Source organism: Halomonas koreensis, assembly GCF_031451675.1.
In the GTDB taxonomy this organism is placed as follows: domain Bacteria; phylum Pseudomonadota; class Gammaproteobacteria; order Pseudomonadales; family Halomonadaceae; genus Halomonas; species Halomonas koreensis.
Map to the genome: position 1 here is coordinate 1 of NZ_JARWAK010000017.1, position 54810 is coordinate 54810.

Below are 54810 nucleotides of genomic sequence, written 5' to 3' on the forward strand. Positions count from 1 at the left end.
CGCCGATGGTAGTGTGGGAGTTCCCATGCGAGAGTAGGTCATCGTCAGGCACTTACATCAAAAAAATCCCCCGGGCTTGTCCCGGGGGATTTTTTTATGTCGGTCCGACAGGCGATGTATCGGGCGGGGGCGTTCCCATGGAGAGCCTCGGGCGCCGACCGCCGGAGGGCCGGCCCGGTCATCGACAGGCACTTATATCGAGAAAACCCCGGCTCATCGAATCGGGGTTTTTTCATGTCGGGCCGACAGGCGCCGTATCGGGCGGAGGAGGCCCCAGGGAGAGCCTCGGCCGTCGACCGCTGGAGGGTCGGCCCGCACCTCGTCAGGCACTGAGTCGGAAAAAGCCCCGGCCTCGAAAGAGGCCGGGGCTTTGCTTATTGGGCGAGCGAAAAGGGCCGGCGCAGAGCGAAGGGCGTTCCCGCGGAGAGTCGCGGGCGTCGCCCTCCGGAACGCCGGGACATCAGCGGCAGAGGCTTTCCAGGCCCTCGATCAGGCTGTCCATCTCGTCCTCGGTACCGATGGAGATGCGCAGCCAGCCGTCGAGCGTCTCGGTATTGAAGTGGCGCACCAGGATGCCGCGCTCGCGCAGGCCGACGAACAGCTGGGCGGCATCATGCTCGGGATGGCCGACCAGCAGGAAGTTGCTCTGCGACGGCAGCACCCGGAAGCCCAGCCCCTCCAGGCGGGTACGGGTGCGCTCGCGGGTGGTGATCACCGCCTCGCGGCAGGCATCGAAATGCGCACGATCCTCCAGGGCGGCGATGCCCACGGCGCTGGCCAGGCTGTCGATCGGGTAGGAGTTGAAGGAGTCCTTGACCCGCTCGAGGCCCTCGATCAGCTCCCGGGAGCCCACCGCGTAGCCCAGCCGCAGGCCGGCCAGGCTGCGGGACTTGGAGAAGGTGCCGGTGACCAGCAGGTTGGGGAAGCGCTCGACCAGCGGCACCGCGCTCTCGCCACCGAAGTCCACGTAGGCCTCGTCGACCAGCACCACCGAGGCGGTGACCCGCTCGAGCAGGCCGGCGATCGCCTCGCGACCGTGGCCATGGCCGGTGGGCGCGTTGGGGTTGGCGAAGATGGTGCCGCCGGCATCCGGCGAGAAGGCGTCCAGGTCGACGCGCCACTGGTCGTCCAGCGGCAGGGTGCGGCGCTTCACATCGTAGAGCCGGCAATAGACCGGGTAGAAGCTGTAGGTGATCGCCGGCATCTGCAGCGGGCGGTCGTGACAGAAGAAGGCCTGGAAGGCCAGGGCCAGCACCTCGTCGGAGCCGTTGCCGACGAACACCTGCTCGACCTCGACGCCGAACTCCCGGGCCAGGGCTTCGCGCAGGGCGCGGGAGTCGGGATCGGGGTAGCGGCGCAGGTGATCGGCGGGGAACTCCCGCAGGGCCCGCTCGACGCCGGGCGCCGGCGGGTAGGGGTTCTCGTTGGTGTTCAGCTTGATCAGGCGCTCGCGGGGCTGCTCGCCGGGGACATAGGGCGTCAGCTCGCGGACCTTGGGGCTCCAGAACTTGCTCATCGTCACTCTCTGGGTCTCGGGGCAATGCGGCCATGGTCGCCCGCCCGACGAGCCCGCGCAAGCCGCGGGCCATGCTAGGCTGTGGCCTCGTCTCTTCGCCTGCTACGGAAGCTCCCCGATGATCGGCCAGATCCTCGCCACCCTGCTGCCGGTATTCCTGATCGCCGGTTGTGGCACCCTCTACGGGCGCTATCGCCGTCCCGACATCCGCGGCCTCAACACCCTCAACATGGAGCTCTTCGTGCCCATGCTGGTGTTCGCCGTGCTCGCCGACCGGGAGGCGCCGCTGACCGACTATGCCCGGCTGGCCCTGGCCGCCACCGTGGTGGTGCTCGGCTCGGGGCTGCTGCTGTGGCCGCTAGTCAAGCTGCTGCGCCTGGAGACCAAGACCTTCCTGCCGCCGATGATGTTCAACAACTCCGGCAACATGGGCATTCCGCTGATCGTGCTGGCCTTCGGCGAGGCGGCCCTGCCCGCGGCGGTGGTGGTGTTCATCGTCGAGATGCTGCTGCATTTCTCGGTGGGGCTCTACATGCTCGATCCGCGCACGCCGCTGTGGCGGCTGCTGCGCATGCCCATCGTGCTCGCCAGCCTGGCCGGGCTGGGGCTCAACCTGGGGGGCGTCACCCTGCCCGGCTGGCTGCTGGAGTCCCTGGACATGCTGGGCGGGGTCTGCATTCCGCTGATGCTGTTCGCCCTGGGCGTGCGGATGCTCGACATCGACTTCGACGACTGGCGCACCGGCCTGCTCGGCGCGGTGCTCTGCCCGCTGTCGGGGCTGGTGCTGGCCTGGCCGATGGTTGTCTGGCTGGAGCTCTCGGGGCTATCGGCGGCGGCGCTCTGGGTGTTCGCCGCGCTGCCGCCGGCGGTGCTCAACTACCTGGTCGCCGAGCAGTACCGCCAGGAGCCCCACCGGGTCGCCTCGCTGGTGCTGATCGGCAACCTGGGCAGCCTGGTGGTGATGCCCCTGGTGCTGTGGTGGGTGTTCGAGCACGTCCAGCCCATGGCCGGCTGAGGGCACCCCGGGTGGCGTTCGGGCTGTCCGCGATTTGCGCGAGAGGTTATGCTGTGGGGAAGACGGCCGCGATGGCGGCGTCAGGCCCATTGGTTAGGAGGACGAAGATGCAAATCAGGACTTTGCTGGCCGGCTCCGCGATGCTCGCCCTGCTGGCGGGCTGTGCGACCGGTCCCGCCGGGCAGGGCACCGAGCCCGGGATGGACACCGCGGAACGGACCTATCAGGGCACCCTGCCGTGCCGCAACTGCGAGGGGATCGACCTGGACGTGACCCTGGTCGGCGATGCCCAGAGCAACGCCGCCGAGCGCACCTTCGACCTGCAGGCCTCCTATCGGGGGCATCCGCAGAACCCGCCGGACGAGAGCTACGCCGGCAACTGGGAGGTGCTGAGCGGCACCGCCAACGACCCGGAGGCCACCGTCTACGAGCTGACCCCGGAAGGCGATGGCCAGGTCTACTACTTCCTGCGCCTCGATCCCCAGACCCTGGAGCTGATCGACCCCCAGCGTCGCCGCTTCCAGAACAACGAGATGCTGCGACTCAACCGCCTCTGAGGCGAGCGAGCGCGGCGCCGACAGGAGGGGCGGCCATCGGGCCGCCCCTTCGTCTTTGCTGACCCTATCTCTCCCGGAAGCCCATGGCCAAAGCGAAAAGTGCCTTCGTGTGCACCGAGTGCGGTGCCGAATACCGCAAGTGGCAGGGGCAGTGCACCAGCTGCCGCGAATGGAACACCCTGAGCGAGGTCCGCCTCTCGGCGGCGCGCCCCGGGGCCGGCGGCGGCGCCGCGGCGTCGCGGGGCGGCTATGCCGGGGCCGTGTCCCGCGAGGTGGTCGACCTGGCCCAGGTCGACCTCGGCGAGGTGCCGCGGCTGTCGTCTACCTTCGAGGAGTTCGACCGGGTGCTGGGCGGCGGGCTGGTGCCTGGCTCCGCGGTGCTGCTGGGCGGCCATCCCGGCGCCGGCAAGTCGACCCTGCTGCTGCAGACCGCCTGCAAGCTCGCCCAGCAGCGCCGGGTGCTCTACGTCACCGGCGAGGAGTCGCTGTCCCAGGTGGCGATGCGCGCCCACCGCCTGCAGTTGCCCACCCAGGGCCTCAAGATGCTCGCCGAGACCAGCATCGAGACCATCCTCGGGGTGGCCGAGCGCGAGCGTCCGGATATCCTGATCATCGACTCCATCCAGACCACCCACCTGGAGGACGTGTCCTCCGCGCCGGGCGGAGTGGCCCAGGTGCGCGAGTCCGCCGCGGCCCTGACCCGCTTCGCCAAGCAGTCGAGCACCGTGCTGCTGCTGGTCGGCCACGTCACCAAGGACGGCACCCTGGCCGGCCCCAAGGTGCTCGAGCACATGATCGACGCCTCGCTGCTGCTCGAGGGCGGGGCCGATTCGCGCTTCCGGACCCTGCGTGGGCAGAAGAACCGCTTCGGGGCGGTCAACGAGCTGGGCGTGTTCGCCATGCTCGAGCATGGCCTCAAGGAGGTGAAGAACCCCAGCGCCATCTTCCTGTCGCGCACCGAGGAGCAGGCCCCGGGCAGCCTGGTGATGGTGGTCTGGGAGGGCACCCGGCCGATCCTGGTGGAGGTGCAGGCATTGCTCGACGACTCGGCACTGGGCAATCCGCGGCGGGTGGCGGTGGGCCTGGATCAGAACCGCCTGGCCATGCTGCTGGCCGTGCTGCACCGCCATGGCGGCCTGTTCACCGGCGACCAGGATGTCTTCCTCAACGTGGTGGGCGGGGTCAAGGTACTGGAGACCAGCGCCGATCTGGCCGTGCTGCTGGCGGTGGTCTCCAGCCTCCAGAGTCGCCCCCTGGCCCGCGAGCTGGTGGTGTTCGGCGAGGTGGGCCTGTCCGGGGAGATCCGCCCGGTGCCCAGCGGCCAGGAGCGCATCGTCGAGGCCGCCAAGCACGGCTTCCGGCGCGCCATCGTGCCCCGCGCCAACGCCCCCAAGCAGTCTCCCGAGGGCATGGAGGTGGTGGCCGTGGACAAGCTGGCCGATGCCCTCGAGGCCCTGTAACGGGCGGGCTCTGTTGTAGAATGCCGATAACGACGCCAAGGAGACCGTGATGAGTGCCATCCGCCTGACCCAGTACAGCCACGGCGCCGGCTGTGGCTGCAAGATCGCCCCCGACGTCCTCGACGGCATCCTGGCCAAGGCCGGGCCGGGCGCCAGCCACTCCCGGCTGATCGTCGGCAACCAGGGGCGCGAGGACGCCGCCGTCTACGACCTGGGCGACGGCCGCGGCATGATCGCCACCACCGACTTCTTCATGCCGATCGTCGACGATCCCTTCGATTTCGGCCGCATCGCCGCCACCAACGCCATCAGCGACGTCTTCGCCATGGGCGGCTCGCCGGTGATGGCGCTGGGCATCCTCGGCTGGCCGCTCGACAAGCTCGGCCCCGACATCGCCGGCGACGTGGTGGCCGGCGCCCAGGCGGTGTGCCGCGAGCTCGGCCTGGCGCTGGCCGGTGGGCACTCCATCGACGCCCCGGAGCCGATCTTCGGCCTGTCGGTCAACGGCCTGGTGGACCTCGAGCACCTCAAGCTCAACAAGGGCGCCCAGGAGGGCGACCTGCTCTACCTGACCAAGCCGCTGGGCGTGGGCCTGCTGACCACCGCCGAGAAGCAGGGGCTGCTGCAGCCCGGCCACCAGGGCCTGGCGCGTCGCACCATGCTCGAGTCCAACCGCATCGGCGTGGAGCTGGCCAAGATCGCCGGCGTGCATGCCATGACCGACGTCACCGGCTTCGGGCTGGCCGGTCACCTCAGCGAGGTCTGCGAGGCCAGCGGCGTGGCGGCGCGCATCGACTTCCGCCGTCTGCCGCGCCTGGCCGAGGCCGAGGCCTATCGCCGCCAGGGCGCGGTGCCCGGCGGCACCGGCCGCAACCGGGACGCCCTGGGGGCCGCCCTGCCGGCCATGGACGACGCCCACTGGCAGTGGCTGTGCGATCCCCAGACCTCCGGCGGCCTGCTGCTGTCGGTGCACCCCTCCTGGGAGGACGACGTGGAACGCGTCGGCCGGGCCCATGGCCTCGAGCTGGAGCCCTTCGGCGAGGTCGTCGCCGAGCGCGGCGCGGCGCGCATCGAGGTGCGGGGATGAGCCTGCCGCTGGTCGAGCCGGATCTCGCGCTGCTGCGCGAGGGCCGCCCGCTGATCGACGTGCGGGCCCCGGTGGAGTTCGCCCAGGGCGCCCTGCCCGGGGCGGTCAACCTGCCGCTGATGGACGACGAGGAGCGCCACCTGGTCGGCATCGAGTACAAGCGTCGCGGCCAGCAGGCCGCCATCGCCCTGGGCGAGCGTCTGGTCAGCGGCGGCATCAAGGCCGGCCGGGTCGCGGCCTGGGCCCGCGAGCTGGAGGCCCATCCGGATGCCATCGTCTATTGCTTCCGCGGCGGGCTGCGCTCCCAGGTCGCCCAGCAGTGGCTGGCCGAGGCCGGTATCACCCGGCCGCGGATCCGCGGCGGCTGGAAGGCCATGCGCCAGGCGCTGTGCGCGCGCATCGATGCCGCCGCCGACCAGCCGCTGCTGGTGGTGGGCGGCCTCACCGGCTGCGCCAAGACGGCGCTGATCGACGCCCTGGACCAGGGCCTGGATCTGGAAGGCTGCGCCCGTCACAAGGGCTCGGCCTTCGGTCGACACCCGCTGTCGGCGCCGTCGCAGATCGACTTCGAGCACGCCCTGGGGCGGCGCCTTCTGGAGCTGCCGGGGCCGGTGGTGCTCGAGGACGAGTCCCGCCACATCGGCTCGGCCAACGTGCCGCTGGCCTTCTGGCGCGGCATGGAGGGCGCCCCGCGGGTGCGGGTCGAGATGCCCCTGGACTGGCGGCTGGCGCAGATCCACAAGGACTACATCGACGACCTCTGGGAGGTCTACCGGCATCATTGCGGCGACTGGCTGGGTTGGGCGCTGATGCGCAAGCAACTGGCCACGGCGCTCGGCCGGCTGCGCAAGCGGCTGGGCGGCGCCCGCCTGCAGCGTCTGCAGCGCCTGCAGCGGCTGGCCTTCCGCGAGCACGAGCGCGGCAATCGCCGGGCCCACGAGGCCTGGCTGGCGCCGCTGCTCACCGAATACTACGACCCCATGTATCGCTACCAGTTGGAGAAGCACGACGACCGGCGCTTCCTCCACGTGGGCGACTGGGACAGCTGCCTGGCCTTCGCCCGGGACTGGGCCGCCGAGGCCGAGCGCCGGGGCGCGCCCCGGCCCGTCACGGCCTGAGCCTCAGGCCGCCCGGACGCGGCGCAGCCACTGGGTCATCAGCCGGTCCAGCAGCGGGGCCAGGCGATCGAAGCGCCGGCCGTCCTCGAGCATGGCGGCGCGATCCTGGCGATAGGGGCTGCGCGCGTCGCCCTCGGGGCGCGGCAGGTGATCCAGCATGGCGGCCACGCTCTCCGGCGTCGCCTCCAGGTGGCAGAGCAGGCCCACCACCCGGCCGGCGTCCCAGGCGAAGCCCTGCAGCGGGCTGGCCTGGCTGCCGCCCAGCGACAGGGCGTCGTCCGGCAGGCCGAAGATGGCGCGATGCCAGGTGAAGGCTTCGAAGCGCTCGGGCAGGTCGAAGGGGCTCTCGTCGGCCAGGGTGATGGCCTGCCAGCCGGTCTCGGCATGGGTGCCGCGGGACACCGTGGCGCCCAGCGCCTCGGCGATCAGCCGGGCGCCGTAGCCGATGCCCAGCAGCGGCGTGTGCCCGTCCAGGGTCCGGTCGATGAGCTTGCGCTCGCGGCGCTCCCAGCCGGGGGCCGGGTCGGCTCCCTCGGGGCCATCGAGCACGACCAGGGCGTCGGCCTCGCCGGGGCGGGGCGGCAGCTCGCCTTGGTCCAGGTGGAAGACGGTATGGCTGTGCCCCATGCTGTCAAGCCAGTCGCCGAGGCGGGCGGGCCCGCGGTGAGGGCTGTGCTGGAGCAGGTGAAGGTGCATGGGCGACCTCGCCGAACGGGAAAGCGGAAGGGGAGGCAGGGTACATGAAGGCGGCCCTGAAGGAACAGATACTGACCGTGCTGGCCGAGATCCCGCCGGGGCGCGTCACCACCTACGGGCGCATCGCCGCCATGACCGAGGGCGGCACGCCCCGCCTGGTGGCCCGGGCGCTGCGCGAGCTGCCCGCCGGGCACGGCCTGCCCTGGTTCCGGGTGATCACCGCCTCGCGCCGGCTGGCCGAGCATCCCGGGGCCGACGAGCAGCGCCGCCGGCTGATCGACGAGGGCGTGGCCTTCGACGCCCGGGGCAGGGTCGTGCCGGAGCGCATGTGGCCTTGAGCGGCGACATGCCGGCAGCGCTATCCATCAATGACTCGGACAACAGGGTTTCAAGGAGAGTCCATGAGCGGTTTCTTTCAGCGCCTGCAGGCGCTTCCCCCGCGCCGCCAGCAGGCCTTCATGGCCGCGCTGTGCGAGCGGCTGCTGCCCAACTACGCCTTCTACGCCGAGGCCTCCGGCCAGGGCGATCCCCGGGGGCTGCGCGCCGTGCTCGACCTGGTCTGGGAGCGGCTGGCGGTCAAGGACGCGCGCATCGACTTCGAGCGCCAGGCCGAGAAGCTGGCCGAGCTGGAGCCGCCGGCCGAGGACGACAGCTTCGGTGCCCGGCGGGCCCTGGAGGCGGTCGTGGCGATCTCGTCGCTGCTCGATACCCTGCGCGGCGAGTCGCCGGAGGCGGTGCTGGAAGTCAGCAAGACCTCCAGAGGAGGTGTCAGGGCCTTTATCGAGCTGACCGAGGGCGAGGAAGACGGCGAGCGCCTCGCCGCCCTGGTGCGCGAGCACCCGCTGATGGCGGACGAGAACGACTTCCAGGACGCGGTGCTCGAGGCGGTGGAGGGTGAGCTCGATCGCGACGGCCTCAAGGCGCTGCGCCGGCTGGGCCGCAACGAGGGCGTCAGCAACCTGGGGCTCGGCGGCGAGGAGTAGTCGCGCGTTGCTTTGGCATGGGACAGGCGCCTCGCGGCGCCCTTCGCGCAATAAATTGCGCTCCCACGAAAAGCGCTGCAGGCGGGGCCTCCGAGCCTTTGACGCGAAGGGCCCACCGACTGGTGGGCCCTTCGTGCTTCCGGAAAAGGAACGGAGAGGATTGATGTCGCGAGCGCAGCCATCAATCTCCGGTTCCTACAGCCGCATCTCGATCCCGCGCTCGGCCATATAGCGCTTGGCCTCGGGGATGGTGTACTCGCCGAAGTGGAAGATGCTGGCCGCCAGCACCGCGTCGGCGCCGCCGTCCTTGACGCCTTCCACCAGGTGGTCGAGGTTGCCGACGCCGCCGGAGGCGATCACCGGCACGCTCACCGCCTCGGAGATGGCGTGGGTCACGCCGATATCGAAGCCGGCCTTGGTGCCGTCGCGATCCATGCTGGTCAGCAGCAGCTCGCCGGCGCCGAGCTCGACCATCCTCTTCGCCCACTCCACGGCGTCGAGGCCGGTGGGGCGGCGGCCGCCGTGGGTGAAGATCTCCCAGCGCGGCGCCTCGCCTTCCTTCGAGACCTTCTTGGCGTCGATGGCCACCACGATGCACTGGCTGCCGAAACGCTCGGCGGCCTCGTGCACGAAGTCGGGGTTGTGCACCGCGGCGGTGTTGATCGACACCTTGTCGGCGCCGGCGTTGAGCATGGTGCGGATGTCGTCGCAGGTGCGGATGCCGCCGCCCACGGTCAGCGGGATGAACACCTCGCCGGCGATGCGCTCGACCATCTCCACCGTGGTGCCGCGATCCTCGTGGCTGGCGGTGATGTCGAGGAAGGTGATCTCGTCGGCGCCCTGCTGGTTGTAGCGCTGGGCGATCTCCACCGGGTCCCCGGCGTCGCGGATGCCGATGAAGTTGACGCCCTTGACCACCCGGCCGGCGTCGACGTCCAGGCAGGGGATGATGCGCTTGGCGAGTCCCATGGTCAGCTCCCGTCGCGTTGGCCGGTGAGTTCGTCGCACAGCGCCTGGGCCTCGGCCACGTCCAGGCTGCCCTCGTAGATGGCGCGGCCGGTGATGGCGCCGAGGATGCCCGGCTCGCGGGCCTCGACCAGGGCGCGCAGGTCGTCGAGGTTGGTCACGCCGCCGGAGGCGATCACCGGCAGGCCGCCTTCCCGGGCCAGCTCGGCGGTGGCCTCGACGTTGACGCCGCCCATCATGCCGTCGCGGGCGATATCGGTGTAGACGATCGAGGAGACGCCGTCGTCGGCGAAGCGCTTGGCCAGCTCGGTGGCCTTCTGGGTCGAGACCTCGGCCCAGCCATCGGTGGCCACATAGCCGTCGCGGGCGTCGAGGCCGACGATCACGTGGCCGGGGAAGGCCCGGCACATCTCGGTGACGAAGGCCGGTTCCTTGACCGCCTTGGTGCCGATGATCACCTGGGACACGCCGGCCTCCAGGTAATGCTCGATGGTCGCGGCCTCGCGGATGCCGCCGCCGATCTGGATCGGCAGGTCCGGGTAGGCGCGGGCGATGGCGGTGACCGCCTCGCCGTTGACCGGCGCGCCCTCGAAGGCGCCGTTGAGGTCGACCAGGTGCAGGCGGCGGGCGCCGGCCTCGACCCAGCGGGCGGCCATGGCCACCGGGTCGTCGCCGTAGGTGGTGGCGTCGTCCATCCGGCCTTGCTTGAGACGGACGCACTTGCCGTCCTTGAGATCGATGGCGGGGATTACCAGCATGTCCAGTCCTCTACGGGCGCCTCGAGGGGCCCTGTTGTTGGGGCGCGGCAGCGGGCGCCCATGAATGCAGCGTCACGGGCGCGTCGGCGCCCGGGGCAGGGGCCGCTCAGGGCGTCCACTGCACGAAGTTCTCCAGCAGCTTGAGGCCGGCCCGGGAGCTCTTCTCCGGGTGGAACTGCACGGCGAAGGTGGCGTCGCGGCCGGTGGCCACGTGGGCGGTGACACGCCCGTAGTCGGTGGTGCCGAACACCTGGGCGTCCTCGGTGGCCGCCACATAGTAGCCGTGCACGAAGTAGAAGTGCTCCTGGTCGTCGATGCCGGCCCACAGCGGGTGGTCGTGGCGCTGGCGCACCAGGTTCCAGCCCATGTGCGGCACCTTCAGGCGGTGGCCGCCGTCGTCGCGCATGTCGGTGGGGAAGCGCTTCACCTCGCCGGGCATGAAGCCCAGGCAGTCGATGCCGCCGTTCTCCTCGCTGTGGTCGTGCAGCATCTGCTGGCCCACGCAGATGCCCAGCAGCGGCTTGGCCTGCTGGGCCAGCAGCTCCTCGACCAGGCCGCGCAGTTCGGTGCGCTCGAGCTCGCCCATGCAGTCGCGGATGGCGCCCTGGCCGGGCAGCACCAGGCGGGTGGCGCCATGGATGCGGCGCGCATCGCGGGTCACCACCACGTGCTCATGGGTGACATGTTCCAGTGCCTTGGCGACGGAATGCAGGTTGCCCATCCCGTAGTCGATGACGGCAATGGTCATGGAAGGCTCCTCGTGTCGGTCGGCGGGGTCACAGGCTGCCCTTGGTGGACGGCATCTGGCCGGCCATGCGGGGATCCTCGGAGGCGGCCATGCGCAGCGCCCGCCCGAAGGCCTTGAAGATGGTCTCCGCCTGATGGTGGGCGTTGAAGCCCTTCAGGTTGTCGATGTGCAGGGTGACCCGGGCGTGGTTGACGAAGCCCTGGAAGAACTCCCAGAACAGCTGGGTGTCCAGCCGGCCGAGGGTGGCGCGGGTGAACTCGACGTCCATGAACAGGCCCGGGCGCCCCGAGAAGTCTACCACGACCCGCGACAGCGCCTCGTCCAGCGGCACGTAGGCGTGGCCGTAGCGGTAGATGCCGCGCTTGTCGCCGATCGCCTTGTCGAAGGCCTGGCCCAGGGTGATGCCCAGGTCCTCGACGGTATGGTGATCGTCGATATGCAGATCGCCCACGGCCTCGATGTCCAGGTCGATCAGGCCATGGCGGGCCACCTGGTCCAGCATGTGATCGAGGAAGGGAACGCCGGTCTCGCAGTTCAGCCGGCCCTCGCCGTCGAGGTTCACGGTGACGGTGATCTGGGTTTCCTTGGTGTCGCGGGTGACCGTGGCGATACGCTCGGACATGTCGGGTCTCCAGCGCCTGGGCGCGTGTCGGGATGGGGGTCGCCGTCGCGGCGATACGGACGGGGCGGCCCCGTCGTTGCAAGGCTGCCATTATAGTGAAACGCCACCCCCATCCGCTACAATGCCCCCACCAGGGGCAGGGCCGAGGGCCGCATGCCGTGGCTCCGGCCCCGCCCGCTACGATGGCCTTCCCATCCAGGAGCAGGCGCCGCCTGCCGGAGCTTCAGGAGACACCTGCATGCCGGTCACGCTTCAGCGCGTCGATCAAGCGGCCTGGGACGCGGACGCCCAGATCCGCACCGACCTGGTTCGCATCTACGCCGATGCGCCTCTCGAGCGCCTGCCGCGCCCCCCCGAGGCCTTCGTCGACGACCACCTGTCGGCACACCGCTTCTTCTGCTGCGCCCGCTTCAACGACCGCCTGCTGGGCGCCGTGGCGGTCTCGCCCGACGCCGAGGCCTGGTGGCTGTCGCATCTCTGCGTGCGCAAGACCACCCGGCGCCGCGGCGTGGGCTCGCGGCTGCTGGCGCTGATCGGCGAGGCGGCCCATGACGAAGGGGTTCGGCTGAGGGTGACGACCGCCCAGCTGACCATGGCCGACCAGGTGATGCTGGGCCGCATGGGCTATCGCCTGACCCATGCCGGCGACTATTTCGAACTGGATCTGACGCCCAAAGGAGCCGGGCAATGAAGCGAATCCTGCGTACCCTGCTGGCCGCCATCGGGGTCCTCGGCCTGGTGCTGGTCGGCGCCGTGGTGTTCATCACCACCTTCTTCGACCCCGAGGACCTCAAGCCGCGGCTGGTGGACGTGGTCCGCGAGCACAGCGGGCTGGAACTGGAGCTCGATGGCCCCCTGACCTGGTCCTTCTACCCGCGGCTGGGGGTCGGCGTCGAGTCCGCCGAGGCACGGTTGCCCACCCAGCCCCCCGAGGCCGCGCCCTTCGCCGCCTTCGACCACGCCGAGGTCAGCCTGGCCTTCGCCCCCCTGCTGCGCGGCGAGATCGCCATCGACGGCCTGACCCTGGATGGCCTGAACCTGCACCTGGAGCGCGATGCCGAGGGTCGGGGCAACTGGCAGACGCTGATCGAGCGGCTGCGCAGCCGCGGCGAGGAGGCGGAAGCCGTGCTGGCACCGGCCTCTGCCGGCCCCAACCCCGATGCCGGCGGCCTGGCGGTGGCGCTCAACATCGCCAGCGTCGAGATCCGCGACGGCCGCATCGACTACCGCGACGCCCGGGCCGGTCGCGCCCTGACCCTCGAGGGGGTCGATATCACCGGCAACAACGTCAATCCCGACCGGCCCTTCCCGCTGAGCGCCAGCCTCGAGGTGGCGCTGCGCGACGGCCTCGAGGCCGGGACGCCGCGGGTGATCAGCCAGCTGGGGCTCGAGGCCCGGGTCGACCTGGGGCTGGCCGAGGGCCGCCATGTCTTCAACAAGCTGACCCTGGAATCCAGCACGCGCCTGGGCGACGGCGAGCCCGCCCAGGAGGCGCGCCTGGACGCCGAGGCGCTGGTCGTCGACCTGGCCGGCGAGCACCTCGCCCTGAATGGCAGCCGCCTCGAGGCCAGCCTGCTGCACCCCCGGCTGGGCGAGAAGCGCCTGCCGCTGTCGCTGGCCTTCCGCCTGGAAGCCGACCTGGCCGCCCGCACGGCGCGGCTGCACGAGCTGGCGCTGACCGGCCCCGACGGCCTCGAGCTGACCGGCAACCTCGCCTTCCACGACCTGGCCGCGAGCCCGCGCTACGAGGGGCAGCTCCAGCTGGCCGAGATGTCGCTGCGCCCCTGGCTGATTCGCCTGGATGCCATGCCGGCCATGGCCGACAACGCCTCCCTCAAGCGAGTGGCCCTGACCAGCCCGATCAGCGGCGACCTCGAGGCGGTGAGCCTGGATGGCCTGACCCTGAGCCTGGACGGCAGCACCCTCAGCGGCCAGCTGGGCGGCCGCTTCGACGGCACGCGCCTGGAGGCCGACCTGCAGGGCGACCGCCTGGACCTGGATGGCTACCTGCCGCCGGACGACCGGCCCATGGCCGCCGGCGGGCCGAGCCTGCCCGGCGTGGGGAGGGCCTTCGCCGAGGACGGGGGCGGCGAGCTGGTGCCGGCCGGCTGGCTGGCGGACCTGTCCCTGGACGCCGAGCTGCGCCTCGGTGAGCTGGGGCTGATGGGCCAGACGTTCGGCGACGTGTCGCTGCGCCTCGTCGGCCGCGATGGCCGCCATCGCCTGGAGGCCTTCGAGTCCGGCTTCCACGACGGGCGCCTGACCGCCACCGGCGAGCTGGACGCCCGCGAGACGCCGCTGCGCTGGCGCCTGACGCCGCGTGTCGAGGCGCTGCGCCTGGGCGCCCTGCTGGATTCCCTGAGCGACGACCCGCCCGCCCTGGCGGGGCGCCTGAACGCCGATGGCGAGCTCGAGACCCGCGGCAACCGCCTCGCCGAGCTCAAGCGCGGCCTGAACGGCCGGCTGACCGCGCGCATGGACGAGGGACGCATCGTCGGCACCAACGTCTCCCGCGAGCTGTGCACCTCGGTGGCGCGGCTGGAAGGCGAGCAGACCCGCCGCGACTGGGCCGCCGACACCCGCTTCCGGCGCGCCGAGGCCAGCTTCGTGATTCGCGACGGCGTGGCCGAGACCGACGACCTGACCGTCACCCTGCCGGGCATCGCCCTGGGCGGCGAGGGGCGTCTCGACCTGACCAGCCAGCGCTTCGCGCTGGGCGCCGACGCGCGCTTCACCGAGAGCGTGGATGCCGCCTGCGAGGTCAATCCGCGGCTGGTCGACGTGCCCTTCCCGGTGCACTGCGACGGCGAGCTCGGCGGCGACAGCGCCGAGTGGTGCCGCTTCGACCGCGAGGCCTTCCGCGCCACCCTGGGCGACCTGCTGCGCCGCGAGGCGACCCGCCGGGTAGGCGAGGAGCTCCAGGAGCGCCTCGGCGACGAGGCCGGGGAGGCCGGGGAGGAACTTCGCGACGCCCTGGAGGGTCTCTTCCAGTGAGCAAGCTATAGCCAGTCCCTGCGCCGACCTTCGCGTCGGCGCTTTTTTTCGTGTCGAGAATGCCCATGACGGAGACGCCCCCCGAGATCCTGTGCCCCGATGCCTTCCGGCGTCGCCTGCTCGCCTGGTTCGATGTCCATGGCCGCCACGACCTGCCCTGGCAGCACGACCGCACCCCTTACCGGGTGTGGGTCTCGGAGATCATGCTGCAGCAGACCCAGGTCGCCACCGTGATCCCCTATTTCGAGCGCTTCATGGCGCGGTTTCCCGACGTGCGCTCGCTGGCCGCCGCCGAGCAGGACGAGGTGCTGCATCTGTGGACCGGCCTCGGCTACTACGCCCGCGGGCGCAACCTGCACAAGGCCGCCCGGGTGGTGGTGGACGAGCACGGCGGCGACTTCCCGGTGCACAGCCTCGACGCCATGGCCGCGCTGCCGGGCATCGGTCGCTCCACCGCCGGGGCGATCATCGCCCAGAGCACCGGCCAACGGGCGGTGATCCTCGACGGCAACGTCAAGCGCGTGCTCACCCGCCTGCATGCCGTGGCGGGCTGGCCGGGGCGGCCGGCGGTGGAGCGGCGGCTGTGGGCGCTGGCCGAGCGCTATACCCCCGAGGCCCGGGTGGTCGACTTCACCCAGGCGATGATGGACCTGGGCGCGACCCTGTGCCGGCGCGGCCAGCCCGACTGCCAGCGCTGCCCCTTCGAGGACGTCTGCCTGGCCCGCGCGCGGGACGAGACGCGTCGCTTCCCCGAGTCCAAGCCGAAGAAGGCGACCCCCAAGCGGCAGGCGACGATGCTGTTGCTGCAGGACGCCGACGGCCGGGTGCTGCTGGAGCAGCGTCCCTCCGCCGGCCTGTGGGGCGGCCTGTGGTGCCTGCCCCAGTTCGAGACCGACGACGCGCTCCAGGCCTGGCTCGACGCGCACGCGTTGGGAGCGCGGCTGGAGGCGCCCTGGGCGTCCTTCACCCATGTGTTCAGCCACTTTCGCCTCGAGATCACCCCCAGGCCGGCACGTGTCGCCCGTCTCGACGCCGTGGGCGAGGCGCGCCGCTGGGTCGACCCCGCCGCCCCCGGCGATATCGGCCTGGCCGCGCCGGTGAAGGGCTTGCTGGATGCGCTGCGCCCCTTCACCCTGAGCGTCCAGGACGCGACCTGATATCCCGCCACCCAGGAGAAACGCCCGATGAGCCAGACCGTCTTCTGCCGCAAGTACCAGCAAGAGCTCGAGGCCCTGCCGTTCCCGCCGCTGCCCGGCGCCAAGGGCCAGGAGATCCAGGCCAGCGTCTCGAAGCAGGCCTGGGAAGAGTGGCAGGCCCTGCAGACTCGACTGATCAACGAGAAGCACCTCAACATGCTGGAGCCCGAGGCGCGCGAATACCTGATGGACCAGCTGGAGCGCTTCCTCGACAACCGCGAGACCGACCAGGCCGAAGGGTATGTGCCGCCCGAGCGCTGAGCGCAGAGGATGTCGCTGGCCGCGCCCAACTTTTTGAAAACGAAAGGTTGACGCGAGCGGGCCATTACGGTTTAATACGCACCGTTGGCGAGGGCCAGATAGCTCAGTCGGTAGAGCAGGGGATTGAAAATCCCCGTGTCGGCGGTTCGATTCCGTCTCTGGCCACCACTTGCTGGGGTATAGCCAAGCGGTAAGGCACCGGTTTTTGGTATCGGCATGCGCAGGTTCGAATCCTGCTACCCCAGCCACGCCAACCTAAGTTCTCGAAAGGCCGTGAACGCGAGTTCACGGTCTTTCTGCTCAGGGGGTACCCTCCCCCGAGCTGAAGGCAGGCGGCGTTGCCGGCATAGCTCAGTTGGTAGAGCAACTGACTTGTAATCAGTAGGTCCCGGGTTCGACTCCTGGTGCCGGCACCATCAAAAGCCCTGCAAAATCAGCGCACTACGAGCATTCAAAAGCCGCCTCACAAGGGCGGCTTTTTCGTGTGTGTCCACATTGTGTCCACACCCCTCCGTCCAATCACATGCCGAGTCAGTCGACGACGATGCCGTCGCAGAGGTTGGCGCGGTAGTGGTCATACTCGACAAAGCGCGGGTCATGCCAGGTCAGGACCTCGCACGTCACGCCAGTCGAGCGCCGGTACCTTCGCCGGTAGTCCGGTTCCCCGAGCATGGCGATCACCTGTCCCTTGGTCATGCCCGGGATGATTTCTCCCCTGGCGTGCGCGCGCACGCGGGCATTGCGTTGCGTGAGGGAAGACTGGAAGTGGCTGGGGCTGCTGGCCGGCCGGCGCGCTGGTCGGGCGTCGTCGCGGCGTAGGTCGGGGAAGCCGCTGTAGTCCGGGGCCTCGTGAATGGTCAGGCCGCCGCCGTCGAGGGGCGCTGAGGCCCCCGGGCAGGGCGTCTCCTGATAGAGCGTGGCGTCGCCGATCCGGCACTTGTAGACCTGGGCCTGGGCGGGTAGCGCCAGCAGGGTCGCGGCCAGCAGCAGGGCGGGCTTGATCATCCTTGATCACCGTTGCGGTCGTGTCGATTACAGGAAGGTAGCACAAGCCCGGGGCCAGGGCGCCGCGGAGCCGTTCACGCCGCCGGCCTCCTGGGCCGGCCGTGATGGCTCGGCAAGACGGGAAGGCGGCAAAGGAGCCCCCGCATCGGGGCTCAAGGGCCCACCCCAAGCGGGGTGCAACGGGTGGGCGCCTGAGTCTAGGGAGGGCGTGCCCGAGACGATAAGGGCACGATCGGGATGTCATGAAATCTTAACCGTCGGCGACGGGCGAGAGGACGAAAAAGGCCCGCTGGAGGCAGCGGGCTGGAAGTGGCTTACACGCGGGGGATGGGAGAATGTAAGCAGGCTTATTTTCGCATTGGAGGCACACCCTGTAAACGGCAATGCTTCTCTTTTCTCGCCTGAGTGGAAAGTGTCGCAAGGCTGCGCCCGGGGCGGAGCGCGGTATGGGCGGGGCGGCGTCGGGAGCCGGGACAAAAAACACCCGCCAGGGGCGTGGCGGGTGAGAGGGGCTTACCAATAGGGGGAAGGGTAAGCCCCTCCATGCTTCCACATCCGATCCTAAATGTATATGGATGCAGTTTTGCTGATATACGGGGCCGACTGCAGGGCCAGGAGATGGCCAGGGCACCTGCCGAAACGGGACAAAAAAAGGCCTGCAGGCTGCAGGCCAAGTTCTCGCTCCCATTACCGGGCCATCCCGGATCATCTCCCTCGAGAGACCAGGCCATTGTGTCGGGGCCGTCTTGCAATCGTGTGACGCTCGGTCAGCTCAGGGGCCGGCGAGGTCGGATCGTGCCTGGCTGGGCGGGTGTCCCATGCGGCGGCGGTAGGCGCGGGAGAAGCTCGAGACGTCGGTGAAACCCAGGTCGAGGGCGATCTCGCCCACCGAGCGTCGGGTCTGGCACAGCCAGTAGCGGGCCCATTGCAGGCGTCGGCTCATCACGTACTGCTGCGGTGTCATGCCGAACTGGCGCTGGCAGAGCAGGTGAAGCTGGCTCTGGCCGAGGTGCATGGCCTCGGCCAGGGCCCGGTTGTCCGGCGGCGCGGCCAGGCGCTCGTCGATGAAGGCATCCAGGGCCACGGCGGAGAGGCGATCCCGGCGCGCCGTTCCGGTCGCGTCCGGGGCGAGCAGCTGGCAGAACTGGCTGACGAACAGCACCGCCAGCTGGTGGTTGACCAGGCTGCGCTGCTCGGCGGTGCGTGCCGCCTTCAGCTGTCCCGTGGCGAACTCGACCATCGGCAGCAGGGTGGGGGGCAGGCTGAGCGACCGGGCCTCGGCGAACAGCGACTCGCGTAGCGCCAGGGCGCAGCTGGCCTCCAGCGAGGCCAGGCAGGGATCGTCGCCGTCGAGGTCGATCACCAGCACCTCGCTGTCCTCCTCGCGGCCCAGGTAGGTGTGCGGTTCGCGGTGGGGCAGGATGGCGGCCTGGCCGAGCACCAGGCGCTCGCCGCCGCGGCTGAACTCGTAGTCCATGGCGCCGCGCCATCCCAGCATGAGCTGGTGATGGTCGTGACAGTGCTCGCCGGAGGAGCGGGCGATGCGGTTGCAACGGGCCTGGGTCTGGGACATGGGGCCCCCTCGGGAACGGGGCGATAGCGGAGCCTGGGACAACGCTTGCGGAGACAGGATCAAGAGACCGGGCGATGCCCCTCGTAGACTGGCTGAACAAGCACAGTTGAAAAGAGGTTGACATGTATCTCGACGCCGAGCAAGTGACCCAGGCCCTGCCCTGGGGCGCCATGGTGGACGCCCTGGACGACATCTTCACCCGCACCGTGCACTCGCCGGTGCGCCATCATCACCACATGCAGGTGCCCGGCGACCCGGACGCCACCCTGCTGCTGATGCCGGCCTGGCTCGAGGGCCAGTACCTGGGCGTCAAGCAGGTCAACGTCTTCCCCGGCAACAGCCAGCGGGGCGAGCCGGGCCTCAGCGGCCACTACCTGCTGAGCTGCGCCCGTACCGGCCGTCACCTGGCCCAGCTGGACGGCAACGAGCTCACCGCCCGGCGCACCGCGGCGGCCTCGGCCCTGGCCGCGCGTTACCTGGCCCGGGAAGACGCCAGCGAACTGCTGATGGTCGGCGCCGGCCGCATGGGGCGCCGGCTGATCCCTGCCCATCGGGCCGTCAGGCCCATCGAGCGGGTCCGCGTCTGGGACATCCGCGAGACCTCGGCGGCGGCGCTGGTCGCCGACCTCCAGGCGGAGGGGCTCGAGGCCGAGGTGGTGCCGGCGGAGGGGCTGGCCGAGGCCGCCGGCCGTGCCGACATCATCAGCTGCGCCACCCTCAGCCGCGACCCGCTGATCCGCGGCGAATGGCTGACGCCCGGCGCGCACCTGGACCTAGTGGGCAGCTTCACGCCCTTCATGCGCGAGGCCGACGACGAGGTGATGCGTCGCGGCGCCATCTTCGTCGATACCCGCGCCGGGGCCCTGAGCGAGACCGGCGACCTGATCGACCCGCTCGAGAGCGGCGTGATCGCCGAGGCCGACATCCTCGCCGACTTCCCCGACCTCTGCGCGGGCCGCCATGCCGGCCGCGGCGCGCTGGCCGACCCGGAGCAGGCGATCACCGTCTTCAAGTCGGTGGGTGCCTCGGTGGAGGACCTGGCCGCCGCCATCCTGGCCTACGAACGCCGAGCGACACAGGCCTGAGCCCGGGGCGGCTCCCGCCGCCCGACTCCTGCGACACAACGACAACGAGGGCGGGCTCGCTCGCCCGGGAGTGCAAGACGAGATGAAAGACTATTCGACCCCCGCGATCCCCATGCCGCGGCTGCCCCTGGCGCTGATCCCCATCGTGCTGACCATCGCCCTGCTGGGCGTGCAGATCTTCTACTACGACGACTTCACCCCGCACATCCCGCTGGCCATCGGCTTCGGCATCACCGCCCTGGTCGGCTGGCTGCAGGGCTATCGCTGGAAGGACATCGAGGCCGGCGCCTTCCAGGTGCTGCACGTGGCCATGCCGTCCATCGCCACCCTGATCATCGTTGGCATGCTGGTGGGCACCTGGATCGCCAGCGGCACCGTGCCGATGCTCATCTACCTGGGGCTCGAGCTGATCGACCCCCGCTGGTTCCTGGCCGCGGCGATGCTGATGTGCTCCATGGTCTCGCTGTCGATCGGCTCCTCCTGGACCACCGTGGGCACCGTGGGCCTGGCGCTGATCGGCATCGGCGACGCCTTCGGCGTGCCGATCTACTGGACCGCCGGCGCGGTGGTCTCCGGGGCCTTCTTCGGCGACAAGATCTCGCCGCTGTCGGACACCACCAACCTCTCCCCGGCGGTGACCGAGACCAACATCTTCGATCACATCCGCTACATGCTGCCGACCACCATTCCCGCCATGCTGATCGCCCTGGCGGTGTACCTGGTGGTGGGCGGCGCCGAGGGCGGGGCGGGCGACTCCCTGGCGCGCATCGAGACCATCAAGCAGGGACTGGCCGACGGCTTCGAGATGGGTGTCTGGCAGCTGCTGCCGCTGGTGGTGGTCATCGGCCTGGCCTTCTTCAAGGTGGCGCCGATCCCGGCCCTGTTCATCGGCGTGATGCTGGGCGGCGGCGTGGCCATCCTGACCCAGGGCGCCTCCGTCCACGATGCCCTGACCTTCGCCCACAGCGGCTTTGCCATCGAGACCGGCACCGCGACCCTGGACAGCCTGCTCAACCGCGGCGGCGTCACCTCCATGACCTGGGTGGTGACCCTGATGATGTTCGCCCTGGCCTACGGCGGCGCGCTCGAGCGCACCCGCTGCCTGGAGGCCATCGTCGGCGCCATCATGAAGCGCCTCGAGGGCTTCCGCGGCCTGCAGACCAGCGCCATCCTGACCTCCATCGCCACCAACGTGGTCTCCGGCGACGTCTACCTGTCCATCGCCCTGCCGGGGCGCATGTACAAGCCGGCCTACGACCGGGTGGGCTACTCGCGGCTGAACCTGTCCCGGGCCATCGAGGAGGGCGGCACCCTGGTCTCGCCGCTGGTGCCCTGGAACGCGGGAGGAGCCTTCGTGATCGGCGCCCTGGGCCTGACCGTGACCGCCGGCGACTTCAGCCAGCTGCTCTACATCCCCCTGGCCTTCGCCTGCTGGCTGTCGCCGCTGTTCGGCATCCTCTATGCCCAGCTGGGCTGGTTCTCCAGGCGCGCCGACGCCGCCGAGGGAGAAGGCAGTGAGGCCGCGGCCCTGGCGGAGAAGCGGGGATGAGCGAGGCGGTCTCTCGCGCGCGGGTCGCGGTGGTGGGCGCCGGCGTGGTCGGCATGACCACCGCGCTGGCCCTGCAGCGACAGGGCCTCGCCGTCACCGTGCTCGATCCCCGAGGCCCCGGGGAGGGCGCCTCCTACGGCAATGCCGGCTTCCTGGCCACCGAGCTGATCGATCCGCTGTCGACGCCGGCCATGCTGCGCCAGGCCCCGCGCCTGTGGCTCGATCGCCATGGCCCCCTGGCCCTGCCGTGGCGCTACCTGCCACGGCTGGCCCCCTGGCTGGCGCGTTTTCTCGCCGCGGCGGCCCCGGCCCGGGTCCGCCGGGGGCGCCGGGCCCTGGCGGCCCTCAACGGGGCCTCGGTGGATGCCTGGCGGCGCTGCCTGGCCGATATCGGCGCCGAGGACGAACTGGTGGCCTCGGGCTACCTGCTGGTCTGGGAATCCCCGCAGGGGCGGGAGGCCGCCAGGGCCCGGATGGCACACCTGGAGCGCTGGGGGCATGCGGTGGAATGGCTCGAGGGCGAGGTGCTGCGCGCCCGGGAGCCGGGCCTTTCCGGCGCGCTCAGTCACGGCCTCTTCTTCCCCGGCGCCCACCAGGTGCGGGATCCCTACGCCCTGGTGAGGCGCCTGGCCGAGGCCTTCCGCGCTCGCGGCGGGGCGATCCGCCAGGCCCGTGTCGAGCGCCTCGAGCCCCGGGGCGAGGGCGTCCGGCTGCACACCGATCAGGGCGCGCTCGACGCGGCCCAGGCGGTGGTGGCGGCGGGGGCCTGGAGCCACCGCCTGGCCGCCGGCCTGGGGCTCTCGGTGCCCCTGGAGACCGAGCGGGGCTATCACCTGACCCTGCCCGGGCGCGGCCGGGCCCTGCGTCAGCCGGTGGGCTCGGCGGAGCGGCGCTGCGTGATGACGCCCATGGACTGTGGCCTGCGCGTCGTCGGCTTCACCGAGCTCGGCGGCCTGTCGCTGCCGCCGGTGGCGCGCCGCTACGCCTCGCTGCGCCATCACGCCGGTGGCCTGCTGGAGGACGGGCGCGGCCTCGACGAGAACGCCGAGGAATGGATGGGCTTTCGGCCGACCCTGCCGGATTCCCTGCCGGTCATCGATACCCACCCGGCCTATCCGGCGGTGCACTTCGCCTTCGGCCATCAGCACCTGGGGCTGACCCAGGCGGCGATCAGCGCGGAGCAGGTCGCGGCCCTGGTGGCCGGCGAGCGCCCGGGCCTGGAGCTCGCCCCCTATCGGGTGAGCCGTTTCGCTGCCCGCCGTGCATCGCCCGACATCGCCGCCCCCTAGCCGCAGGCCCCGGGAGGATGCGAGGATCCCGGGGCCTTGAAAACCCCGGGCGGCGTCACCACGTCCCCTGCGCAGGTCCCTCGAGGCCCCGCCGTGCGGCTGACCGCCGTCGGTCACGAGATCGAATCTGAACCCATTCCGACTGCTACAGGAGGTATTGGATGTCAGTGCAGACATCGTCCAACCGACCGCTGGACCAGGCGACCCAGTTCATCGTCGATTCCCCCGACCCCGAGAGCCGGGTGCGCAGCGCCCCGCTGCCCGGGGAGGACCCCTATCCCACCCGCCTCGCCGAACCCCTCGACCTGCCCTGGCTCAACCGCCAGGAGGCCGTGGTCAAGGGGCGCGATCGCGAGGGGCCGCTCACCTCGGCGCAGCTCGATGCGTTCGAGCGCCAGGGCTTCCTCTTCGAGCCGGACTTCCTGCGCGGCGACGAGCTCGACGAGCTGCGTCGGGAGCTCGGTCGCCTGCTCGAGCGCGACGACTACCGGGGCCGCGACTTCAGCATCACCGAGCCCCAGGGCAACGAGATCCGCTCGCTGTTCGCGGTGCACTTCCTGTCGCGGATCTTCGGTCGCCTGGCCAACGACGAGCGCCTGACCGGCCGGGCCCGGCAGATCCTCGGCGGCGAGCCCTATGTCCATCAGTCGCGGATCAACTACAAGCCCGGCTTCGAGGGCAAGGGCTTCAACTGGCACTCGGACTTCGAGACCTGGCACGCCGAGGACGGCATGCCGGCAATGCACGCCGTGAGCGCCTCCATCGTGCTCACCGACAACCACACCTTCAACGGCCCGCTGATGCTGATCCCGGGATCACACCGGGTGTTCGTGCCCTGCCTGGGCGAGACCCCGGAGGATCATCACAAGCAGTCGCTCAAGACCCAGGAGTTCGGCGTGCCGAGCCGCGAGGCGCTGCGCCGGCTGATCGATCGCCACGGCATCGAGGCGCCCACCGGGGCCGCCGGCGGCCTGCTGCTGTTCGACTGCAACACCCTGCACGGCTCCAACGCCAACATGTCGCCGGACCCGCGCAGCAACGTCTTCTTCGTCTACAACCGCCGCGACAACCGCTGCGGCGAGCCCTACGCCGCCGCCAAGCGGCGTCCGCGCTTCCTGGCTCACGACCCCGACGAGGCCTGGTCGCCGGACGCCTGATGCGGGGGGTAGACTGGCGGTGTCTGCCCCGCGTCGGGCCCCATCCGCACAAGGAGTCGAGTCGGAATGCGCTTCGTACCCCGTTTCACCGATGGCCGGGAGACGTCCTGGCTGCTGGGCAAGATCGTCTGCGTCGGCCGCAACTACGCCGACCACGCCCGGGAACTGGACAACCCGGTGCCCAGCGAGCCGCTGCTGTTCATCAAGCCGGCCTCCAGCGCCGTGGCGCTCGAGGCGCCGATCGAGGCCCCCTTCGCCCGCGGCGAGGTGCACTTCGAGACCGAACTGGCGCTGCTGATCGGCGCGCCGGTCAGCGAGGCCACCGCCGCCGAGGCGGAGCAGGCCATCGTCGGCATCGGCCTGGCGCTGGACCTGACCCTGCGCGACGTCCAGGCGCGGCTCAAGGAGAAGGGGCATCCCTGGGAGCGGGCCAAGGCCTTCGACGGCGCCTGCCCGCTGTCGGCCTTCCTGCCGCTGGCCGAGGTGCCCAACTGGAGCGCCCTGGCCTTCACCCTGGCGGTGGACGGCGAGGAGCGCCAGCACGGCCACGGGGCCGATATGCTGTTCCCGGTGCCGGAGCTGGTCGCCGAGATGAGCCGCCACTTCACCCTGGAGCCGGGCGATGTGGTGCTCACCGGCACGCCGGCCGGGGTGGGGCCGCTGCCGCGGGGCGCCGAGCTGAGCCTGACGCTGACCGGGGGGCTGGAGGTGAGCACCCGGGTAATCGACTAGGCCGACCCCCCGGGCCACCAACGACAAGGGCCCCTGCCGGCATCGCCGGCAGGGGCCCTGTCGCGTCCGGGGCGGGCTCACTCCAGGTAGGTGTAGCCCTCCAGGCCCTCGGAGAGGTCGTCCAGGAAGCGTTGCTGTTCGTCCTCGTCGAGCCCGCTGGCGGCGAGCTGGTCGGCCAGCCGCTCGCGCAGCACCTCGGCGTCGAAGTCCACGTAGCCGAGCACGTCGGCCACCCGGTCGCCGCGGCGCACGTGGTCGAACTGCCACTCGCCGTCGGCGTCCAGCGCCGCGTCCACGGAGTCGGTGTCGCCGAACAGGTTGTGCAGGTCGCCGAGGATCTCCTGGTAGGCGCCGACCAGGAAGAAGCCCAGCAGCCGCTCCTCGTCCTCCGGCCACTCGGGCAGCGGCAGGGTCGCCTCGACGCCCTCGCCGTCCACGTAGCCGTCGATGCGCCCGTCGCTGTCGCAGGTGATGTCCTGGACCACCGCGCGACGCGAGGGCGGCCGGTCGAGGCCGGTCAGCGGCAGCACCGGGAAGATCTGGTCGATGCCCCAGACATCGGGCACCGACTGGAACAGCGAGAAGTTGACGAACAGCTTGTCGGCGAGCTTCTCGGCGAGCTCGTCGTGGATCTCCCGGTGGGCGCGGTTGCGCGGGTCGAGGCGCTCGCGCAGCCGGGCGCAGGCGGCGGTGTAGACGCCCTCGCCCTCGGCTCGAGCCTCCAGGCCGGCCAGGCCCATCACGAAGCGCTCCTGCAGCTCGCCGATGGCCTGCACCAGGTCGTGCCAGGCCTCGACCAGGCCGCGGGGCTCGTGCAGGGCCTGCAGCTCGTCGTGGACCCGCCACAGCTCGGCCACCTGGGGATCACCCTCGACCCGCGCCGCCGGCGCCCGGGTATCGGGACGCTCCTCGCCGATCACATTGGTGACCAGCACCGCGTGGTGGGCGGTCAGGGCGCGGCCGGACTCGCTGATCAGGTGCGGGCGGGGCAGGCCCTCCGCCTCGCAGACCTGGGCGAAGGCCGCCACCACGTTGCGGGCGTACTCGCGCATCGAGTAGTTGATCGAGCAGAAGCTGCGCGAGCGGGTGCCCTCGTAGTCGATGCCGAGGCCCCCGCCCACGTCCACGGTGTCCACCGGGGCGCCCAGGGCGATCAGGCTCTGGTAGAAGCGGGCGCACTCGCGCAGGCCGCGCTGGATGTCGCGGATGTTGGCGATCTGCGAGCCCAGGTGGAAGTGCACCAGCTGCAGGCTGGCCAGGGCGTCGGCCTCGCGCAGGCGCGCCACCACCGCCTGGATCTGGCCGGCGGTGAGGCCGAACTTGGACTTCTCGCCGCCGGTGTTCTGCCACTTGCCCTTGCCCACCGAGGCCAGCCGGGCGCGCAGGCCGATGCGCGGCGTGACGCCTAGCCGCTCGGCCTCCTCGAGGATCCACGGCAGCTCGGAGAGCTTCTCCACCACCAGGTAGACCCGGTGGCCGAGCTTCTCGCCCATCAGCGCCAGGCGGATGTACTCGCGGTCCTTGTAGCCGTTGCAGACGATCAGCGAGGGGCCGTCGCCGGACAGCGCCAGCACGGCGAGCAGCTCGGGCTTGCTGCCGGCCTCCAGGCCGACCCGGTCGCGGCCGCGCTCGCGGGTGGCGAGGATCTCCTCCACCACCCGGCGCTGCTGGTTGACCTTGATCGGGTAGACCGCGGTGTAGCCGCCGTCGAAGCCTTCCTCCGCCATGGCGCCGTCGAAGGCGGCGCACAGCTGCTCGACCCGGTCGTGGAGGATGTCGGTGAAGCGGATCAGCACCGGCAGGCGCAGCCCGGCCTGGCGCAGCCGGGCGACCAGCGGCGACAGCGCCAGCGCCGGGCCTCCGCCCTCGGGGCCTTCGGGGCGCACCAGGGCCTGGCCGTCGTCGGCCACGTCGAAGTAGCCGCCGCCCCACTGGTCGATGTTCCAGGTGCGCCGGGCGCGATGGGCGGGGCCGGCGGCGCTGCCCATCGCCAGGCTCATGGCCGGGCCTCGGGCAGCGGCGGGGCGCCGTCCGCGATGCGCCGCTTGAGCACGGTGCGGAAGGCGTCCGGATCGTGGGGGGTGAGGTCGTGGGCCGGCGGGTCGACGTAGACCACCAGCAGCCGCGACAGCCAGTAGCGCAGCGCGGTCATGCGCAGCATCATCGGCCAGGCCTCGCGCTCGGCGGCCTCCAGCGGGCGTTGCGCCTGGTAGGCGGTGAGCAGGGCCTCGTAGCGCTCGGAGTCGAGGCGGCCGTCGTCGTCGCTGGCCCAGTCGTTGACCACGATGGCCAGGTCGAACAGCAGATCGCCGGTGCAGCCGTTGTAGAAGTCGATCAGCCCGCCCAGGGTATCGCCGTCGAACAGGGTGTTGTCGCGGAACAGGTCGCCATGGATGGCGCCCTGGGGCAGGGCCGACGAGGCGCCGAAGACGCCCTGGTAGATCTCCACCTCGTCCTTCATCAGCGCCTGGTCTTCCGGCGACAGGTAGACCAGCACCTTGTGGTGCATGGGCAGCAGCCAGTGCAGGTCGCGGGGGTTGGGGCGATGGCCCGGGAAGTGCCGGGAGACCTTGTGCATGCGCCCCAGGGCGTCGCCCAGGGCGCGGCACTGGGCCAGGTTGGGCGCCTTGGGGTGCTTGCCGGGCAGGCGCGGGAAGAGCAGCGCCGGCTTGCCGGCCAGGCTGTGCAGGGCGATGCCGTCGCGGTCGTGGAGAGGCCCGGGCACCGGCAGGCGGTGCTCGTCCAGGTAGTCCAGCAGGTCGACGAAGAACGGCAGCTCCTCGTGCTCGCCCTGCTCGAACAGGGTCAGCACCAGCTCGCGCCGGTCGGTGGTGACGAAGAAGGTGCTGTTCTCGGTGCCGGCGGGCACGCCCTCGCAGGCGACCAGGGAGCCGGCCTCGAAGCGGCTCAGAAACGCCTCGACCTGGGAGTCGGTCAGCGGTGTGAATACGGCCATGTGTCTCTCGCCCGGGTATGCGAAGCCGCCTATTGTAGCGGCTTGGCGGCGTGATGCACGAACCGGATGGACTCGGCCCCGCGGCGGGCGGGGCCGGGTGTCAGAAGCGCTTGAGCACCCACTCGGGCACGGCGATGCGCTGGCCGTTCTGGCGCTCGAAGTCGCCGTCGCCGTCGCGATCGACCAGGTAGTAGGCGGGCCCGGCGGCGGGTTGGATCTCGATGGCGTAGAGCGCGCCGTTGACCCGGTACTCGCGGATGGTGCGATCTTCCTCCTGGCGGATGGTGATGTCCGGCTCCACCTCGGCGCCGGACTGGGCCAGGGCCGGCAGCGAGGCGGCGGTCAGCCCGGAGGCGAGCAGCAGGCCGGCAAGCAGGCGGGGAAGGGGCAGCATGGGGATCTCCTGACCGGGGAATCTGCCCCCAGTGTATGCCCTGGCGCCGGCGAGGCCCACCTCGGCGCGGCAAAGCGGTTCGGCAATGCGTATCATGGGTGATCAGGATCAGGGTTCATCGAACTCGCCACTCCATATCTGCCCAGTCTGCAAGGGAAGCCGATTCATGGCCGACACCCCCATCGTTCTCGTCGACGGTTCCTCCTATCTCTACCGCGCCTTCCACGCCCTGCCGCCGCTGACCACCTCCGAGGGCCAGCCCACCGGCGCCATCAAGGGCGTGCTCAACATGCTCAAGCGGCTGATCAAGGACTACCCCGACAGCCCCATGGCGGTGGTGTTCGACGCCCCGGGCAAGACCTTCCGCGACGAGCTGTACGCCGAGTACAAGGCCCAGCGCCCGCCGATGCCGGATGACCTGCGCGCCCAGGTCCAGCCGCTGCACGACTGCGTCAAGGCGCTCGGCCTGCCGCTGCTGTGCATCGAGGGGGTGGAGGCCGACGACGTCATCGGCACCTTGGCCCACCACGCCACCCAGGCCGGCCGCGACGCGGTGATCTCCACCGGCGACAAGGACATGGCCCAGCTGGTCAACGCCCATATCACCCTGGTCAACACCATGAAGGACGAGACCCTGGACGTGGCCGGCGTGAAGGAGAAGTTCGGCCTGCCGCCGGAGCGGATCATCGACTTCCTGGCGCTGATGGGCGACAAGGTCGACAACATCCCCGGCGTGCCCGGGGTCGGCGAGAAGACCGCCCTGGGGCTGCTGCAGGGCATGGAGGGCGGCCTCGAGACCATCTACGCGGACCTCGAGACGGTCAAGACCCTGGGCTTCCGCGGCGCCAAGACGCTGCCCAAGAAGCTCGAGGCGCACCGCGACGAGGCCTTCCTGTCCTACGAGCTGGCCACCATCAAGACCGACTGCGAGCTGCCGGTGGGCCTCGACGACCTGGACATCGCCCACCCGGACCGCGAGGCGCTGCTCGAGCTCTATCGCCGCCTGGAGTTCAAGGCCTGGCTGTCCGAGCTGCTGGAGGGCCGGGACGAGGGCGTCGACGACGCGGCCGGCGGTGACGCGGCGGCCACGGGCACTGACGGCGGTGGCGCCGAGCGCGAGGACGTGGTGATCCTCGAGCGCGCCGATCTCGACGCCTGGCTGGCGCGCCTCGAGGAGGCCGAGGCCTTCTGCTTCGATCTCGAGACCACCAGCCTCGACTACATGGAGGCCGAGATCGTCGGCGTCGGGCTGTCGCTGGCGCCGGGGGAGGCCGCCTATATCCCGCTGGCCCACGACTACCTGGACGCCCCGGCGCAGCTCGACCGGCGCGCCGTGCTCGAGGCGTTGACGCCGTTGTGGACGGATGCCGGCAAGGCCAAGATCGGCCAGAACCTCAAGTACGACATCTCGGTGCTGGCCCGCCACGGCATCGAGGTGGAAGGCGAGCTCGAGGACACCATGCTCGAGTCCTACGTGCTGGATTCCACCGCCACCCGCCACGACATGGACTCGCTGGCGCTCAAGTACCTGGGCGAGAAGACGGTGAGCTTCGAGGACATCGCCGGCAAGGGCGCCAAGCAGCTGACCTTCAACCAGGTCGCCCTGGAGCAGGCCGCGCCCTACGCCTGCGAGGACGTCGACATCACCCTGCGCCTGCACCGCGAGCTGCGCCCCCGGATCGAGGCCGAGGGCCGCCTGGCCGAGGTGCTCGACACCCTGGAGCGCCCGCTGATCCGGGTGCTGTCGCGCATGGAGCGCGGCGGCGTGGCCCTCGACGCCGAGCGCCTGCACGCCCAGAGCCGGGAGCTCGGCGAACGCATCGGCGAGCTGGAGCAGCAGGCCTACGAGCTGGCCGGGCGCGAGTTCAACCTCGGCTCGCCCAAGCAGCTCGGCCAGATCCTGTTCGAGGAACAGAAGATCCCGGTGATCAAGAAGACCCCCAAGGGCGCGCCGTCCACCGCCGAGGCGGTGCTCGAGGAGCTGGCGCTGGACTATCCGCTGCCCAAGGTGATCATGGAGCATCGCGGCCTCTCCAAGCTGCGCTCCACCTACACCGACAAGCTGCCCAGGCTGGTCAACAAGGCCACCGGGCGGCTGCACACCAGCTACCACCAGGCGGTCACCGCCACCGGGCGGCTGTCGTCGTCGGATCCCAACCTGCAGAACATCCCGATCCGCACCGAGGAGGGACGCCGGATCCGCCAGGCCTTCGTGGCGCGGCCCGGCTATCGCATCGTCGCCGCCGACTACTCGCAGATCGAGCTGCGCATCATGGCGCACCTGTCCGGCGACAAGGGGCTGCTCGAGGCCTTCGCCGAGGGCCGCGACATCCACGCCGCCACCGCCGCCGAGGTGTTCGGCGTGAGCCTCGACAAGGTCTCCGGCGAGCAGCGGCGCAGCGCCAAGGCGATCAACTTCGGGCTGATCTACGGCATGAGCGCCTGGGGGCTGGGCCGCCAGCTGCACATCGAGCGCAACCAGGCCCAGACTTACATCGACCGCTACTTCGATCGCTACCCCGGGGTGGCCCGCTACATGGAGCGGATTCGCTCCCAGGCGGCGGAGGATGGCTTCGTGGAGACGGTGTTCGGCCGGCGGCTCTACCTGCCGGAGATCCACTCCCAGAACCGCGCCCGCCGCCAGGGCGCCGAGCGCACCGCCATCAACGCCCCCATGCAGGGCACCGCGGCGGACGTCATCAAGCGCGCCATGATCGACGTCGACGCCTGGCTGGCCGGGGGCGACATCGACGCCATGATGGTCATGCAGGTCCACGACGAGCTGGTCTTCGAGGTCGCCGAGGACGCCGTCGAGGCCTTCATTCCCGAGGTCAAGCGGCGCATGCAGGCCGCCGCCGAGCTCGACGTGGCGTTGATCGTCGAGGCCGAGAGCGGCGCCAACTGGGACGAGGCGCACTGACCCGGCCCCTGAACGACGAGGCCCGCGGCACTGCCGCGGGCCTCTTGCTATCGGCGCATGGCACGGGTAGCGCCTGCCACCTGGTGGATGCGCGAACGCTTATCCCCCTGCCTGACCAGGGAGCCGCTCCGGGGCGTGGGAGCGCTCTTCAGAGCGCGAGGTGGTATCGGCTCCCACCACATCACCCTCTCACGGTGATCGGCGAAGCACCTCCGTCTATCCCCGGGGCGCCAGGGCCCGGATCGCCACGCTCAACTCCTCCACCAGCACCTCGGCCGCCATCGGCAACGAGCGGTCGGCGGCACTGCACAGTACCAGGCGCGCGCCCTCGACGCGGGGATTCCGCAGCGGGCGGAACACCAGCTCCCCATGAGCCAGCTCGCGGGCGACGTCCAGCGCATTGAGGAAGGCCACGCCGAGCCCCGCCCGTGCCAGCGACTTGATCGCCAGGATGCGATTGCAGCCGGCCAGGGGCGTGAGTTCGATGTCTGACTGGGCCAGCACCCGTTCCAGGGTCGAGCCGCGGAACATCTCGGCATCCGGCAGGATCGCGGGATAGTCGCGGCATTCCGACAGCCGTACCTCGGAGGCCGCCGCCAACGGATGCGAGGGCGCCACCACGACCCCGAAGCCCAGCTCCACCGCCTCGATGAAGCGGATGCGTCGGATCGGGGGCGGGTTCATGCAGATGCCGATATCGGCCTCGCCGGTGGCGACACGCTCGAGGATGTCCTCGGTCAGCCCGGTATGCAGCGCGAAACGAACCCGGGGAAAGCGTTCCCCGAAGCGGCCCAGCAGCTCCGGCAGCACCTGGTCGGTGAGCGACTCGACGGCGGCGATGCGGATCTCGGCGCAGCCGGTGCCGCGTATGTCGCCGAGCGTCTCCAGCAGTTGGCGCTCGTCGTGTTGCCATCGGCGTACCTGCGCGAGCATCAGCTCGCCCGCCGGCGACAGTCTCAGGCCTCTGGGCAGTCGCTCGAACAGCGCCACCCCCAGCTCGTCCTCCAGCTTGAGGATCTGGCGGTTCACCGCCGAGGCGGCGACGTGCAGGCGATCCGCCGCCTTGCGCAGCGAGCCCTGCCGGGCGACCTCCTCGAAGTAGCGCAAGCCCGTCAGCAACAGCTGCATGCCACCCTCCCGCGATACTTTTGTTGCCGTTTTGGCAACAGAATGAGCGAAACTCTATTATGGACCAGTACAGTTGGCCGGCGCTAGCTTGAAGGGACCTCCACAACAACAAACGAGGCTATCCCATGAGCATTTCTCCCGAGCCGCTCGGCTCGCGCGAGTCCCGGACCGAGCCGGTCGATCAGCGACTGCCGCTGCCCTCGATGCTGCTGTTCGGCGTCCAGCACGTGCTGGTCATGGCCGCCGCGCCGATCACCGCCGTCTTCCTCGTCGGCCAGGCGATGGGCTTCGGCGACGACGTCATGGTCGCCCTGATGAGTGCCACCTTCCTGGTCTGCGGCCTGGGCACCCTGCTGCAGTCCTTCGGCCCCTTCGGCATCGGCGCCCGACTGCCCTTCGTTCAGGTCCCGGGTGGCGCGCCCCTGGTGATCTTCCTGACCATTGCCCAGGCCACCGACCTGCAGACGGCCACCGGGGCGGTGATCCTTACCGGGGTGTTCTACTTCCTGGCCTTGCCCTTCTTCACCCGGGTGCTGAGGTTCTTCCCGCCCATCGTGATCGGCACCATGCTGCTGCTGGTCGCCGTCAACCTGGTGCGCATCTTCGGCGGCCTGATCACCGGCCAGGAGGGCTCGCCGGACTTCGCCAACCTGCCGGCCATCGGCCTGGCGTTGGGCACCATGGCTGCCATCGTGCTCTGCGCGAGGATCTTCACCGGCATGCTGCAGCGTATCGCGGTGATGCTGGGGCTGCTCACCGGCGCGGCGCTCAGCGCGGTGTTTGGCATCATGGAGTTCGATGGTGTGCTCTCCGGGCCGGTGGTCGCCTTCCCGTCGCTGTTCCCCTTCGGCATGCCCAAGTTCGACCTCTTCGCCTCGCTGCCGCTGATCATCTTCAGCGTGGTGTCGATGACCGAGGCCACCGGCCAGACCATGGCCACCGCCGAGATCGTCGAGAAGCGCGGCGACTCGCGTGCCCTGGTGCCGCGCAACATCCGCGCCGATGCCCTGGGGTCGCTGATCGGCGGCTGCTTCGGCACCTCGCTGATCATCACCAGCGGCGAGAACATCGGCATCGTCCGGGCCACTGGGGTGCGCTCGCGCTACGTGACCGTCGCCGCCGGCCTGATCCTGGTGTTGCTCGGCCTGTTCGCCCCGCTCGGTCGGCTGGCATCGCTGCTGCCCACCGCCGTGGTGGCGGGGACCGCGGTCATCGTCTTCGCCATCATCGGCGTGATGGGCATCAATATCCTGCGCCGGGTCGACTTCAACGAGCACGGCAACATGTTCACCCTGGCCTCCGCGCTGGCCATGGGCCTGCTGCCCATCCTGGTGCCCGGCTTCTACAGCGCCTTCCCCGAGCACCTGCAGATCATCCTCGGCAACGGCCTGGCGATGGGCACCCTGACCGCGGTGATCGTCAATCTTCTCTTCCAACACCTCGGCCGCCGTGCCGACGCCCCCTCGACTGAGGGCGCCAAGCTCCCCAGCCAAGAGATCAACGGAAAGTAATCCTATGATGCCTTCATCACGGAACCAGGCCGGCATGACGCCGGCCCTCACCCCGGCCGATTTCGCCGACGAGACGCTCCTGCTGCTGCCCGAGGAGGTGCTGCTGGAGGGGGGCTGCGCCCACGACCAGGCGGTGCTGGTGGTCGAGGGGCGCTTCGCCGAGGTCGGCGACCGCCGGGAGCTGCTGGCCCGCCATCCGCAGCTCACTCCCCTCGATCTCCCGGGCAAGCTGCTGATGCCGGGCTTCATCGACACCCATCACCACCTGACTCAGTCGCTCGGCAAGTCGCTGGTGTTCGGCGAACCCTCGGAGATCTTCAAGCGCGTCTGGGTGCCGCTGGAGGGCAGCCTGGACGAGCGCCTGCTGCATCTCTCGTCCAGGCTCGCCGCCCTGGAGGCGCTGCGCGGCGGCTTCACCAGCGCGGTGGACGCCGGCACCCGGGCCCCGGCGGAGCTCGCCGGGATCGCCGGCGCCGCCGAGCAGACCGGCTTGCGCTGCGTGCTGGGCTACATCTGCAACGACCTGGGCGGGGACCGCCCGGACGGCGGGGCGATTCGCCGCGACGCCGAACGCCACCTGGCGGAATGGGCGGGACATGCGCTGGTCCACCCGTCCCTGGCGGTGTCGATCCCCGAGGTGGCCAGCGATGCCATGCTGCGTGACGCCGCGGCGCTCTGCGCCGAGGGCGGCGCCATCTTCCAGACCCATGTCAACGAGCACCTCCAGGCCGTGGAGCGCTCCCTGGTGGCCCGGGGCCAGCGGCCGCTGGAGCACCTGCACGCCGTGGGCGCCCTGGGCCCGCAGACCCTGGTCGCCCACGCCACCCTGGTGACCCCCGGGGAGCTCAACCTGTTGCGCGACACCGGCACCGCGGTGGCCTTCAATCCCGTGGCCAGCAGCTGGAAGGGCAACGCCGTGGCCCCGGCCCTGCAGATGGCGGCTCAGGGCATCCGCTTCGGGCTGGGCACCGACGGCACGCGCAGCGACGCCTTCCGCCTGCTCGATGCCGCCGAGACCAGCCAGCGCCTGGCCTTCGGCCTGGCCAGCGGCGATTCCTCCTGCGGCGGCGGCTGGCTGTGGCTCGACCATGCCACCCAGGCCGGCGCCGATGCCGCGGGGCTTGCGGGCGTGACCGGGGCGATCGCCCCGGGCCTGGCCGCCGACTTCCTGCTGGTGGACCTCGATGTCCCGGAGATGACGCCGTCCTGGGATCGCCCCTGGGAGCTGGTGCGCTACGCCAATCGCGACCAGATCGAGGCCGTCTTCACCAATGGACGGCTGCGCCTGTGGCAGGGCTGGCCGGTGGACTGGGACGCCCGGGCGCTGCTCGCCGAGGTGCGGGAAGCGGCCGGGGCCGCGGTGGCGCGTGCGCCCATCCAGCGGGTGCATCCGACGTCCGCGGAGCACCGGGCTCGCCACTTCGCGACCGGGCGGGGCTCTCATGAGTGAGCCCCTCGTCTTCGTCACCCTGGCCGCGTCCACCGCCATCGCCGCCTTCATGCAGGGCGCGATCGGCATCGGCTTCGCGCTGATCGTCGCGCCGGTGATGGGCTTCCTGCGTCCCGACCTGTTGCCGGTCGCCCTGCTGGTGCTGATGCTGCCGCTCAACCTCTACGTGGCGCTGCGCGAGCGCGAGGCCATCGATTGGCGCGGCACGGCCTGGATCGGGGTGGGGCGCCTGCCGGGCACCTTCCTGGGGCTGGGGATCCTGCTGGTCATGACCACCAACGGGCTCAACCAGCTGATCGGCGCCTCCACGGTGATCGCCGTGCTCGCCGCGCTGTTCGCCCCGGTGTTCCGTCCCCGGGCCGGGGCCTGTGCGTCGGTGGGGCTGATCACCGGGGTCACCGAGACCGCTACCGGCGTCGGTGGGCCGCCGCTGGCGCTGCTCTACCAGCACCGGCCCGGGCCGGAACTGCGTTCGACCATCGCCTGCTGCTTCCTGGTGGGGGAGCTGGTATCGCTGGCGATCCTGGCCGCGGCGGGCAGGGTCGGGCCGGACCAGCTGTGGTGGTCGCTCTACCTGCTGGGACCGCTGCTGCTCGGCAGCGTCGCCAGTCGGGTCATGCACCACCGCCTCGATGCGCGCCGGCTGCGTCAGGGCGTGCTGCTGTTCGCCCTGGTCTCCGGCGTGGTGCTGATGATCCCGCGCTAGCCGCTCTCTCGGGAGCAGAAAAGGAGAGGCCCGCGGCACCGCCGCGGGCCTCTCGCTATCGCTGCATGCGGTGGGAGGCGCCGCCTCCCGTCATGCGGGCTTACCGCCAGCCGACGCGATCGAAGATGCGCACCGCCTGGGGGTTGTTCTCGCCCAGCACGCTGACGTTGAGCGCGTCGCGCTTGAAGTCGCCCCAGTCGGCGAGGATCTCGTCCATTTCGACGCCGTCGACCACCGGGAACTCGTGGTTGCCGGAGGCGAAGATCGCCTGGGCCGCGTCGGAGGCCAGGAACTCCAGGAAGCGCACGGCGTTCTCGGGGTGCGGGGCGCCCTCGACCATGCCGGCGCCGCCGACGTTGACGTGGGCGCCGCGATCGTCCTGGTTGGGGAACAGGATCTGCACGCGCTCGGCGGCCTCGCGGTCGGCCTCGTTGTCGGAGGTCAGCAGGCGCACGTAGTAGTAGTGGTTGGCCACGGCGACGTCGCACTCGCCGCTGGCCACGCCGAGGATCTGGTCGGTGTCGCCGCCCTCGGGGTCGCGAGCCATGTTGTCGACCACGCCCTGGGCCCACTGCTCGGCGCCTTCCTCGCCGTGGTGGGCGATCATCGAGGCCAGCAGCGACTGGTTGTAGATGTTGTTGGAGGAGCGGATGCAGACCTCGCCGGCGAAGCGCGGGTCGGCCAGGTCTTCGTAGTCGGCGATCTCGTCGGCGTCGACATCCTGCGGATCATAGAAGATGGCCCGCACGCGCTGGCTGAAGCCGAACCACTTGCCCTCCGGGTGGCGCATGGACTCGGGCAGGCGCTCGGCCAGGACCTGGGAGTCCACCTCGGCGAAGATGCCTTCCTGCTCGGCTCGCCACAGGCGACCGGCGTCCACGGTCAGCATGATGTCGGCGGGGCTGGCCTGGCCCTCGCGTTCGATGCGCTGGATCAGCTGGTCGGAGCCGCCCTCGAGCACGTTGACCTCGATGCCGGTGGCCTCGGTGAAGGCGTCGTAGAGCGCCTGGTCCGAGTCGTAGTGGCGTGCCGAGTAGATGTTCACTTCCTCCGCCGCGGCCTGGGTGGCGAAGGCCGCGCCGGCCACCAGGGCGGCGAGGGGCATGACGAGACGGCTGTGCTGGGTCATCGGGTACCTCGTGGGCGTGTGTGTCGACTAAGCTAACGAATGATAATGCGTTGCATTACTCGAGAGCCATTGAAGCCCCTGGCCGTCACGGCGTCAACCGCCGGGGGGCCGAGGGACTGATCCAGCGCAATTCTCGCCGTGGCGGCGGGCGGCGCGGACACGAAATCGCGACGCAAGCACGAAGCTTTCGCGTTACCATGGCCTACCCTTCACCCACTCGGCCGACACGACCCGTGCCTATGACCAGCCCAGCCCCGCTGTCGATCGCCCCGGACACCGCGCCCGAGTCGGCGCCGGTGCTCGCCATGCACAACATCCGCCATGCCTATGGCCACCACCTGGCCGTGGAGGACGTCGGCCTGGAGGTGCGGCAGGGCGAGGTCGTCTGCCTGCTCGGCCCCTCGGGCTGCGGCAAGACCACCCTGCTGCGCATCGTCGCCGGCCTGGAAGTGCTCCAGCAGGGGCGGGTGGAGCTCGACGGCGTGACCATCGGCCGGCCGGGCCAGGCCCATGTGCCCCCCGAGAAGCGCAACGTCGGCCTGGCCTTCCAGGACTCGGCGCTGTTTCCGCACCTCTCCGTGCTGCAGAACGTCGGCTTCGGCCTGGAGGCGCTGCCCGGCCGGGAGCGCCGCAAGCGGGCCCTGGAGCTGCTCGACCAGCTGGGCATGGCGCGCTATGCGGAGAGCTACCCGCACATGCTGTCCGGTGGCCAGCAGCAGCGCGTGGCCCTGGCCCGGGCCCTGGCGCCGGCGCCGCAGCTGATGCTGCTCGACGAGCCCTTCTCGAGCCTGGATGCCCGGCTGCGCGACCGCATCCGCGACGACACCCTGCACGTGCTCAAGCGGGTGGGCGCCGGCGCGCTGCTGGTCACCCACGACCCCGAGGAGGCGATGTTCATGGCCGATCGCATCGCCCTGATGCGCGACGGCCATATCGTCCAGCTGGGCACGCCCCGGGAACTCTACTGCGCGCCGGTGGATCCCTTCGTGGTCAGCTTCTTCGGCGAGGTCAACGAACTGGAGGGCGAGGTGCGCCAGGGGCGGGTGGCCACCCCGGTGGGCGAGGCGCCGGCGCCGGGCCTGGCGGACGGCCAGCGGGCGCGGGTGATGATCCGCCCCGAGGCGCTGCGGGTGGTGGCCCTGGAGGAGCCGCCGGCGGACCACCACAGCCACGTGATCATGGCCAAGCTGCTGGGGCGCACCAGCCTGCTGCATATCTGCGCCCACGCCGGCGACGGCCGGGAGCTGCACCTGCATGCCCGGGTGCCCGGGGTCTTCCTGCCCGATGAGGGCCAGCCGATCACCGTGCGCCTGGACACCTCACAGGTGTTCGTCTTTCCCGCGGCTGCCGGGGCGTGAGCCGCGCATCGCCAGGCTGAGCAGGATCACCGGGATGATGCCCACCGCCACGATGGTCAGCGAGGCGGTAGAGGCCTCGGCCAGGCGTTCGTCGGCGGCCAGGTTGTGGGCCCGCACCGCCAGGGTGTCGAAGTCGAAGGGGCGCAGGATGATGGTCGCCGGCAGCTCCTTCATCACGTCGACGAACACCAGGATGCCGGCGGCCAGCAGGCTGCCGCGCATGATCGGCGTGTGGACCTTGCGCAGGGTGCCGCCGGCGGTCTGGCCCAGGGTGCGGGCGGCCGCGTCCATGCTCGGCGTCACCTTGCCGAGGCTGGCCTCCAGGGCGTTGAAGGACACCGCCAGGAAGCGCACCACATAGGCGTAGATCAGGATGAAGGCGGTGCCGCTGAAGATCAGCCCGGCGATCATCCCGTAGTGGGCCTTGAGGAAGCCGTTGATCTGGTCGTCCAGCCAGGCGAAGGGGATCAGGATGCCCACCGCCACCACCGAGCCCGGCACCGCATAGCCCATGGCGGCCACCCGGGTCGCCGTGCGGGTCACCGGCCCCGGGTTGAGCCGCGCCCCGTAGCTCAGCACCAGCGCCAGGCCGACCGCCACCACGGCGGCCAGCGCCGCCAGCACCAGGCTGTTGCCGGCGAACTCCAGGAACTGGGCGCCGAACAGCGAATCCCCGCCGCGCACCGAGAGGTAGCCCAGCAGGCCGCTGGGAATCAGGAAGCCCACCAGCACCGGGGCCAGGCAGGCCAGGGTGGCCGCCAGCGCCCGCATCCCCGTGAGCCGGAACTCGGGTAGCTGCTGGTAGCGCCCGGTGGTATGGAAGTAGCGCCGCTTGCCCCGGGACCAGCGCTCGAGCAGCACGAAGACGATCACGAAGGCCAGCAGGCAGGCCGCCAGCTGGGCCGCGGCGACCTGCTCGCCCATGCCGAACCAGGTGCGGTAGATGCCGGTGGTGAAGGTGTCGACGCCGAAGTACTGCACCGCGCCGAACTCGTTGAGGGTCTCCATCAGCGCCAGGGACACCCCGCCGACGATCGCCGGCCGCGCCAGCGGGATGGCGACGCCGGTGAACAGCCGCCAGGGGCCGCGCCCCAGGGTGCGCCCCACGTCCAGCACGCACACCGACTGTTCGAGGAAGGTCGCCCGGGCCAGCATGTAGACGTAGGGGTAGAGCACCAGGGTGATCAGGGTGGCGGCGCCGCCCAGCGAGCGGATGTCGGGGAACCAGTAGTCGCCGTGTTCCCAGCCGAAGGCCTCGCGCAGGGCGCCCTGCACCGGGCCGGCGTACTGCAGGAAGTCGGTGTAGGCGTAGGCGATCACGTAGGTGGGCACCGCCAGCGGCAGCAGCAGCGCCCACTCGAACAGCTTGCGCCCCGGGAAGCGGCACATCACCACCAGCCAGGCCGTGCCGGTGCCGATCACGAAGGTCCCCAGCCCCACGGTCACCACCAGGAAGAGCGTGTTGGCCAGGTAGCGGCCCAGCACGGTGCTGGCCAGGTGCTCCCAGACCCCGCCGGCGGGCATCACGATATGGGCGAGCACCACGATCACCGGCAGGGCCACCACGGCGGCGATGGCCAGGGTCAGCACGCTCCAGGCGTCGAGGCGACCCGCCAGCCGGCGGGCAGGGGAGGCGGACCGATGACTGAGAGGGCTGGACAAGCGGGATCTCCTTCCGGTGAGGGCGCGACCGGCCAGATGGGAGGCATTGGCGGACGGGAATATTATCAGCTGCCCGCCACCGCTGCAGCCGACCCGGGGCGGCGCCGGCTTGCGTTGAATGACGACAATGAAACGTTCGTTCATGTTCTGGCGTGGCCCCGGCGCCGCGCGAGGCGGCGAAGGGGCCTCGGCGGCTCGTCCTTTGGTCGCAGGGCGTCGCCGGGCCGCTCGCGCGGCCGCTCGCCGCCGCGCCTGTGAGCCTCGACGCATTTTCCACGCCTGGGCATGGAGTTAGCGGCGGGGCGCGGTGTCGCCACCCGGCCCGATGCGGGTCTCGCCCGCCCGGGCCATCGGCGTTTTTCTGGTCTGACCAATTGACCGTAATTGAAAGCTTGCGGGGCGCGTTATAGCGTCATCATGCCACGCCGGCACCCATCGCGTGGGGACCATCGTTGGTTGCCGCTCGCAGGGCGGGCCTACACTGGCCCGAGTGATGACATCGTCCGGCGCGCCCGGCCTCCCTCTGGGGCGGCCGGCGCCACCACAACAAGAGCACGGAGACTTCACCATGACACTCGTCAAGACCCTGGCCGGCTGTGCCGGCGCCTTCGCCCTCGTCACCGGCACCGCCATGGCCGACGACCTGCGCTGGCGGATGCCGACCGCCTTCTCGACCAACCTGCCGGGGCTGGGCTCGCCGGCGGCCTGGGTGGCCGACAACCTGACCACCGCCTCCGACGGCTCCATCGAGGTCCGCGTCTACGAGCCCGGCGAGCTGATCCCGGCCTTCGACATCCTGCAGTCCGTGTCCGACGGCAAGGTCCAGGCCGGCTACACCTGGATCGGCTACGACCAGGGCAAGGTGCCGGCGGTGCCGCTGTTCGCCGCCGTGCCCTTCGGCCTCAAGCCCTGGGCCTTCACCGGCTGGTACTACTACGGCGGCGGCCACGAGATGCTCCAGGAAGTCTACGCCAACAAGGGCTTCGACGTGCATGCCCAGCTGTGCGGCATCATCGGGCCGGAGACCGCCGGCTGGTACGCCCAGGAGATCGATAGCCTCGACGACTACGAGGGCCTGAAGATCCGCTTCGCCGGCCTGGGCGGCAAGGTGCTCGAGCGTCTCGGCGCCTCGGTGACCATGATGCCGGGCGGCGAGCTCTTCCAGGCCCTGGAGAAGGGCACCATCGATGCCACCGAGTTCTCCATGCCGGCCATCGACCAGATCCTCGGCTTCGACCAGGTGGTGAACTACAACCTCTTCCCGGGTTGGCACCAGCCGTTCACCGCCCAGTACATGCTGATCAACCAGGAGGAGTGGGACGGCGCCAGCGAGGCCCAGAAGGCGCTGGTCGAGGCCTCGTGCACCGCCGCCGTGACCCGCGGCCTGGCCGAGGGCGAGTACAAGAACGGCGAGGTCCTGGCCGGCTTCCAGGAAGAGGGCGTCAATGCCCAGCAGATTCCCCGCGAGGTCCTGGAGGAGCTCAAGGCCGTCACCGACGAGGTGCTGGCGGAAGAGGCGGCCAATGACGAGGACTTCCGCCGCGTCTACGAGAGCCAGCAGGCCTTCCAGGAGTCCTACTCCGTGTGGGACAGCCGGGCCTACCTGCCCGCCGACCTGACCGCGCCGGAAGGCGGCGAGGAGTGATCGCTCGCCCCGGCCTCCGCGGCCGGGGCATCGGCGAGGCGGCGGTCCCCGCGGCCGCCGCTCCGGAATCCATCCCGAGGCCCGTGCATGCGGGCCTCGCTTGGCTTGAGAGAAGATCCCATGACGGAGCCTGATCGTCACGCTTCCGACCCGCACGGCCTGCGTCCGTCCGAGGTGGAGGAGCTCGTCCACCATCACACCGCGCTGCCCCAGACCCGCGCCAGCCAGTGCCTCGATGCGGCCCTGGCGCTGATCGGCAAGGCCGCCTCCTGGCTATGGCTGGTCGTGGTGGCGGTGATCATCTGGGCGGTGGTGGGGCGCTATGCCTTCGGCCAGGGGTCGGTCACCCTGGAGGAGTGGCAATGGCACCTGGCCGGCGCCGCCTGGATGCTGGGCCTGGCCTATACCCTGACCACCGACGACCACGTGCGCGTCGATGTCCTCCACGAGCGGCTGAGCCTCAGGGCCCAGGGCTGGATCGAGCTGCTGGGCATCCTGCTGCTGCTGCTGCCCTTCCTGAGCATCGCGCTCTACGAGATGGTGCCCTACGCCATGAGCTCCTTCGCCCAGGGCGAGACCAGCCCGGCGCCGGCCGGCCTCTCGAACCGCTGGATCCTCAAGGCCGTGGTGGCGCTGTCCTTCGCCCTGCTGATCCTGGCGGCCCTGTCGCGGCTGCTGCGCGTCACCGCCCTGCTGTTCGGCTTCCCCAAGCCCTTCGCCTCCGATAATGCCAAGGGAGACGCCTGCTGATGTCACTCGAAGCCATTTACGTCATCGGCATGTTCGCCACCTTCGGGGTGCTGCTGATGACCGGTTTTCCGGTCGCCTGGGTGCTGGGCGGCACGGCCTTCGTCTGGACCGTGATCGGCGTGGTCGCCGTCGAGAGCTTCGGCGCCGACCTCTGGTTCGACTACAACTCCTCCATGGCGCTGATGCCCGAGCGGGTCTGGGGGCTGGTCGAGAGCGAGACCCTGGTGGCCCTGCCCATGTTCATCTTCATGGGCATCATGCTCGACCAGTCCGGCATCGCCGAGCGGCTGATGAACAACATGGTCAAGCTGTTCGGCGCGATCCGCGGCGGCTATGCGGTGACGGTGATCGTCATCGGGGTGTTGCTGGCCGCCACCACCGGCATCATCGGCGCCTCGGTGGTGCTGCTCGGCATGCTGTCGCTGCCGGTGATGATGGAGAACAAGTACGACAAGGGCTTCGCCGTGGGCACCGCCTGCGCCACCGGCACCCTGGGCATCCTGATCCCGCCCTCCATCATGCTGGTGCTGATGGCCGACCGCCTGGCGGTGCCCGAGGCCTCGGTGGGCGACCTCTTCATGGGCGCCTTCTTCCCGGGGCTGCTGCTCGGCGCCATGTACGTGATCTATGCCATCGGCCGGCCGCTGCTGCAGCCGCACACCGCGCCGGTGCCGGATAACCTGCCCGAGATCGGCCCGCGGGTGATCTGGGACGTCATCGTCGCCGTGATCCCCACCGCGGCGCTGATCCTGGGCGTGCTGGGCTCGATCTTCGCCGGCGTGGCCACCCCCACCGAGGCTTCCGGCGTCGGCGCCCTGGGCGCGCTGCTGCTGGCGCTGCTGTCCGGGCGGCTCAACCTGCCGGTGATGCGCGAGTCGCTCTACCAGACCACCCGCACCTCAGCGTTCATCTTCGCCATCTTCCTGGGGGCCACCGCCTTCTCGGTGGTGCTGCGCGGCCTGGGCGGCGACGAGGTGATCGAGGACGCCCTGCTGGGCCTGCCCTTCGGCCCCACCGGCATCATCATCACCATCCTGTTCGCGGTCTTCCTGCTGGGCTTCTTCCTCGACTGGGTGGAGATCACCCTGATCATCCTGCCGCTGGTGGCGCCGGTGGTGCAGAGCCTGGGCTTCGATCTGGTGTGGTTCACCATCCTCTTCGCCATGTGCCTGCAGACGTCCTTCCTGACGCCGCCGGTGGGCTTCGCGCTCTTCTACATCAAGGGCGTGGCGCCGCCGGAGATCACCGCCACCGACATCTACCGCGGGGTGGTGCCCTTCATCATCATCCAGCTGGTGGCCCTGGCACTGGTCTTCACCCTGCCGGCCATCGCCACCTGGTTGCCCAGCGTGGCCTATGGTTGAGATGCTTGGGCGACCTTCCCGACGCGAGGATGCCAGCGTGCCCACCGACCCATCCGAAGCCGCCCCCGGGGCGGCTTCGGCCGTTTCCGACCCCCGGGCCCTGCAATGCCTGATCGCCGCCGCCGAGGCCCTGGGCCGGCGGCACTGGCGCGGGCTGGTGTGGATCGCCGCCCCCGCCGAGACGGCGGTGGCTCGCGCCCTGGCCCTGTGGCGAGCCCGCGACTGGCCGGCGCCGCTGTGGCTGGGGCCGGCCCTGCCGGCGCTGGAGGCCGCCGGCATCGCGCCGCTGCCCGCCGGCAAGGCGCGTACCCGGCTGGGCGGCGAACAGGGGCTGGTGGTGGTCGACGCGGCCTCGTCCAAGGCCGGCTTCGACCCGGACGCCTTCGGCGCGATCGCCGGCACCCTGCGCGCCGGCGGGCTGCTGGTGCTGCTGACGCCGCCGGACTGGGGCGCACGCCCCGATGCCGACTATGCTCGACTGGCCGAGCACCCCTGGCGGCCGGAGCAGCTCTCCTCCCGCTACCTGGCGCGGCTGGCGCGGCAGCTGGCGGCGTCGCCGGAGACCATCCGCTGGCCCGCCGCGGGGCCGCCGCGGATCCCCGCCTGGCCCGAGGCGGCGGCGCCGACCCCGGCGCCCGACGATCCGGACTGCCTGACCGGCGACCAGGCCGAGGCCGTGGCCCGGCTGGTACGCCTGCGCCGCCGCCGGCCCCTGGTGCTGACCGCCGATCGGGGGCGCGGCAAGACCGCTGCCCTGGGCATCGCCTGTGCCCGGCTGCTGGCCCGGGGCGAGGCGGAGATCCTGGTCACCGCGCCGCGGCCCGCGGCGGTGGCCGGGCTGTTCGCCCGCCTGGCCGAGCTCTGCCCCGAGGGGCGTCGCCAGGGGCAGGCGTTCCACTGGGGGGCGGGGCGGGTGACCTTCCTGGCGCCGGACGCCCTGACCGAGCGGGTCGAGCGCGGCGAGGCCGGCGGCGCCGGCAGCTGGCTGCTGGTGGACGAGGCCGCGGCGATTCCCGCCGGGCTGCTCGGCGGCTGGCTCGAGGCCTTCCCGCGGGTCGCCTTCGCCACCACGGTCCACGGCTACGAGGGCGCCGGCCGGGGCTTCGCGCTGCGCTTTCGCGAGCGGCTGGAGCGCCTGACGCCGGGCTGGCGGGAGTGCCACCTGGCCGCGCCCATTCGCTGGGCCGCGGGCGACCCGCTGGAGGCCCTGACCACCCGCCTGCTGATGCTGGATGCCGAGCCCGCGGCGACCGCCGGGGCGCCGCGGGAGCGATGGCTCGACCGCGAGGCCCTGGCCCGGGACGAGCCCCGGCTGCGCGCGCTGTTCGGGCTGCTGGTCCAGGCCCACTATCGCACCACCCCGGCCGACCTGCGCAGGCTGCTGGACGGTCCGAGCACCCGGGTGGCGGTGCTGGAGGACGCCGCGGGGCCGGCGGCGGTGGCGGTTACCGGCGACGAGGGCGGCTTCGAGGCCGGGCTGGCGGAGCGGGTGGCCCGGGGCGAGCGGCGTCCCCGGGGGCACCTGCTGGCCCAGTCGCTGGCCGCCCATGCCGGCTGTCGCGAGGCCCTGAGCGGCCGGCTGCGTCGGGTGCTGCGCATCGCCGTGCATCCCGAGCGGCGCCGCCAGGGCCTCGGCCGGCGCCTGCTGGCCGCCGAGCTGGCCGCGGCCCGGGCGGCGGGGCAGGACTTGCTGGGCGCGAGCTTCGGCGCCGAGCCCGGGCTGCTGGCCTTCTGGCAGGCTCAGGGCTTCCGCGCCGTGCGCCTGGGGCTGACCCGCGAGGCCGCCACCGGGGAGCATGCCGTGATGGTGGTCGCGCCCGCCGGCGAGGGCGGCGCGGTCCTCGCCGATGGCCTGGCGGCGCGCTTCCAGGCCCTGCTGCCGGCCCTGCTGGCCTTCGAGCTCGCCGCGCTCGATCCCGGCGTGGTCCTGGCGCTGCTGGCCGAGGGCCAGGCCCCTGCGCTGTCCGCGGCGGCGCGCCAGGACCTGGCGGACGTGGCCCACGGCCATCGCGAGCCGGCCCTGGCGCGCCCCGCCCTCCAGGCGCTGATCCGCCGGGCCGCGGTGGCCGGGGCTCGCGACCCCGAGCTGGCGTTGCTGGCCGCCTGGGCCTTCCAGGGGCGCGACGGCGCCTGGCTGGCGGCGCGCCTGGGGCTCGACGGGGCGCGCCGGGTCGATGCCTGGCGGCGCGAGCAGGTGGCCCGCTGGGAGCAGGCCGTGGCGCTTTCCCCGGGCGCGGCGGGCCGGTAGAGTGCCCGGGTCAACCACGATACAGAAGCGCCATGAACGCACATCTCGAGCGACTCTCGCCGCCGCCGCTGTGGCGGCATTTCCGCACCCTGTGCAACACCCCGCGCCCCTCCGGTCATGAGGCCGCCCTGGTGGCTCGCCTCGAGGACTGGGCGGAGGCTCGGGGGCTGGCCCATGACCGTGACGCCGCCGGCAACCTGCGCCTGCGCAAGCCGGCCACGCCCGGCCACGAGGCCGCCCCGGGCGTCGTGCTGCAGGGCCACCTGGACATGGTGGCTCAGGCCAACGCCGACCACCCCCACGACTTCACCCGCGATCCCATCGACACCTATGTCGAGGACGGCTGGCTGCACGCCCGCCACACCACCCTGGGCGCCGACAACGGCCTGGGCGTGGCCGCGGCGCTGGCCATCCTCGAGGACGAGGCCCTGACCCACGGGCCCCTGGAGGCGCTGTTCACCCTCGAGGAGGAGTCCTCCATGGGCGGGGCGCTGAACCTGGCCGAGGACTGGCTCGAGGGGCGGGTGCTGCTCAACCTCGACTCGGAGGATCGCGGCCAGGTCTACATCGGCTGTGCCGGCGGCGCCGACGTGGTGGTCGACGCCCAGCTGCCCGTCGCCGGGCTCGGGGACGACGAGACGCCGGTGCGCCTGGCCCTGACCGGCCTGGCCGGCGGCCACTCCGGCATCGACATCGACAAGGGGCGGGGCAACGCCAACCGCCTGATGGTGCGGGCGCTGCGGGCCCTGGAGGCCTACGATGCCCGCCTGATCGACTACCGGGGGGGCACCCTGCGCAACGCCCTGCCGCGGGAGGCCTTCGCCACCCTGGCGCTGCCCGCCGAGGAGGTCGCGGCAGCCCGCCGGCGGCTGGCGGCCCTCGAGCAGGAACTGCGCGCGGAGCTGGCCGGGGTCGACGACGGCCTGGCGCTGAGCCTGGATGTCGCCCCGCCGGCCTCGGCTGAGGGGCTGACCCGCGACGCCAGCCGGTTGCTGGTCGCCGCCCTGCACGCCGCGCCCTGCGGCGTCGAACGCATGAGCGTGGCGGTGCCGGGGGTGGTGGAGACCTCCAACAACCTGGGCGTGGTCAGCCTGGAGGCGGGGCGCTTCCACCTCTGCGCCCTGGTGCGCTCGCTGCGCGACAGCGCCGTCGCCGACCTGGCCGACCGCTTCCGGGCGCTGTTCGACCTGATCGGCGCCCGCACCCGGGTCGAGAACGCCTACCCGGGCTGGGCCCCGGCGCCCGACAGCCCGCTGCTGGCGCGCTTCCGCGCCCTGCACCGGGACCGGCTGGGCGTCGATCCGGAGGTCAAGGTGATCCATGCCGGCCTCGAGTGCGGCATCCTCGGCGCCAAGTACCCCGAGATGGCGATGATCTCCTTCGGCCCCTTGATCCGCGGCGCCCACTCGCCGGACGAGCGGGTCGAGATCGCCTCGGTGGAGGAGTTCTGGAGCCTGCTGCGGGCGCTGGTCGAGGACCTGGCGGCCGCGCCGGCCTGAGGGGGCGAGCATGAACGAGGCCTGGAGCACGCTGTCGTCCTCGCTGCCGGTGCTGGGGCTGCTGGCGCTGGCCGTCGGCGCCTGGGCCCTGGTCGGCCGGCGGCGCCTGGCCCGTCGCCTGGCCGAGGTCGAGGCCGCGCGGGGGCGCCTCGAGCAGGAGCTGGCTCAGAGCGATACCCAGCTCGACGCCTGCCGCGAGCAGCTGGCGTCCCTGGAGGCGGCCCACGCCGCGACCCAGGATCGCCTGGCCGAGCAGCGGGAGCGGGCGGCGCGTCTGGAGGCCGAGCGCGAGCAGGCGGCGCTGCGTCACCGGGAGCAGCTGGCGTTGCTCGAGGAGGCCCGGGAGCGCCTCAAGGACGAGTTCCACCAGCTCGCCGGGCGGGTCCTCGAGGAGCGCCAGCAGGCCTACCACGCCCAGAGCCGCGAGCGCCTGGAGGCCCTGCTCAGGCCGTTCCGCGAGCAGGTCGAGCAGTTCCGGGAGCGGGTCGAGGCGCTGCATGGCGAGGAGCAGCGCGAGCGCGGCGCCCTCAAGGCGCAGCTCGACCAGCTCGCCGGGCTCAACGCCCGGCTCGGCGACGAGGCCGCCTCCCTGGCTCGGGCGCTCAAGGGCGACCAGAAGGCCCAGGGCCAGTGGGGCGAGCTGATCCTGGAGACCGTCCTGGAGCGCAGCGGCCTGCGTCGCGACATCGAGTACCGCCGCGAGGTCACGATCGACGGCGAGGCGGGGCGGCGCCGGCCGGACGCGGTGATCTACCTGCCCGAGTCGCGTCACCTGATCGTCGACGCCAAGGTCTCGCTCTCCGCCTGGACCCGGGTGGTCAACGCCGACGACGAGGCCGAGCGCGAGGCCGCCATGCGCGAGCACCTGCAGTCGCTGCGCCAGCACGTGCAGGGCCTGGCGGCCAAGGACTATCCCGGCCTGCCGGGCCTGCACTCGCCGGACTTCGTGTTCCTCTTCGTGCCCGTGGAGCCGGCCTTCGCCGCCGCCTTCGAGCGCGATCCCGGCCTCTTCCAGGAAGCCTTCGAGCGCCAGGTGGTGATGGTCACGCCCACCACCCTGCTGGCCAGCCTGCGCACGGTGACCAGCCTGTGGAGCCTGGAGCGCCAGAACGAGAACGCCCGCCAGATCGGCGAGCGGGCCGAGCGGCTGCTGGCCAAGTTCGGCGGCTTCGTCGACAGCCTGCAGGAGGTGGGACGCCACCTGGAGCGGGCCGGCGAGAGCCACCGCCGGGCGCTGAACCGGCTCTCCGAGGGGCAGGGCAGCCTGGTGGCCCAGGCCCGGGAGCTGGAGCGGCTGGGGGTACGCATGAAGAAGCCGCTGCCCGACGCGCTGGTGCGCGCCTCCCGGGAGGCGGCGCCCGACGACCCGCCATGAAAAACGCCGCCCTCGGGGCGGCGTTCTCGGTTCCGGAGCGCGCGGCGCCTCAGCCCAGGTAGGCGCTCAGCATCCAGACCGTCTTTTCCTGCTCGCGGATGTAGTCGCCGACCTGGGCCGCGGTGCCCTCGTCGTCGGCGTCGGAGGCCAGGGAAAGGATCTCGCGCTGCAGCTCGATCAGCTGCTGGTAGCCCTGCAGCACGCCCCGCACGCAGGCCTGGCCGTCGTGCACGTCCTTGTCTTCCTCGATGCTGGCGATGCGGAAGTAGTCGCTGTAGGCATGCACCGGCTCGTGACCCAGGGTCAGGATGCGCTCGGCGACCTCGTCGACCTTGGCCAGCAGGTCGGTGTAGAACTCCTCGAACTTGGCGTGAAGCTGGAAGAAGTCCTGACCCTTCACGTTCCAGTGGTAGCCGCGCACGTTCATGTAGAAGATCTGGTAGTTGGCCAGCAGCACGTTGAGCCGCTCGGCGAGCTGGCTGGCGCTGGACTCGTGCAGGCCGATGCTGTTGATGTCACTCATGCGGATGCCTCCTTGATCGCGTGTGGATGCCATTCTAGGCGCGGGCATGGCGGGGGGTAAGCGAATTCCATGCATGGCCATCATAGCCTCATTCGATGACGTGCGGACGTCATCGGCCTCCTTCAAGGGGGCTAGACTGACGGAAAGCGCACGGGAGGACCGAGCATGCGTCGAGCGCCCCTTGCCTGGGCGGTGCTGCTGCTGGCGGGCCTGGCCGGCTGCCAGGCCACGCCGTCGCGGCTGCCCGAGGCCGAGCCCCCGCCGGCGGCGGCCTGTCGCTGGGCGTCGCCGGCCGGGCCGGCCCCGGTGGTGGCGGCCCTGGAGGCCGAGGGCTTCGTGATCCGCCATACCGAGGCATCGCTGGGGCTGGTCAGCGCCGAGCGGGCGCGGCCTGCCGTCTTCCACGGTGCCCCGGAGCCGGACATCTTCCTGCTGGGGCGCCACGGCCATGTCGGGGGCGGCGTGCTGGTCGGCGGGGGGCTCGGCGTGCTCGACGACGAGGCCACCGGGATCGAGCGGGTGTCGGTGGTGGCGGGGGGCGCGACGGTCCGCGTCAGCCGCGACCTGCGGCTGTTCGACTGGCGCGGCGAGCTGCGCCGCGCCCGCACCGCCAGCGATGCCGGCTTCTGCCGCGAGCTGCGCGAGGCCATCCGGCGCCGCGCGGAGGAGGACGCATGAGACGACGGCTGCTGGCCGCCGGCCTGGCGCTGTGGCTCGCGGGGTGCGCCACAGCGCCGCCGCCGGCCGTGCCCGCCACCCGCACCCTGGAGGCGGCGCCGGCGGCGGTGCTGGAGGAAGCGATGGCCCTGCTGATGGCGCGGGGCTACGTGATCCGCCACGCCGATGTCGAGCTGGGGCGGCTGGAGGCGGTGATCGCCCGCTGGCCGGGCTACCGGCTGCGCCTGCGGGTGGCGCCGGCCGAGGCGGGATCGCGCCTGGCGATCACCGCCCATCGCGGCGACCGGCCGTTGCCGCCGGCGCTGGCCGAGCCGCTGATCGCCGCCCTCGGCCGCCGGCTATCGGCGAGGCCCTGAGGCCTCAGCCCAGGCGCAGGGCGTCGATGCCCTCGAGCATCGCCAGCAGGCGGTCGCGCATCGCCGCCAGGCCGTCCAGGTCATAGGGCTCGGCCCGGCCCTGCCCCCAGACCGGCCCCGGCCAGGCGGCGTCCCCCTCGCGGCGCAGGACCACGTGGACGTGCAGCTGGGGCACCAGGTTGCCGAGGCTGGCGATGTTGAGCTTGTCGCCGCCCAGGGCCTCCTTCAGGGCGCGACCGACCAGGCCGGCCTCCTGCCACAGGCGATGCTGCTCGTCGTCGTCCAGGTCGAAGACCTCCACCGCCCCTGGCCGTCGCGGGATCAGCACCAGCCAGGGATAGCGGGCGTCGTCCATCAGCCTCAGCTGGCACAGCGGCAGCTCGGTGACCGGATAGCTGTCCTCGACGAGGCGGTCATCCGGCGTGAAATCCGTCATGGGGCGTCTCCTGCTGGCGTTCCGGGGGGAGGATGGGGCTATGATGGCACAGCGGCGTCGCCGGGACATGCCCGGCGACGCTTCACCGTGCCATGGAAGGGACGCCATCATGTCGCTGCTCGATGCCCTGGCCCTGTTCGTCATCGGCGGGCTGGCCGGCTTCATCAACGTGCTGTCGGCGGGGGGCTCGATGCTCACCCTGCCGCTGCTGATCTTCCTGGGGCTGCCGCCCCAGGCCGCCAACGGCACCAACCGGGTGTCCATCGTCCTGCAGAGCGTCTCGGCGGTGACCAGCTTCCTGCGGGCCGGCGCCCGCCACCTCGGCCTGTGCCTGCGCCTGGCGGTGCCGGCGATGGTCGGCTCCCTGCTGGGGACCCGACTGGCCCTGGGGATCAGCGATGCCCTGTTCGAGTCGGTGCTGGCCGGCGTCATGGCGCTGTCGGCGCTGCTGATGCTGCTGCCCCAGCCGCGCCTCGACACCCGGCCGCTGACCCCGGACCGGCTCACTCCCGCGGTCTACCTGGCGATGTTCGCCATCGGCGTCTATGGCGGCTTCATCCAGGTCGGGGTGGGGATCCTGTTCATCGTGCTGCTCTATCGCGGGCTGCGCATCGACCTGGCCCAGGTCAACGTCTTCAAGGTGCTGATCGTGCTGGTCTACACCCTGCCGGCGCTGGCCATGTTCGCGGTCGAGGGGCAGGTGCGCTGGGGGCACGGGCTGGCGCTGGCCGCGGGCAGCATGACCGGGGCCTGGCTGGCGGTGAGGGTCAACATGGGCCCGCGGGGGGCCCTCTGGGTGAAGTGGCTGACGGTGGGGGTGATCCTGGCCATCCTGCTGCGCCTGGTGCTGAGCTGAACGACGGCTGTCCGGCCGCCGCCGGCCTGCTAGATTGAATGAGCACCCGCTTGTTCCACCACCGGATCGGGAGGTCCCATGAAGCGCACCCTGCTGCTGTCGATCGCCGCCCTCTTCACGCTGTCCCTGCTCGCCGGCTGCAACACGGTGCGCGGCGTGGGCCAGGACATCGAGGAGGGCGGCGAAGCCATCCAGGAGTCCTCCTACTGAGCGCGGCCCTCCGCGACGGCCGTGATGAGGCCCGTCGCGGAGGGCCTGCGCCATCTCTCTGCGGGCCCCGGGCCACGGCTGGATGACGCCGTCGAGCCGTGGGCGCGCCCCCCGGGCGCACGCCGGCTGTTGCCCGGAAGGGCGTCAGCCGGCGTCGTGCTCGACCTGGGCGCGGCGCTCCTCCTCCTCGGCCTGCTTGCGCAGCTTCTTGCGCAGGGCCGCCTTCTCGAAGCGCAGCTTCTGGGTCCGCGTCTCCAGGCCGAGGGGCGGCACCCGGGCCGGCTTTCCGGCCTCGTCCACCGCCACCATGGTCAGGTAGCAGCTGTTGGTGTGGCGGATCAGCTTGTTCTGGATGTCCTCGGCGACCACCTTGATGCCGATCTCCATCGAGGAGCGGCCGACGTGGTTGACGCTGGCCAGGAAAGTCACCAGCTCGCCGACGTGGATGGGCTGCTTGAACAGCACCTGATCCACCGACAGGGTCACCACATAGTGGCCCGAATAGCGGCTGGCGCAGGCATAGGCCACTTCGTCGAGTTTCTTGAGGATGGCCCCGCCGTGCACCTTGCCGCTGAAGTTGGCCATGTCGGGGGTCATCAGCACCGTCATGCTCAGCTCGTGCTGGCCGGGGAGGGCGTGTTCGTCCATCGGGGAGAGATCCTTTGCGCTGTTGTCCCCCCAGCATAACGCCTTGCCCCCGGGATGGGGACAAGGCGTGATCGAGCGGTAGGCAGGCGCCGATCGGTGTCGCGGGCGAGAAAGGCGGGTCGCCTAGCGCAGCGGGGAATCGGTGCCTGCCTAGAGCCAGGTCAGGCCGGCGGCGATGATCAGCCCCGTCAGCAGCAGCTGGACCAGGCAGAAGCCCATGATGTCCTTGGCCTTGAGCCCGGCGATGCCGAGCACCGGCAGGGCCCAGAACGGCTGCAGCAGGTTGGTCCAGGCGTCGCCCCAGGCCACGGCCATGGCCACCCGGGGGATGTCCACGCCCAGCGCCTCGGCCGCGGGGAGCATCACCGGCGCCTGCACCGCCCACTGGCCGCCCCCGGAGGGCACGAAGAGGTTGACGACCCCGGCGCTGAGGAAGCTCCAGAACGGCAGGGTGGTCTCGGTGGCCATGGCGATCAGCGCCTGGGACAGCGACTCGGCGAGGCCCGACTGGACCATGATCGCCATGATGCCGGCATAGAAGGGGAACTGGATGACGATGCCCGCGCCGCCCTTGATGGCCTCGTGGAGGCTCTCCAGCAGGCTGCGCGGGGTCCGGTGCAGCACGATGGCCAGGAACAGGAACAGGAAGTTGACCACATTGAGGTTGAGCCCGCCGCCCTGCAGCAGGAAGTGGTCGGCGAGGAACAGCAGGCCCGGGATGCCCACCAGCCAGGCCAGGGTCATGCTGTTCTCCAGGCGCTCCGCGGGGCGGGTGATGCGCGCATGCCGCGCCTCGTCGTCCTCGAGCAGGCTCGGGTCGATGAACACGCTGTCGCGGTCGTCCGGCAGCATCAGGCGGTTGAACAGCGGCACGGCGACGAACAGCGCCAGCACGATCGCCAGGTTGAACAGCGAGAAGATGGTCTCGCCGGTGCCGATCACGCCGATGCGCTCGGCGCTGAAGTGGCCCTCGGTGGCGATGGTCAGCGGCACCGAGCCGGCCAGCCCGCCGTGCCAGACGATGAAGCCGGAGTAGGCGCTGGCCACCAGCAGCCGGTAGTCGACCCGGACCTGCCGGGCCAGCTCCTTGGCGAACAGCGCCCCGACCACCAGGCCGAAGCCCCAGTTGATCCAGCTGGCCGCCAGCGACACCAGGGTCACCAGCACGATGGCCGCCCCGGGGGTGCGGGCCAGGCCGGCCAGGCGCTGCAGCAGCCGCTTGACCGGCGGCGAACTGGCCAGCATGAAGCCGGTGACCAGCACCAGCAGCATCTGCATGGAGAAGGTCAGCAGGTTCCAGAAGCCGTCCCCCCAGAAGCGCAGCACCGCCAGCGGCGTCTGGCGCTCCACGGCGATGGCCGCGGCGGCGGCGATCACCGTCAGCAGCAGCACGAAGATGTAGGGATCCGGAAGATAGCGTTCGACCAGCTTCACCGCCGGCCGGGAGAGTACCTTGAGCATGATGACGTCCTTTTCATGGCGTGGCGGCGCGCCGCGCGGGAGGGCGGCACGCCGGTTGCCGGACAACGCTGGCTCAAGCGCGAAATGTTGTCAAAAGAGACGAATGTCTAATTTTTTTCCTCGCTCGCCCAGCGTTCGCGCCGGTAGCGCAGGTAGTAGGCGGCCAGGGTGGCGGAGCGCATCGCGGTGAAGGCGGTGAAGGCCAGCCACAGGCCATGGTTGCCGAGCCCCTGGGTCAGCCACCAGACCGGCAGGTAGAGGGCCAGCCCCGCGAAGATGCTGTTGCGCATCTCGCGGATCGCCGTGGCGCCGATGAAGACGCCGTCCAGCAGGTAGCTCCATACCGCGATCAGCGGCATGGCGACCATCCAGGGCAGGTAGCGGGCGGCGGTGTCGCGTACCGCCGGCAGGTCGGTGAGGGCGGCGATCAACCACTCCCCGCCCAGGGCGAAGGCCAGGGCGGCGGCCCCGGCGGTGGCCAGCGAGAAGCGCGCCGCGGCGCGCACCGCCGCGGCGAACTCGTCGAAGCGTCCGCGGCCCACCGAGCGCCCGGTGAGGGCTTCCGTGGCGTGGGCGAAGCCGTCGAGGCCATAGGAGGTCAGCATGATGAACTGCAGCAGCACGGCGTTGGCCGCCAGCACGGTGTCGCCCTGGGCCGCCCCGCGCGAGGTGAAGAAGGCCATGGCGAACAGCAGCCCCAGGGTGCGCACGAAGAGGTGGGCGTTGACCCGGAACAGCTCGGCGTAGGCGCCCGGTCGCCACAGTCGGTCGCGCCGCGCGCGTCCGCCCAGCTGCCGCAGGCGGCGCGCCACCAGCCACAGGCCGAAGGCCAGGGCGCTGTAGTCGGCGATCGCCGTGGCCCAGGCCACCCCGTCGCTGGTCATGCCCAGCCCCACCACGAACACCAGGTCCAGGACGATGTTGACGCCGTTGGTCAGCACCAGCAGCGCCAGGGTGACCCGGGAGTTCTGCTGGCCCAGGAACCAGCCGAGGATGGCGTAGTTGGCCAGCACCGCCGGCGCCGAGAGCAGCCGGATCCGGGCATACTCGGTGGCCAGGGCGGTGGCCTCGGCGCTGCCGTCCAGCAGCCGCAGGCCGAGCGCGACCAGCGGCTCGCCGGCCAGGATCAGCGCGCCGCCGATGAGTGCGGCCAGCAGCAGCGACTGGCCGAGCAGGGTGC

Annotated in this window: 50 protein-coding genes and 3 tRNA genes (1 of these 53 only partly in view); 34 read left to right on the forward strand and 19 right to left on the reverse strand. The window is 71.1% G+C overall.

Translation table 11 applies throughout. From position 1 onward, the window contains the following. Nucleotides 1-460 precede the first annotated feature (460 nt). Nucleotides 461-1516 carry a histidinol-phosphate transaminase gene (gene hisC, locus QC818_RS15960; RefSeq protein WP_309653854.1) on the reverse strand — a complete coding sequence of 352 codons (1056 nt, stop codon included), beginning with the start codon at nt 1514-1516 and terminating at the stop codon, nt 461-463. A gap of 118 nt (nt 1517-1634) precedes the next feature. Here hisC and QC818_RS15965 point away from each other — a divergent pair, with 118 nt between their 5' ends. The 5 genes from QC818_RS15965 (at nt 1635) to mnmH (ending at nt 6753) form a co-directional block, all read left to right on the forward strand. Continuing rightward, on the forward strand, nt 1635-2531 hold the full coding sequence (locus tag QC818_RS15965; protein WP_309653855.1) for an AEC family transporter: 897 nt from the start codon (nt 1635-1637) through the stop codon (nt 2529-2531). A 107-nt stretch (nt 2532-2638) separates the two neighbouring features. Then, complete coding sequence (locus tag QC818_RS15970; protein WP_309653856.1) at nt 2639-3088, forward strand: copper resistance protein NlpE N-terminal domain-containing protein; 450 nt, start codon at nt 2639-2641, stop codon at nt 3086-3088. An 83-nt stretch (nt 3089-3171) separates the two neighbouring features. Beyond that, nucleotides 3172-4548 carry a DNA repair protein RadA gene (gene radA / locus QC818_RS15975; protein ID WP_309653857.1) on the forward strand — a complete coding sequence of 459 codons (1377 nt, stop codon included), beginning with the start codon at nt 3172-3174 and terminating at the stop codon, nt 4546-4548. Nucleotides 4549-4594: 46 nt separating this feature from the next. Continuing rightward, nucleotides 4595-5635: a selenide, water dikinase SelD gene (gene selD / locus QC818_RS15980; protein WP_374710098.1), complete on the forward strand. Its 1041-nt coding sequence runs from the start codon at nt 4595-4597 to the stop codon at nt 5633-5635. After that, nucleotides 5632-6753 (forward strand): tRNA 2-selenouridine(34) synthase MnmH, encoded by a 1122-nt coding sequence (gene mnmH / locus QC818_RS15985; protein ID WP_309653859.1) that lies wholly within the window; start codon nt 5632-5634, stop codon nt 6751-6753. The genes selD and mnmH overlap by 4 nt, the downstream gene beginning before the upstream one ends. Before the next feature lie 3 nt (nt 6754-6756). On the opposite strand, the gene QC818_RS15990 is transcribed toward mnmH, so the two are convergent. Then, nucleotides 6757-7449 (reverse strand): type 1 glutamine amidotransferase, encoded by a 693-nt coding sequence (locus tag QC818_RS15990; RefSeq protein ID WP_309653860.1) that lies wholly within the window; start codon nt 7447-7449, stop codon nt 6757-6759. A 44-nt stretch (nt 7450-7493) separates the two neighbouring features. On the opposite strand from QC818_RS15990, the gene QC818_RS15995 reads away from it, so the two are divergent. Both QC818_RS15995 and QC818_RS16000 read left to right on the forward strand, forming a co-directional pair. Beyond that, on the forward strand, nt 7494-7787 hold the full coding sequence (locus QC818_RS15995; RefSeq protein ID WP_309653861.1) for an MGMT family protein: 294 nt from the start codon (nt 7494-7496) through the stop codon (nt 7785-7787). 63 nt (nt 7788-7850) lie between these two features. Further along, nucleotides 7851-8432: a YjaG family protein gene (locus QC818_RS16000; protein ID WP_309653862.1), complete on the forward strand. Its 582-nt coding sequence runs from the start codon at nt 7851-7853 to the stop codon at nt 8430-8432. 195 nt (nt 8433-8627) lie between these two features. Here the strand turns inward: QC818_RS16000 and hisF are convergent, their stop codons facing one another. The 4 genes from hisF to hisB all read right to left on the reverse strand — a co-directional run bounded on the left by hisF (nt 8628) and on the right by hisB (nt 11526). Continuing rightward, nucleotides 8628-9401 carry an imidazole glycerol phosphate synthase subunit HisF gene (hisF, locus tag QC818_RS16005; RefSeq protein WP_309653863.1) on the reverse strand — a complete coding sequence of 258 codons (774 nt, stop codon included), beginning with the start codon at nt 9399-9401 and terminating at the stop codon, nt 8628-8630. A gap of 2 nt (nt 9402-9403) precedes the next feature. Further along, complete coding sequence (gene hisA / locus QC818_RS16010) at nt 9404-10156, reverse strand: 1-(5-phosphoribosyl)-5-[(5-phosphoribosylamino)methylideneamino]imidazole-4-carboxamide isomerase (RefSeq protein WP_309653864.1); 753 nt, start codon at nt 10154-10156, stop codon at nt 9404-9406. Between the two features lie 106 nt (nt 10157-10262). Beyond that, nucleotides 10263-10904 carry an imidazole glycerol phosphate synthase subunit HisH gene (gene hisH / locus QC818_RS16015; RefSeq protein WP_309653865.1) on the reverse strand — a complete coding sequence of 214 codons (642 nt, stop codon included), beginning with the start codon at nt 10902-10904 and terminating at the stop codon, nt 10263-10265. Between the two features lie 28 nt (nt 10905-10932). Further along, a complete protein-coding gene (hisB, locus tag QC818_RS16020; protein ID WP_309653866.1) occupies nt 10933-11526 on the reverse strand; it encodes an imidazoleglycerol-phosphate dehydratase HisB in 594 nt (197 codons plus the stop codon). 238 nt (nt 11527-11764) lie between these two features. On the opposite strand from hisB, the gene QC818_RS16025 reads away from it, so the two are divergent. The 7 genes from QC818_RS16025 to QC818_RS16055 all read left to right on the forward strand — a co-directional run bounded on the left by QC818_RS16025 (nt 11765) and on the right by QC818_RS16055 (nt 16393). Further along, nucleotides 11765-12217, forward strand: coding sequence for an acetyl-CoA sensor PanZ family protein (locus QC818_RS16025; protein WP_309653867.1), 453 nt, complete (start codon nt 11765-11767; stop codon nt 12215-12217). After that, nucleotides 12214-14520, forward strand: a complete 2307-nt coding sequence (locus QC818_RS16030) for an AsmA family protein (RefSeq protein WP_309653868.1) — start codon at nt 12214-12216, stop codon at nt 14518-14520. Before QC818_RS16025 ends, QC818_RS16030 begins: the two co-directional genes overlap by 4 nt. Nucleotides 14521-14585: 65 nt before the next feature. Next, nucleotides 14586-15677, forward strand: a complete 1092-nt coding sequence (mutY, locus tag QC818_RS16035; protein ID WP_309653869.1) for an A/G-specific adenine glycosylase — start codon at nt 14586-14588, stop codon at nt 15675-15677. A gap of 27 nt (nt 15678-15704) precedes the next feature. Further along, nucleotides 15705-15977 carry an oxidative damage protection protein gene (locus tag QC818_RS16040; RefSeq protein ID WP_309653870.1) on the forward strand — a complete coding sequence of 91 codons (273 nt, stop codon included), beginning with the start codon at nt 15705-15707 and terminating at the stop codon, nt 15975-15977. 92 nt (nt 15978-16069) lie between these two features. Then, nucleotides 16070-16145, forward strand: a tRNA-Phe gene (locus QC818_RS16045). A 5-nt stretch (nt 16146-16150) separates the two neighbouring features. Further along, nucleotides 16151-16225: transfer RNA gene (locus QC818_RS16050), tRNA-Gln, on the forward strand. Nucleotides 16226-16317: 92 nt separating this feature from the next. Next, nucleotides 16318-16393, forward strand: a tRNA-Thr gene (locus QC818_RS16055). A 115-nt stretch (nt 16394-16508) separates the two neighbouring features. Here the strand turns inward: QC818_RS16055 and QC818_RS16060 are convergent. After that, a complete protein-coding gene (locus QC818_RS16060; protein ID WP_309653871.1) occupies nt 16509-16982 on the reverse strand; it encodes a hypothetical protein in 474 nt (157 codons plus the stop codon). 772 nt (nt 16983-17754) lie between these two features. Beyond that, a complete protein-coding gene (locus QC818_RS16065) occupies nt 17755-18555 on the reverse strand; it encodes a helix-turn-helix transcriptional regulator (protein ID WP_309653872.1) in 801 nt (266 codons plus the stop codon). A gap of 122 nt (nt 18556-18677) precedes the next feature. On the opposite strand from QC818_RS16065, the gene lhpI reads away from it, so the two are divergent. From lhpI to QC818_RS16090, 5 genes are all read left to right on the forward strand, one after another. Continuing rightward, nucleotides 18678-19640: a bifunctional Delta(1)-pyrroline-2-carboxylate/Delta(1)-piperideine-2-carboxylate reductase gene (lhpI, locus tag QC818_RS16070; RefSeq protein WP_309653873.1), complete on the forward strand. Its 963-nt coding sequence runs from the start codon at nt 18678-18680 to the stop codon at nt 19638-19640. Nucleotides 19641-19722: 82 nt separating this feature from the next. After that, a complete protein-coding gene (gene nhaC, locus QC818_RS16075) occupies nt 19723-21189 on the forward strand; it encodes a Na+/H+ antiporter NhaC (protein ID WP_309653874.1) in 1467 nt (488 codons plus the stop codon). Beyond that, nucleotides 21186-22478: an NAD(P)/FAD-dependent oxidoreductase gene (locus tag QC818_RS16080; RefSeq protein WP_309653875.1), complete on the forward strand. Its 1293-nt coding sequence runs from the start codon at nt 21186-21188 to the stop codon at nt 22476-22478. Before nhaC ends, QC818_RS16080 begins: the two co-directional genes overlap by 4 nt. A gap of 161 nt (nt 22479-22639) precedes the next feature. Next, on the forward strand, nt 22640-23635 hold the full coding sequence (thpD, locus tag QC818_RS16085) for an ectoine hydroxylase (RefSeq protein ID WP_309653876.1): 996 nt from the start codon (nt 22640-22642) through the stop codon (nt 23633-23635). Between the two features lie 66 nt (nt 23636-23701). Beyond that, nucleotides 23702-24367, forward strand: a complete 666-nt coding sequence (locus QC818_RS16090; RefSeq protein ID WP_309653877.1) for a fumarylacetoacetate hydrolase family protein — start codon at nt 23702-23704, stop codon at nt 24365-24367. A 77-nt stretch (nt 24368-24444) separates the two neighbouring features. Here the strand turns inward: QC818_RS16090 and speA are convergent, their stop codons facing one another. The 3 genes from speA to QC818_RS16105 form a co-directional block, all read right to left on the reverse strand. Continuing rightward, nucleotides 24445-26367, reverse strand: coding sequence for a biosynthetic arginine decarboxylase (gene speA / locus QC818_RS16095; RefSeq protein WP_309653878.1), 1923 nt, complete (start codon nt 26365-26367; stop codon nt 24445-24447). Continuing rightward, nucleotides 26364-27323: a homoserine kinase gene (locus QC818_RS16100; protein ID WP_309653879.1), complete on the reverse strand. Its 960-nt coding sequence runs from the start codon at nt 27321-27323 to the stop codon at nt 26364-26366. The genes speA and QC818_RS16100 overlap by 4 nt, the downstream gene beginning before the upstream one ends. 100 nt (nt 27324-27423) lie before the next feature. Then, entirely contained in the window at nt 27424-27717 is a 294-nt protein-coding gene (locus tag QC818_RS16105; protein WP_309653880.1) for a DUF2782 domain-containing protein, read from the reverse strand. 166 nt (nt 27718-27883) lie between these two features. On the opposite strand from QC818_RS16105, the gene polA reads away from it, so the two are divergent. Beyond that, complete coding sequence (polA, locus tag QC818_RS16110; protein ID WP_309653881.1) at nt 27884-30637, forward strand: DNA polymerase I; 2754 nt, start codon at nt 27884-27886, stop codon at nt 30635-30637. A 216-nt stretch (nt 30638-30853) separates the two neighbouring features. Here polA and QC818_RS16115 read toward each other — a convergent pair whose 3' ends face one another. Next, nucleotides 30854-31765 (reverse strand): LysR family transcriptional regulator, encoded by a 912-nt coding sequence (locus QC818_RS16115; protein WP_309653882.1) that lies wholly within the window; start codon nt 31763-31765, stop codon nt 30854-30856. 125 nt (nt 31766-31890) lie between these two features. Here QC818_RS16115 and QC818_RS16120 point away from each other — a divergent pair, with 125 nt between their 5' ends. From QC818_RS16120 to QC818_RS16130, 3 genes are read left to right on the forward strand one after another with little or no spacing between them, the layout of a single operon-like run. After that, nucleotides 31891-33276: a uracil-xanthine permease family protein gene (locus QC818_RS16120; protein WP_309653883.1), complete on the forward strand. Its 1386-nt coding sequence runs from the start codon at nt 31891-31893 to the stop codon at nt 33274-33276. 34 nt (nt 33277-33310) lie between these two features. Further along, a complete protein-coding gene (locus QC818_RS16125) occupies nt 33311-34726 on the forward strand; it encodes an amidohydrolase family protein (RefSeq protein ID WP_309653884.1) in 1416 nt (471 codons plus the stop codon). Further along, complete coding sequence (locus QC818_RS16130) at nt 34719-35432, forward strand: sulfite exporter TauE/SafE family protein (RefSeq protein WP_309653885.1); 714 nt, start codon at nt 34719-34721, stop codon at nt 35430-35432. The genes QC818_RS16125 and QC818_RS16130 overlap by 8 nt, the downstream gene beginning before the upstream one ends. 100 nt (nt 35433-35532) lie before the next feature. Here QC818_RS16130 and QC818_RS16135 read toward each other — a convergent pair whose 3' ends face one another. Further along, complete coding sequence (locus QC818_RS16135; RefSeq protein WP_309653886.1) at nt 35533-36561, reverse strand: Fe(3+) ABC transporter substrate-binding protein; 1029 nt, start codon at nt 36559-36561, stop codon at nt 35533-35535. 239 nt (nt 36562-36800) lie between these two features. Between QC818_RS16135 and QC818_RS16140 the strand changes: the two genes are divergently transcribed. Beyond that, complete coding sequence (locus QC818_RS16140; protein WP_309653887.1) at nt 36801-37919, forward strand: ABC transporter ATP-binding protein; 1119 nt, start codon at nt 36801-36803, stop codon at nt 37917-37919. On the opposite strand, the gene QC818_RS16145 is transcribed toward QC818_RS16140, so the two are convergent. After that, nucleotides 37881-39581 carry an ABC transporter permease gene (locus tag QC818_RS16145; protein ID WP_309653888.1) on the reverse strand — a complete coding sequence of 567 codons (1701 nt, stop codon included), beginning with the start codon at nt 39579-39581 and terminating at the stop codon, nt 37881-37883. The genes QC818_RS16140 and QC818_RS16145 overlap by 39 nt on opposite strands. Nucleotides 39582-40149: 568 nt before the next feature. Here QC818_RS16145 and QC818_RS16150 point away from each other — a divergent pair. The 6 genes from QC818_RS16150 to QC818_RS16175 all read left to right on the forward strand — a co-directional run bounded on the left by QC818_RS16150 (nt 40150) and on the right by QC818_RS16175 (nt 48462). After that, complete coding sequence (locus tag QC818_RS16150) at nt 40150-41226, forward strand: TRAP transporter substrate-binding protein (protein WP_309653889.1); 1077 nt, start codon at nt 40150-40152, stop codon at nt 41224-41226. A 120-nt stretch (nt 41227-41346) separates the two neighbouring features. Continuing rightward, nucleotides 41347-41976, forward strand: a complete 630-nt coding sequence (locus QC818_RS16155) for a TRAP transporter small permease subunit (protein WP_309653890.1) — start codon at nt 41347-41349, stop codon at nt 41974-41976. Continuing rightward, nucleotides 41976-43340, forward strand: a complete 1365-nt coding sequence (locus QC818_RS16160; RefSeq protein WP_309653891.1) for a TRAP transporter large permease — start codon at nt 41976-41978, stop codon at nt 43338-43340. The genes QC818_RS16155 and QC818_RS16160 overlap by 1 nt, the downstream gene beginning before the upstream one ends. Before the next feature lie 37 nt (nt 43341-43377). After that, nucleotides 43378-45588, forward strand: a complete 2211-nt coding sequence (locus QC818_RS16165; RefSeq protein ID WP_309653892.1) for a tRNA(Met) cytidine acetyltransferase TmcA — start codon at nt 43378-43380, stop codon at nt 45586-45588. Between the two features lie 32 nt (nt 45589-45620). Beyond that, on the forward strand, nt 45621-47087 hold the full coding sequence (locus tag QC818_RS16170; protein WP_309653893.1) for an aminoacyl-histidine dipeptidase: 1467 nt from the start codon (nt 45621-45623) through the stop codon (nt 47085-47087). Between the two features lie 10 nt (nt 47088-47097). After that, on the forward strand, nt 47098-48462 hold the full coding sequence (locus QC818_RS16175; RefSeq protein WP_309653894.1) for a DNA recombination protein RmuC: 1365 nt from the start codon (nt 47098-47100) through the stop codon (nt 48460-48462). Between the two features lie 49 nt (nt 48463-48511). Here QC818_RS16175 and QC818_RS16180 read toward each other — a convergent pair whose 3' ends face one another. Continuing rightward, on the reverse strand, nt 48512-48985 hold the full coding sequence (locus QC818_RS16180) for a Dps family protein (protein ID WP_309653895.1): 474 nt from the start codon (nt 48983-48985) through the stop codon (nt 48512-48514). Nucleotides 48986-49150: 165 nt separating this feature from the next. On the opposite strand from QC818_RS16180, the gene QC818_RS16185 reads away from it, so the two are divergent. Then, on the forward strand, nt 49151-49663 hold the full coding sequence (locus QC818_RS16185) for a hypothetical protein (RefSeq protein WP_309653896.1): 513 nt from the start codon (nt 49151-49153) through the stop codon (nt 49661-49663). Next, nucleotides 49660-50019, forward strand: a complete 360-nt coding sequence (locus QC818_RS16190) for a hypothetical protein (protein ID WP_309653897.1) — start codon at nt 49660-49662, stop codon at nt 50017-50019. Before QC818_RS16185 ends, QC818_RS16190 begins: the two co-directional genes overlap by 4 nt. A 4-nt stretch (nt 50020-50023) precedes the next feature. Here the strand turns inward: QC818_RS16190 and QC818_RS16195 are convergent, their stop codons facing one another. After that, the gene (locus QC818_RS16195; protein ID WP_309653898.1) at nt 50024-50455 is read right to left on the reverse strand and encodes an HIT family protein; all 432 of its coding nucleotides are present in this window, start codon (nt 50453-50455) and stop codon (nt 50024-50026) included. Between the two features lie 109 nt (nt 50456-50564). Between QC818_RS16195 and QC818_RS16200 the strand changes: the two genes are divergently transcribed. Both QC818_RS16200 and QC818_RS16205 read left to right on the forward strand, forming a co-directional pair. Further along, on the forward strand, nt 50565-51311 hold the full coding sequence (locus QC818_RS16200) for a sulfite exporter TauE/SafE family protein (RefSeq protein WP_309653899.1): 747 nt from the start codon (nt 50565-50567) through the stop codon (nt 51309-51311). A gap of 78 nt (nt 51312-51389) precedes the next feature. Further along, nucleotides 51390-51521, forward strand: coding sequence for an entericidin A/B family lipoprotein (locus tag QC818_RS16205; protein WP_309653900.1), 132 nt, complete (start codon nt 51390-51392; stop codon nt 51519-51521). Between the two features lie 144 nt (nt 51522-51665). On the opposite strand, the gene QC818_RS16210 is transcribed toward QC818_RS16205, so the two are convergent. From QC818_RS16210 to QC818_RS16220, 3 genes are all read right to left on the reverse strand, one after another. Then, nucleotides 51666-52169, reverse strand: coding sequence for an acyl-CoA thioesterase (locus QC818_RS16210; protein ID WP_309653901.1), 504 nt, complete (start codon nt 52167-52169; stop codon nt 51666-51668). 150 nt (nt 52170-52319) lie between these two features. Beyond that, the gene (locus tag QC818_RS16215) at nt 52320-53630 is read right to left on the reverse strand and encodes a short-chain fatty acid transporter (RefSeq protein ID WP_309653902.1); all 1311 of its coding nucleotides are present in this window, start codon (nt 53628-53630) and stop codon (nt 52320-52322) included. 107 nt (nt 53631-53737) lie between these two features. Next, on the reverse strand, nt 53738-54810 hold the 3' portion of the coding sequence (locus tag QC818_RS16220; protein WP_309653903.1) for an MATE family efflux transporter. Its footprint extends 271 nt past the window's final position; only the last 1073 of its 1344 coding nucleotides appear in the window; the start codon falls outside the window, past its right edge; it ends in the stop codon at nt 53738-53740.

Excerpts from the sequence above, each read along its gene's own strand:
- hisC (WP_309653854.1), bottom strand. The coding sequence starts at position 1,516 with ATGAGCAAGTTCTGGAGCCCCAAGGTCCGCGAGCTGACGCCCTATGTC.
- QC818_RS15965 (WP_309653855.1), top strand. The coding sequence starts at position 1,635 with ATGATCGGCCAGATCCTCGCCACCCTGCTGCCGGTATTCCTGATCGCC.
- QC818_RS15970 (WP_309653856.1), top strand. The coding sequence starts at position 2,639 with ATGCAAATCAGGACTTTGCTGGCCGGCTCCGCGATGCTCGCCCTGCTG.
- radA (WP_309653857.1), top strand. The coding sequence starts at position 3,172 with ATGGCCAAAGCGAAAAGTGCCTTCGTGTGCACCGAGTGCGGTGCCGAA.
- mnmH (WP_309653859.1), top strand. The coding sequence starts at position 5,632 with ATGAGCCTGCCGCTGGTCGAGCCGGATCTCGCGCTGCTGCGCGAGGGC.
- QC818_RS15990 (WP_309653860.1), bottom strand. The coding sequence starts at position 7,449 with ATGCACCTTCACCTGCTCCAGCACAGCCCTCACCGCGGGCCCGCCCGC.
- QC818_RS15995 (WP_309653861.1), top strand. The coding sequence starts at position 7,494 with ATGAAGGCGGCCCTGAAGGAACAGATACTGACCGTGCTGGCCGAGATC.
- QC818_RS16000 (WP_309653862.1), top strand. The coding sequence starts at position 7,851 with ATGAGCGGTTTCTTTCAGCGCCTGCAGGCGCTTCCCCCGCGCCGCCAG.
- hisF (WP_309653863.1), bottom strand. The coding sequence starts at position 9,401 with ATGGGACTCGCCAAGCGCATCATCCCCTGCCTGGACGTCGACGCCGGC.
- hisA (WP_309653864.1), bottom strand. The coding sequence starts at position 10,156 with ATGCTGGTAATCCCCGCCATCGATCTCAAGGACGGCAAGTGCGTCCGT.
- hisH (WP_309653865.1), bottom strand. The coding sequence starts at position 10,904 with ATGACCATTGCCGTCATCGACTACGGGATGGGCAACCTGCATTCCGTC.
- hisB (WP_309653866.1), bottom strand. The coding sequence starts at position 11,526 with ATGTCCGAGCGTATCGCCACGGTCACCCGCGACACCAAGGAAACCCAG.
- QC818_RS16025 (WP_309653867.1), top strand. The coding sequence starts at position 11,765 with ATGCCGGTCACGCTTCAGCGCGTCGATCAAGCGGCCTGGGACGCGGAC.
- QC818_RS16030 (WP_309653868.1), top strand. The coding sequence starts at position 12,214 with ATGAAGCGAATCCTGCGTACCCTGCTGGCCGCCATCGGGGTCCTCGGC.
- mutY (WP_309653869.1), top strand. The coding sequence starts at position 14,586 with ATGACGGAGACGCCCCCCGAGATCCTGTGCCCCGATGCCTTCCGGCGT.
- QC818_RS16040 (WP_309653870.1), top strand. The coding sequence starts at position 15,705 with ATGAGCCAGACCGTCTTCTGCCGCAAGTACCAGCAAGAGCTCGAGGCC.
- QC818_RS16060 (WP_309653871.1), bottom strand. The coding sequence starts at position 16,982 with ATGATCAAGCCCGCCCTGCTGCTGGCCGCGACCCTGCTGGCGCTACCC.
- QC818_RS16065 (WP_309653872.1), bottom strand. The coding sequence starts at position 18,555 with ATGTCCCAGACCCAGGCCCGTTGCAACCGCATCGCCCGCTCCTCCGGC.
- lhpI (WP_309653873.1), top strand. The coding sequence starts at position 18,678 with ATGTATCTCGACGCCGAGCAAGTGACCCAGGCCCTGCCCTGGGGCGCC.
- nhaC (WP_309653874.1), top strand. The coding sequence starts at position 19,723 with ATGAAAGACTATTCGACCCCCGCGATCCCCATGCCGCGGCTGCCCCTG.
- QC818_RS16080 (WP_309653875.1), top strand. The coding sequence starts at position 21,186 with ATGAGCGAGGCGGTCTCTCGCGCGCGGGTCGCGGTGGTGGGCGCCGGC.
- thpD (WP_309653876.1), top strand. The coding sequence starts at position 22,640 with ATGTCAGTGCAGACATCGTCCAACCGACCGCTGGACCAGGCGACCCAG.
- QC818_RS16090 (WP_309653877.1), top strand. The coding sequence starts at position 23,702 with ATGCGCTTCGTACCCCGTTTCACCGATGGCCGGGAGACGTCCTGGCTG.
- speA (WP_309653878.1), bottom strand. The coding sequence starts at position 26,367 with ATGAGCCTGGCGATGGGCAGCGCCGCCGGCCCCGCCCATCGCGCCCGG.
- QC818_RS16100 (WP_309653879.1), bottom strand. The coding sequence starts at position 27,323 with ATGGCCGTATTCACACCGCTGACCGACTCCCAGGTCGAGGCGTTTCTG.
- QC818_RS16105 (WP_309653880.1), bottom strand. The coding sequence starts at position 27,717 with ATGCTGCCCCTTCCCCGCCTGCTTGCCGGCCTGCTGCTCGCCTCCGGG.
- polA (WP_309653881.1), top strand. The coding sequence starts at position 27,884 with ATGGCCGACACCCCCATCGTTCTCGTCGACGGTTCCTCCTATCTCTAC.
- QC818_RS16115 (WP_309653882.1), bottom strand. The coding sequence starts at position 31,765 with ATGCAGCTGTTGCTGACGGGCTTGCGCTACTTCGAGGAGGTCGCCCGG.
- QC818_RS16120 (WP_309653883.1), top strand. The coding sequence starts at position 31,891 with ATGAGCATTTCTCCCGAGCCGCTCGGCTCGCGCGAGTCCCGGACCGAG.
- QC818_RS16125 (WP_309653884.1), top strand. The coding sequence starts at position 33,311 with ATGACGCCGGCCCTCACCCCGGCCGATTTCGCCGACGAGACGCTCCTG.
- QC818_RS16130 (WP_309653885.1), top strand. The coding sequence starts at position 34,719 with ATGAGTGAGCCCCTCGTCTTCGTCACCCTGGCCGCGTCCACCGCCATC.
- QC818_RS16135 (WP_309653886.1), bottom strand. The coding sequence starts at position 36,561 with ATGACCCAGCACAGCCGTCTCGTCATGCCCCTCGCCGCCCTGGTGGCC.
- QC818_RS16140 (WP_309653887.1), top strand. The coding sequence starts at position 36,801 with ATGACCAGCCCAGCCCCGCTGTCGATCGCCCCGGACACCGCGCCCGAG.
- QC818_RS16150 (WP_309653889.1), top strand. The coding sequence starts at position 40,150 with ATGACACTCGTCAAGACCCTGGCCGGCTGTGCCGGCGCCTTCGCCCTC.
- QC818_RS16155 (WP_309653890.1), top strand. The coding sequence starts at position 41,347 with ATGACGGAGCCTGATCGTCACGCTTCCGACCCGCACGGCCTGCGTCCG.
- QC818_RS16160 (WP_309653891.1), top strand. The coding sequence starts at position 41,976 with ATGTCACTCGAAGCCATTTACGTCATCGGCATGTTCGCCACCTTCGGG.
- QC818_RS16170 (WP_309653893.1), top strand. The coding sequence starts at position 45,621 with ATGAACGCACATCTCGAGCGACTCTCGCCGCCGCCGCTGTGGCGGCAT.
- QC818_RS16175 (WP_309653894.1), top strand. The coding sequence starts at position 47,098 with ATGAACGAGGCCTGGAGCACGCTGTCGTCCTCGCTGCCGGTGCTGGGG.
- QC818_RS16180 (WP_309653895.1), bottom strand. The coding sequence starts at position 48,985 with ATGAGTGACATCAACAGCATCGGCCTGCACGAGTCCAGCGCCAGCCAG.
- QC818_RS16185 (WP_309653896.1), top strand. The coding sequence starts at position 49,151 with ATGCGTCGAGCGCCCCTTGCCTGGGCGGTGCTGCTGCTGGCGGGCCTG.
- QC818_RS16190 (WP_309653897.1), top strand. The coding sequence starts at position 49,660 with ATGAGACGACGGCTGCTGGCCGCCGGCCTGGCGCTGTGGCTCGCGGGG.
- QC818_RS16195 (WP_309653898.1), bottom strand. The coding sequence starts at position 50,455 with ATGACGGATTTCACGCCGGATGACCGCCTCGTCGAGGACAGCTATCCG.
- QC818_RS16200 (WP_309653899.1), top strand. The coding sequence starts at position 50,565 with ATGTCGCTGCTCGATGCCCTGGCCCTGTTCGTCATCGGCGGGCTGGCC.
- QC818_RS16205 (WP_309653900.1), top strand. The coding sequence starts at position 51,390 with ATGAAGCGCACCCTGCTGCTGTCGATCGCCGCCCTCTTCACGCTGTCC.
- QC818_RS16210 (WP_309653901.1), bottom strand. The coding sequence starts at position 52,169 with ATGGACGAACACGCCCTCCCCGGCCAGCACGAGCTGAGCATGACGGTG.
- QC818_RS16215 (WP_309653902.1), bottom strand. The coding sequence starts at position 53,630 with ATGCTCAAGGTACTCTCCCGGCCGGCGGTGAAGCTGGTCGAACGCTAT.